Source organism: Phycicoccus flavus, from assembly GCF_004025965.2.
In the GTDB taxonomy this organism is placed as follows: Bacteria; Actinomycetota; Actinomycetes; order Actinomycetales; family Dermatophilaceae; genus Phycicoccus; species Phycicoccus flavus.
In genome coordinates, this window is the sequence record NZ_SAYU02000030.1 from 1 (window position 1) to 45,686 (window position 45,686).

45 protein-coding genes and 1 tRNA gene are annotated in these 45,686 nt (G+C 75.1%); 7 read left to right on the top strand and 39 right to left on the bottom strand.

Features of this window, described 5'->3' with window-relative positions; all coding sequences use genetic code 11:
- The first annotated feature begins 141 nt into the window (after nt 1-141).
- Nucleotides 142-1,293: a MalY/PatB family protein gene (locus EPD83_RS10395; RefSeq protein WP_128366970.1), complete on the top strand. Its 1,152-nt coding sequence runs from the start codon at nt 142-144 to the stop codon at nt 1,291-1,293.
- A 10-nt stretch (nt 1,294-1,303) separates the two neighbouring features.
- Here EPD83_RS10395 and EPD83_RS10400 read toward each other — a convergent pair whose 3' ends face one another.
- From EPD83_RS10400 to ald, 11 genes are all read right to left on the bottom strand, one after another.
- The gene (locus tag EPD83_RS10400) at nt 1,304-1,999 is read right to left on the bottom strand and encodes a class I SAM-dependent methyltransferase (protein WP_128366971.1); all 696 of its coding nucleotides are present in this window, start codon (nt 1,997-1,999) and stop codon (nt 1,304-1,306) included.
- A gap of 261 nt (nt 2,000-2,260) precedes the next feature.
- Nucleotides 2,261-2,334, bottom strand: a tRNA-Pro gene (locus tag EPD83_RS10405).
- A 229-nt stretch (nt 2,335-2,563) separates the two neighbouring features.
- Nucleotides 2,564-4,033, bottom strand: a complete 1,470-nt coding sequence (gene der / locus EPD83_RS10410) for a ribosome biogenesis GTPase Der (RefSeq protein WP_235950485.1) — start codon at nt 4,031-4,033, stop codon at nt 2,564-2,566.
- An 82-nt stretch (nt 4,034-4,115) separates the two neighbouring features.
- Nucleotides 4,116-4,814: a (d)CMP kinase gene (gene cmk / locus EPD83_RS10415; protein ID WP_128366973.1), complete on the bottom strand. Its 699-nt coding sequence runs from the start codon at nt 4,812-4,814 to the stop codon at nt 4,116-4,118.
- 23 nt (nt 4,815-4,837) lie between these two features.
- Nucleotides 4,838-5,920 (bottom strand): prephenate dehydrogenase, encoded by a 1,083-nt coding sequence (locus tag EPD83_RS10420; protein WP_165566564.1) that lies wholly within the window; start codon nt 5,918-5,920, stop codon nt 4,838-4,840.
- 16 nt (nt 5,921-5,936) lie between these two features.
- Nucleotides 5,937-6,827, bottom strand: a complete 891-nt coding sequence (locus tag EPD83_RS10425) for a pseudouridine synthase (protein WP_128366497.1) — start codon at nt 6,825-6,827, stop codon at nt 5,937-5,939.
- Complete coding sequence (gene scpB / locus EPD83_RS10430) at nt 6,824-7,456, bottom strand: SMC-Scp complex subunit ScpB (RefSeq protein WP_128366498.1); 633 nt, start codon at nt 7,454-7,456, stop codon at nt 6,824-6,826. The genes EPD83_RS10425 and scpB overlap by 4 nt, the downstream gene beginning before the upstream one ends.
- A complete protein-coding gene (locus EPD83_RS10435; protein ID WP_205859495.1) occupies nt 7,449-8,390 on the bottom strand; it encodes a segregation and condensation protein A in 942 nt (313 codons plus the stop codon). Before EPD83_RS10435 ends, scpB begins: the two co-directional genes overlap by 8 nt.
- A 5-nt stretch (nt 8,391-8,395) precedes the next feature.
- Entirely contained in the window at nt 8,396-9,283 is an 888-nt protein-coding gene (locus EPD83_RS10440) for a ParA family protein (RefSeq protein ID WP_165566565.1), read from the bottom strand.
- Between the two features lie 87 nt (nt 9,284-9,370).
- Nucleotides 9,371-10,282, bottom strand: coding sequence for a site-specific tyrosine recombinase XerD (locus EPD83_RS10445; RefSeq protein WP_407676024.1), 912 nt, complete (start codon nt 10,280-10,282; stop codon nt 9,371-9,373).
- Nucleotides 10,283-10,311: 29 nt separating this feature from the next.
- Nucleotides 10,312-11,427, bottom strand: a complete 1,116-nt coding sequence (ald, locus tag EPD83_RS10450; RefSeq protein ID WP_128366500.1) for an alanine dehydrogenase — start codon at nt 11,425-11,427, stop codon at nt 10,312-10,314.
- A 125-nt stretch (nt 11,428-11,552) separates the two neighbouring features.
- On the opposite strand from ald, the gene EPD83_RS10455 reads away from it, so the two are divergent.
- Nucleotides 11,553-12,203: a hypothetical protein gene (locus tag EPD83_RS10455; RefSeq protein ID WP_128366501.1), complete on the top strand. Its 651-nt coding sequence runs from the start codon at nt 11,553-11,555 to the stop codon at nt 12,201-12,203.
- A gap of 315 nt (nt 12,204-12,518) precedes the next feature.
- On the opposite strand, the gene hisS is transcribed toward EPD83_RS10455, so the two are convergent.
- Together hisS and EPD83_RS10465 are read right to left on the bottom strand one after the other, a co-directional pair.
- Entirely contained in the window at nt 12,519-13,889 is a 1,371-nt protein-coding gene (gene hisS / locus EPD83_RS10460) for a histidine--tRNA ligase (protein ID WP_165566570.1), read from the bottom strand.
- 38 nt (nt 13,890-13,927) lie between these two features.
- Nucleotides 13,928-14,629 (bottom strand): MBL fold metallo-hydrolase, encoded by a 702-nt coding sequence (locus EPD83_RS10465; protein ID WP_128368370.1) that lies wholly within the window; start codon nt 14,627-14,629, stop codon nt 13,928-13,930.
- Nucleotides 14,630-14,708: 79 nt separating this feature from the next.
- On the opposite strand from EPD83_RS10465, the gene EPD83_RS10470 reads away from it, so the two are divergent.
- Together EPD83_RS10470 and EPD83_RS10475 are read left to right on the top strand one after the other, a co-directional pair.
- Complete coding sequence (locus EPD83_RS10470) at nt 14,709-15,536, top strand: peptidylprolyl isomerase (RefSeq protein WP_165566566.1); 828 nt, start codon at nt 14,709-14,711, stop codon at nt 15,534-15,536.
- Between the two features lie 2 nt (nt 15,537-15,538).
- Nucleotides 15,539-16,900, top strand: coding sequence for a DUF349 domain-containing protein (locus EPD83_RS10475; RefSeq protein WP_128366459.1), 1,362 nt, complete (start codon nt 15,539-15,541; stop codon nt 16,898-16,900).
- 45 nt (nt 16,901-16,945) lie between these two features.
- Here the strand turns inward: EPD83_RS10475 and EPD83_RS10480 are convergent, their stop codons facing one another.
- From EPD83_RS10480 to pdxT, 10 genes are all read right to left on the bottom strand, one after another.
- A complete protein-coding gene (locus tag EPD83_RS10480; protein ID WP_128366458.1) occupies nt 16,946-19,282 on the bottom strand; it encodes a RelA/SpoT family protein in 2,337 nt (778 codons plus the stop codon).
- Between the two features lie 20 nt (nt 19,283-19,302).
- Nucleotides 19,303-19,842 carry an adenine phosphoribosyltransferase gene (locus EPD83_RS10485; protein WP_128366457.1) on the bottom strand — a complete coding sequence of 180 codons (540 nt, stop codon included), beginning with the start codon at nt 19,840-19,842 and terminating at the stop codon, nt 19,303-19,305.
- Between the two features lie 11 nt (nt 19,843-19,853).
- On the bottom strand, nt 19,854-21,014 hold the full coding sequence (secF, locus tag EPD83_RS10490; protein WP_128366456.1) for a protein translocase subunit SecF: 1,161 nt from the start codon (nt 21,012-21,014) through the stop codon (nt 19,854-19,856).
- Nucleotides 21,011-22,846, bottom strand: coding sequence for a protein translocase subunit SecD (gene secD, locus EPD83_RS10495; RefSeq protein WP_165566567.1), 1,836 nt, complete (start codon nt 22,844-22,846; stop codon nt 21,011-21,013). The genes secF and secD overlap by 4 nt, the downstream gene beginning before the upstream one ends.
- Nucleotides 22,846-23,124, bottom strand: coding sequence for a preprotein translocase subunit YajC (gene yajC, locus EPD83_RS10500; protein ID WP_128368559.1), 279 nt, complete (start codon nt 23,122-23,124; stop codon nt 22,846-22,848). Before yajC ends, secD begins: the two co-directional genes overlap by 1 nt.
- Before the next feature lie 170 nt (nt 23,125-23,294).
- Nucleotides 23,295-24,416 carry a Holliday junction branch migration DNA helicase RuvB gene (gene ruvB, locus EPD83_RS10505; protein ID WP_407676025.1) on the bottom strand — a complete coding sequence of 374 codons (1,122 nt, stop codon included), beginning with the start codon at nt 24,414-24,416 and terminating at the stop codon, nt 23,295-23,297.
- A complete protein-coding gene (gene ruvA, locus EPD83_RS10510) occupies nt 24,413-25,021 on the bottom strand; it encodes a Holliday junction branch migration protein RuvA (protein ID WP_128367140.1) in 609 nt (202 codons plus the stop codon). Before ruvA ends, ruvB begins: the two co-directional genes overlap by 4 nt.
- Nucleotides 25,018-25,530 carry a crossover junction endodeoxyribonuclease RuvC gene (gene ruvC / locus EPD83_RS10515; RefSeq protein WP_128367141.1) on the bottom strand — a complete coding sequence of 171 codons (513 nt, stop codon included), beginning with the start codon at nt 25,528-25,530 and terminating at the stop codon, nt 25,018-25,020. The genes ruvA and ruvC overlap by 4 nt, the downstream gene beginning before the upstream one ends.
- Nucleotides 25,531-25,627: 97 nt before the next feature.
- Nucleotides 25,628-26,383 (bottom strand): YebC/PmpR family DNA-binding transcriptional regulator, encoded by a 756-nt coding sequence (locus tag EPD83_RS10520; protein WP_128367142.1) that lies wholly within the window; start codon nt 26,381-26,383, stop codon nt 25,628-25,630.
- Nucleotides 26,384-26,463: 80 nt separating this feature from the next.
- Nucleotides 26,464-27,066, bottom strand: a complete 603-nt coding sequence (pdxT, locus tag EPD83_RS10525) for a pyridoxal 5'-phosphate synthase glutaminase subunit PdxT (protein ID WP_128367143.1) — start codon at nt 27,064-27,066, stop codon at nt 26,464-26,466.
- Nucleotides 27,067-27,128: 62 nt separating this feature from the next.
- On the opposite strand from pdxT, the gene EPD83_RS10530 reads away from it, so the two are divergent.
- Together EPD83_RS10530 and kynU are read left to right on the top strand one after the other, a co-directional pair.
- Entirely contained in the window at nt 27,129-27,668 is a 540-nt protein-coding gene (locus tag EPD83_RS10530) for a GNAT family N-acetyltransferase (protein WP_235950487.1), read from the top strand.
- A 16-nt stretch (nt 27,669-27,684) separates the two neighbouring features.
- Nucleotides 27,685-28,920: a kynureninase gene (gene kynU / locus EPD83_RS10535; RefSeq protein ID WP_128367144.1), complete on the top strand. Its 1,236-nt coding sequence runs from the start codon at nt 27,685-27,687 to the stop codon at nt 28,918-28,920.
- On the opposite strand, the gene EPD83_RS10540 is transcribed toward kynU, so the two are convergent.
- The 10 genes from EPD83_RS10540 to pgsA all read right to left on the bottom strand — a co-directional run bounded on the left by EPD83_RS10540 (nt 28,913) and on the right by pgsA (nt 39,979).
- The gene (locus EPD83_RS10540) at nt 28,913-31,012 is read right to left on the bottom strand and encodes a CapA family protein (protein WP_128366729.1); all 2,100 of its coding nucleotides are present in this window, start codon (nt 31,010-31,012) and stop codon (nt 28,913-28,915) included. The genes kynU and EPD83_RS10540 overlap by 8 nt on opposite strands.
- A complete protein-coding gene (locus EPD83_RS10545; RefSeq protein WP_128366728.1) occupies nt 31,009-32,016 on the bottom strand; it encodes a poly-gamma-glutamate biosynthesis protein PgsC/CapC in 1,008 nt (335 codons plus the stop codon). Before EPD83_RS10545 ends, EPD83_RS10540 begins: the two co-directional genes overlap by 4 nt.
- The gene (pgsB, locus tag EPD83_RS10550) at nt 32,013-33,341 is read right to left on the bottom strand and encodes a poly-gamma-glutamate synthase PgsB (RefSeq protein WP_164896389.1); all 1,329 of its coding nucleotides are present in this window, start codon (nt 33,339-33,341) and stop codon (nt 32,013-32,015) included. The genes EPD83_RS10545 and pgsB overlap by 4 nt, the downstream gene beginning before the upstream one ends.
- Complete coding sequence (locus EPD83_RS10555; RefSeq protein ID WP_164896387.1) at nt 33,338-34,204, bottom strand: hypothetical protein; 867 nt, start codon at nt 34,202-34,204, stop codon at nt 33,338-33,340. The genes pgsB and EPD83_RS10555 overlap by 4 nt, the downstream gene beginning before the upstream one ends.
- A gap of 96 nt (nt 34,205-34,300) precedes the next feature.
- On the bottom strand, nt 34,301-35,449 hold the full coding sequence (locus EPD83_RS10560) for a GAF domain-containing protein (RefSeq protein ID WP_165566568.1): 1,149 nt from the start codon (nt 35,447-35,449) through the stop codon (nt 34,301-34,303).
- Nucleotides 35,450-35,679: 230 nt separating this feature from the next.
- The gene (pdxS, locus tag EPD83_RS10565) at nt 35,680-36,588 is read right to left on the bottom strand and encodes a pyridoxal 5'-phosphate synthase lyase subunit PdxS (RefSeq protein ID WP_128366420.1); all 909 of its coding nucleotides are present in this window, start codon (nt 36,586-36,588) and stop codon (nt 35,680-35,682) included.
- A gap of 52 nt (nt 36,589-36,640) precedes the next feature.
- Nucleotides 36,641-37,240 (bottom strand): hypothetical protein, encoded by a 600-nt coding sequence (locus tag EPD83_RS10570; RefSeq protein ID WP_235950488.1) that lies wholly within the window; start codon nt 37,238-37,240, stop codon nt 36,641-36,643.
- Nucleotides 37,237-38,424 (bottom strand): glycosyltransferase family 4 protein, encoded by a 1,188-nt coding sequence (locus EPD83_RS10575; RefSeq protein ID WP_128366419.1) that lies wholly within the window; start codon nt 38,422-38,424, stop codon nt 37,237-37,239. Before EPD83_RS10575 ends, EPD83_RS10570 begins: the two co-directional genes overlap by 4 nt.
- On the bottom strand, nt 38,421-39,368 hold the full coding sequence (locus tag EPD83_RS10580) for a phosphatidylinositol mannoside acyltransferase (protein WP_235950489.1): 948 nt from the start codon (nt 39,366-39,368) through the stop codon (nt 38,421-38,423). Before EPD83_RS10580 ends, EPD83_RS10575 begins: the two co-directional genes overlap by 4 nt.
- The gene (gene pgsA, locus EPD83_RS10585; protein ID WP_128366418.1) at nt 39,365-39,979 is read right to left on the bottom strand and encodes a phosphatidylinositol phosphate synthase; all 615 of its coding nucleotides are present in this window, start codon (nt 39,977-39,979) and stop codon (nt 39,365-39,367) included. The genes EPD83_RS10580 and pgsA overlap by 4 nt, the downstream gene beginning before the upstream one ends.
- Before the next feature lie 90 nt (nt 39,980-40,069).
- Here pgsA and EPD83_RS10590 point away from each other — a divergent pair, with 90 nt between their 5' ends.
- Nucleotides 40,070-41,134 carry a threonine aldolase family protein gene (locus EPD83_RS10590; RefSeq protein WP_128366417.1) on the top strand — a complete coding sequence of 355 codons (1,065 nt, stop codon included), beginning with the start codon at nt 40,070-40,072 and terminating at the stop codon, nt 41,132-41,134.
- Between the two features lie 79 nt (nt 41,135-41,213).
- Here the strand turns inward: EPD83_RS10590 and EPD83_RS10595 are convergent, their stop codons facing one another.
- The 6 genes from EPD83_RS10595 to EPD83_RS10620 all read right to left on the bottom strand — a co-directional run.
- Nucleotides 41,214-41,735, bottom strand: a complete 522-nt coding sequence (locus EPD83_RS10595) for an MSMEG_6728 family protein (RefSeq protein WP_128366416.1) — start codon at nt 41,733-41,735, stop codon at nt 41,214-41,216.
- Between the two features lie 3 nt (nt 41,736-41,738).
- On the bottom strand, nt 41,739-42,278 hold the full coding sequence (locus tag EPD83_RS10600) for an HIT family protein (protein WP_128366415.1): 540 nt from the start codon (nt 42,276-42,278) through the stop codon (nt 41,739-41,741).
- 85 nt (nt 42,279-42,363) lie between these two features.
- Nucleotides 42,364-43,179: an SDR family NAD(P)-dependent oxidoreductase gene (locus EPD83_RS10605; RefSeq protein ID WP_165566569.1), complete on the bottom strand. Its 816-nt coding sequence runs from the start codon at nt 43,177-43,179 to the stop codon at nt 42,364-42,366.
- Nucleotides 43,180-43,237: 58 nt separating this feature from the next.
- Nucleotides 43,238-43,702: a GNAT family N-acetyltransferase gene (locus tag EPD83_RS10610; protein ID WP_164896725.1), complete on the bottom strand. Its 465-nt coding sequence runs from the start codon at nt 43,700-43,702 to the stop codon at nt 43,238-43,240.
- Nucleotides 43,703-43,786: 84 nt separating this feature from the next.
- Nucleotides 43,787-44,596, bottom strand: coding sequence for a polyphosphate kinase 2 (ppk2, locus tag EPD83_RS10615; protein WP_235950490.1), 810 nt, complete (start codon nt 44,594-44,596; stop codon nt 43,787-43,789).
- A 448-nt stretch (nt 44,597-45,044) separates the two neighbouring features.
- On the bottom strand, nt 45,045-45,686 hold a 642-nt coding region (locus EPD83_RS10620), incomplete at its 5' end, for a threonine--tRNA ligase (protein WP_235950491.1).

A 45,686-nucleotide genomic window follows, 5' to 3' on the forward strand; every position in this document is an offset into this window, starting at 1 on the left:
AGTCAGACGAGCGTTAGCGTGGGCCACGAGAACCTCCGGGCGGAGTAGGACTTAGACACCCACACCCCACCCGGAGGTTCTCCTCGTCGTCAACGCCTATCCGTCACCAACGTCCTGGCCGGGTACACCTAGGGTGGCGCCATGAGCGAGGAGATCCTGGGGGCGGACGAGGCCGAGCTGCGCGCGACGCGCACGAGCGTCAAGTGGCGGGCCTACGGCCCGGACGTCCTGCCCCTGTGGGTGGCCGAGATGGACGCGCGCCCGTGTCCGCCCGTCGTCGAGGCGGTGACCGCCGCCGTCGCCCGGGGTGACACCGGGTACGGCTGGGGGCCGGGCTACGCCGCCGAGGTCACCCGCTACGTCGCGGACTCCTGGGGCTACGCGGTCGACCCCGCGGACACGGCCGTCGTCGCCGACGTGATGACCGGGGCGAGCCAGATGCTCCGGGTGCTCACCGACGAGGGCGGTCCGGTGGTCGTCTCGCCGCCGGTGTACGACGCGTTCTTCGGCTTCGTCGAAGCCGTCGGACGGCGGCGGGTGGAGGCCCCGCTCGGGGCGGACGGCCGGCTCGACCCGGCCTCCCTGGAGCGCGCCTTCGCGGACGCCACCGCGGGGGGCGTGCGGGCCGCCTACCTCCTGTGCAACCCACAGAACCCGACCGGCGCGGTGCACTCGGCCGACGAGCTGGCGGCCGTCGCGCAGCTGGCCGAGCGGTACGGCGTCCGCGTCGTCAGCGACGAGATCCACGCACCGCTGGTCCACCCGGGGGGACGGGCCTTCACGCCGTACCTCTCGGTGCCCGGCGCCGAGCGGGGCATCGCCGTGTTCTCGCCGTCGAAGGGCTGGAACCTCGCCGGCCTGAAGTCCGGGGCGGTCCTCGCCGGCCCGGGCGCCCGTGCGGACCTGGCCCGCCTGCCCGAGATGTACACCCACGGCTCCTCGCACCTCGGCGAGATCGCGCACGTCGCCGCCATGCGCGAGGGCCGCGAGTGGCAGGCGGCGCTGCTCGGCGAGCTGACCGCCAACCGCGACCTGCTGGGGCGCCTGCTCGCGGAGCACCTGCCGGGCGTGCGCTGGAGCGTGCCCGAGGCGACCTACCTCGCCTGGCTGGACTGCCGGGACCTCGGGCTCGGGGACGACCCCGCCGCGGTGTTCCGGGAGAAGGGGCGGGTCGCCCTCGGCATCGGCACCCGCTACGGCGCGCAGGACGGGCGCGGCTTCGTCCGGCTCAACTTCGCGACGTCGCCGGCGATCCTTCAGGAGGCCGTGCGCCGGATGGCCTCGGTGCTCTGAACCGGCGCCGTCAGCCCGCCCCGGCGGGTGGGTCCCGGTGCAGCACCGCGACCCAGAGGTCGGCGCCGCCCGGGCTCCCGGGCAGGGGCCGCCGCTCGAGGCGGTCCAGGTGAACCTCGTCGGTGGCCAGCGCCCGCACCTCGTCCTCGTCGAGGGGCCACGGCGGCTCGGCCGGCGAAGGCGCGCCGCGCTCCCGGACGAGCTGCGCGACGAGCAGCGTGCCGCCCGGGGCGAGGAGGGAGCGCACGGCCGTCGTCGCCCGGTGCCGGACCGTGGCGGGCAGCGCCTGGAGGGTGAAGACCTCGACGACGAGGTCGAAGACCCCGACGAGGTCGTCCGGCAGGTCCAGCAGGTCCGCGACCCGGTAGTCGACGGCGGAGTCGGGGTAGCGGCTCGTCACGAGGTCGACGGCGGAGGGGGCGACGTCGAAGGCCGTCGTCGCCCAGCCGTGGACCGCGAGGTGCTCGGCGTCGGCGCCCAGGCCCGCGCCGACGACGACGGCGCGCCGTCCCTCCCCCGGGCCGGTCGCGGCGACGAGCTCGGCCACCGCGGGGAAGGGCGCGGTGCGCGACCACGGCAGGTCGAGCTGCCCCCGTGCGGCCTCGCCCCACAGCTCCTCGTACCAGCGGGTCGGCTCGCCGTCGGCCACCGCCCGCACCGCGAGGACGGCGGTGCGCGGAGCCCAGGCGCGCTCGCCCCCGGTCACTCCCACTCCTCGCGCCGGCGCGGGCGCAGCGTCCGGCGCGGCGAGGTCCTGTCCCGGGGCCAGATGCCCGCGACGAGGTCGAGCAGGAAGTCCATGATCGCGTGCATCGTCGCAGCCCCTCCGGTCGGTCCGGGACCACGCTAGCCCCCGTCGGGGCTCGCGGTCAGTCTCTGCGGCCGCGCGGGGTCCGGCGTCGCGTGTCCGGGCCCAGGAGCACGAGAGCGGCCGGCCGACATCCGTCGACCGGCCGCTGACCTCGCGTCGGGCTGACAGGATTTGAACCTGCGACCCCTTGACCCCCAGTCAAGTGCGCTACCAAGCTGCGCCACAGCCCGTGGCTGCTCCCGCAGGAGCGTCGAAACCTTATCCCACCGGCTCGGCGCCGACCCAATCGGTCCGGAGCCGGCCGCGGCACTGGACAAGGGAAGTCCGGGGTTCGCGCGCCCGGTCTTCCGGTGTGTACCCCGGCCTTCCCGGATGGGGCGGGAAAGTCGGGGCGCGGGAGGGGCGGGAACGTCGGGGCGCGGGAGGGGCGGGAACGTCGGGGCGAGGGTGGGGGCGGGGTCAGCGGCGGTTGCGGCGCTTCTCGCGGACCCGGACGCTGATCTCGATCGGGGTGCCCTCGAAGCCGAACTCCTCGCGCAGCCGGCGCTCGACGAAGCGGCGGTAGCCGGCCTCGATGAAGCCCGAGGCGAAGAGGACGAACCGCGGCGGGCGCGTCCCGGCCTGGGTGGCGAAGAGGATCCGCGGCTGCTTGCCGCCGCGCACCGGGTGCGGGTGGGCCGCGACGACCTCGCCGAGGAAGGCGTTGAGCCGCGCGGTCGGGATGCGCGACTCCCAGGAGTCCAGCGCCCGGTCGATGGCCGGGACGAGCCGCTCGAGGTGCCGGCCGGTGCGGGCGGACACGTTGACGCGCGGCGCCCAGGGGATCTGGACGAGGTCGCGCTCGATCTCCCGCTCGAGGAAGTGCCGGCGCTCCTCGTCGGTGAGGTCCCACTTGTTGTAGGCGACGACGAGCGCGCGCCCGGCGTCGATGACCTGCTGGACGATCCGGACGTCCTGCTCGGCGAGGGTCTCGTGGGCGTCGACGAGGACCACGGCGACCTCGGCCTTCTCCAGCGCCGTCTGGGTGCGCAGCGAGGCGTAGAAGTCGGCGCCGCGGGTCTGGTGCACGCGGCGCCGGATGCCGGCGGTGTCTACGAACCGCCAGGTCCGCCCGCCGAGCTCGACGATCTCGTCGACGGGGTCGCGGGTGGTGCCGGCGACGTCGTCGACGACGACCCGGTCGGTGCCGGTCAGCTTGTTGAGCATCGAGGACTTGCCGACGTTGGGCCGCCCGAGCAGCGCGACCCGCCGGGGCCCGCCGCGCCCGTAGGCGGCGACCTGGGAGACGGTCGGCAGCACCTCGAGCAGCGCGTCGAGGACGTCGCCGCTCCCCCGCCCGTGCAGCGCCGACACCGGCCAGGGCTGCCCCAGGCCGAGGTTCCACAGGGCGGCGGCGTCGGCCTCGGTGCGCTCGTCGTCGACCTTGTTGGCGACGAGGACCACCGGCTTGCCCGACCGGCGCAGCAGCCGGACGACCGCGGCGTCGTCGTCGGTGGCCCCGACCGTGGCGTCGACGACGAAGAGGACGGCGTCGGCGAGGTCGACGGCGATCTCGGCCTGCTCGGCGACCCGCAGGTGGATGCCGGTGGCGTCGACCGCCCAGCCGCCGGTGTCGACGAGGGTGAAGCGGCGCCCGGACCAGTCGGCGTCGTAGGCCACCCGGTCGCGGGTGACGCCGGGGACGTCCTCGACGACGGCCTCGCGGCGGCCGAGCACCCGGTTGACGAGGGTGGACTTGCCGACGTTCGGCCGGCCGACGACGGCGACGACCGGCGCCGGGGCGACGATCTGGCCGTCCTCGTCGACGAGGCCCTCGGCCTCGAGCAGGGCGCGGTCCTCGTCGGAGAGCTCGAACTCCTCGAGTCCGGCCCGCAGCGCGCGCTCGACGGCGGCGGGGTCGCGGGTCTGGGTCGGCTCCTCGGTACTCACCCGACCATTGTCCCGCACCCCCGCGGGTGGTCCGGACCACGCCGGACGCGGCCGCTGGGGGCCGCGGGCGGGCCGCCCCGGCTCAGGCGCCGTCGGCCGCGGTCTCCCCCGCGACGACGTCGAGCACGGCCTCGATGCTGCCCTCCAGCGACAGGTCCGAGGTGTCGACGAGGGTGACGCCCTCGGCGGCCTCGTCGAACCGCGAGACGGTCGAGTCGTCGCGGTCCCGGCGCACGACCTGGTCGCGGGTGGCCTCGAGCGAGGAGGCGTCGGCGTCCCCGTGCAGCTCGGTGCTGCGCCGCCGCAGCCGGGCCTCCTCGGAGGCGGTGAGCAGCACCCGCACCCGGGCGTCCGGGGCGACGACGGTGGTGATGTCGCGGCCCTCGGCGACGACCCCGCCGGTGCGCTGCGCGATGCTCGCCATGAGGTCGCGCTGGCGCTGCTGGAGCACGGGACGGACCTCGCGGTTCGTCGCGACGGCGGACACCGCGGTGCTCACCTCCGTGGTGCGGATCGCGGCGGTGACGTCGGTGCCGTCCACCGTGACGCGCACCTCGCCGGGGTCGGTGCCGAGGTCCAGCGGCAGCGTGCGGGCGGCCTGCGCCACCGCGGCCACGTCGGCGAGGTCGGTGCCGCGCTCCAGGCACCACCAGGTGAGGGCGCGGTACATCGCGCCGGTGTCGAGGTAGCCGACCCCGAGCCGCTCCGCGACCGCCCGGGCGACGGTGCTCTTGCCGGACCCGGACGGCCCGTCGATGGCGATGGTGAGCGGGGTGGTCATGGCCGCCGAGCCTAGCGGCGGGCTCAGCCGTGGATGCGCCAGCCCCGGCCCGCCAGGCCCTCGGCGAGGGCGGCGGCGGCGGCCGGCACGACGTCGACCTCGGCGACGCCGAAGTCCTGGCCGAGCCCGTGGTCGAGGTGGAACTCCTCGATGTTGGCGCCGATCTCGCCGACGTCGGCGAACAGCCGGCCGAGCTGCCCGGGCTCGTCGGGGACGAGGACCCGGACCGTCTCGTAGACCGTCGACGCGCCGCCGTGCTTGCCGGGGATGCGGGCCTGGCCGGCGTTGCCGGCGGCGATGGTCCGGGCGATGGTGCCGCGGGCGCCCGGGGCGTCGTCACCGGCCTCCAGGGCCGCGAGGGCGGCGACGACGGCGGTGAGGTCGTCGGCCAGCCCGGTGAGCACCGCCCGGACGGCGCGGGCGTTGCCCGCGAGGATCTGGGTCCACAGGTGCGGGTCGCTGGCCGCGATCCGGGTGACGTCGCGCAGCCCCTGGCCGGCGAGGGCGACGGCGTCCTCGTCGAGGTCCTCCAGGCGGGCGGCGACGAGGCTCGCCGCCAGCTGGGGCACGTGCGAGACGGCGGCGACGGCCCGGTCGTGGACGTCGGGCGGGACCTCGCGGACGGCGGCGCCGGTGGCGCGGGCCACCTCGGCGACCCGGGCGGTCACCTCCGGGCGGGTGTCCGGGGTCGGGGTGAGCACCCAGGCGCGGCCGTCGAAGAGGTCGTGACGTCCGGCGACGGCGCCGGAACGCTCCCGACCGGCCATCGGGTGCGAGCCGCAGTAGCGCGTCGTGTCGCCCCCGGCGGCCCGGACCGCCGCGAGGACGGTGCCCTTGACCGACGCGACGTCGGTGACGGCGGCCTCCGGGAAGCGGACGAGGGCGCCGAGGACGCAGCGGGCGACGACGTCGGGCGGCGCGGCCACGACGACGAGCTCGGGGTCGGGCTCCTCCCCCGCCGTGGGCAGCCGGCCGGCGCCGAGGTCGCGGGCCAGCGCGGCGTGCGTGGGGATGGCGTCCTCGAGGGTCACCTCGTCGCCGTGGCGGGTGAGCGCCAGCCCGAGCGAGGTGCCGATGAGCCCGGTGCCGACGACGTGGACGCGCATCAGCGCTCCCCGCGCGTCACAGGCCCGCGGCCTTGTAGAGCGCCGCGACCTCCGCCGCCGTGAGCGCCCGCCACTTGCCCGGCTTGGTGTCGCCGAGCCGGACGGGGCCGACCTCGGTGCGCACGAGCGAGATGACCGGGTGTCCGACGGCGTCGAGCATCCGCCGCACGATGTGCTTGCGGCCCTCGTGGAGGACGACCTCGACGAGCGCCTTGCCGGGCTGGGAGTCGACGACCCGGAAGGAGTCGACGGACACCGGCCCGTCCTCCAGCTCGACGCCCTCGCGGAGGCGCCGGCCGAGGTCGCGCGGCACCGGCCCGGGGATCTGCGCGAGGTAGGTCTTGAGCACGCCGTAGCGCGGGTGCTGCAGCCGGTGCGCGAGGTCGCCGTCGTTGGTGAGCAGCAGCAACCCCTCGGTGTCGGCGTCGAGCCGCCCGACGTGGAACAGCCGCTCCTTGCGGGCGCCGACGTAGTCGCCGATGTCGACCCGGCCGAGCTCGTCGCTCATCGACGTCACGACGTTGAGCGGCTTGTTAAAGGCGAGGTAGACCCGCGACTCGTCGAGCTGGACGCGCTCGCCGTCGACGTGGACGACCTGCGTGGGGCGGATACGGACCCCGAGCTCGGTGACGGTCTGGCCGTCGACCTCGACCCGGCCCTGGGCGATGAGGTCCTCGCAGACCCGACGCGAGCCGACGCCGGCGGCGGCGAGCAGCTTCTGGAGCCGGACGCCGTCGGGGTCGTGGACGTCGACCACGGGCCGCTGCGGCTCGGGCTTGGTGCGGGTCGGCTGGCTCCTGCGGGTGTTGCCGACGCCGGGCGGGCGGCCGGGCTGCTGCCCGCTCCCCCGCTGACGCTGCTGGCGGTCGCCGGCGCGCCGGCCTCCTCGGCCCTTGGGCGGGGTCATCCGCGGCCTCCTTCGGCGATCTCGTCGAGCACGTCGACCTCGGGCAGGAACGGCGCGAGCGCCGGCAGCTCCTCGAGCCCGCCGAGGCCGAGGCGCTCCAGGAAGTACGACGTCGTGCCGTACAGGGTGGCCGTGGACTCCGGGTCCTGCCCGACCTCCTCGACGAGCCCCCGGGTGAGCAGGGTGCGGATGACGCCGTCGACGTTGACGCCGCGCACGGCCGCGACCCGTGAGCGGGACACCGGCTGGCGGTAGGCGATGACGGCGAGGGTCTCCAGCGAGGCCTGGGTGAGCCGGGCCTGCTGGCCGTCGAGGACGAAGCGCTCGACGACCGGGGCGTACTCGTGGCGGCTGTACATCCGCCAGCCGCCGCCGACCTCGCGCAGGGTGAAGCCGCGGCGCTGCTCGGCGTAGCCGGCCTCGAGGTCGGCGAGGGCGTCGCGCACGAGGTCGGTGGGCTGCTCCAGGGCCGAGGCGAGCGCGGCGGTCGTCACCGGCTCGTCGACGACCATGAGCACGGCCTCGAGGGCGGCCGGGATGCCGCCCGGGAAGTCGGCGACGTCGAAGGCCAGCTGGTCCTCGGGCGTGGGCGGCGACGGCTCCCCGGTGGGGGCGTCGTGGTCACTCATCGGGGGTCTCCTGCGGCGGGGGCTCGGGGGCGGGGGCGGCCGGGGCGCCGTCCGGCGGCTCGTCGAACTCGCCGGTGACCTCGACCTCGCCGTCGTCGGGGCCGGTCCAGCGGACGGTGAGCTCGGCGAGGGCCTCGGCCTGCTCGAAGCCGATGGCGGACTCGCGGAACAGCTCGAGGAGGGCGAGGAAGCGGGCGACGACGACGAGCGTGCTGTCGGCGTCCTGGACGAGGCTCCGGAAGGACGCGACCCGCTCGCGGCGCAGCCGCGAGCCGAGGACCGCGGCCTGCTCCCGCACGCTGACGGCGGGGGCGTGCAGGTGGGCGAGCCCGACGGTGGGCGGCGCCTTCGGGGTCATGGCCCGGGCGGCGATCGCGGCCAGCTGCTCGGGGGTCACCGTCATCACCAGCTCGGGGAGCAGGGCCGCGAGGTGCGGCTCCAGGGCCACCGCGCGCGGGTGCCGGCGGCCCGCCGTGGCCATCCGCTCGCCGAAGGTGCGGGCGATGTCCTTGAAGGCCCGGTACTGCAGCAACCGGGCGAAGAGGATGTCGCGGGCCTCGATGAGGGCGAGGTCCTCCTCGTCCTCGGGGCCGGCCTGCGGCAGCAGCCGGGCGGCCTTGAGGTCGAGCAGCGTGCTCGCGACCACGAGGAACTCGGTGGCCTGCGAGAGGTCCCAGGCGCCGCCGGACTCGCGGGCGGCCCGCAGGTGGGCCATGAACTCGTCGGTGACGCCGGCCAGGGCGATCTCGGTGATGTCCAGCCGGTGCTTGCTGATGAGCCCGAGCAGCAGGTCGAACGGGCCCGAGAAGACGTCGAGGTGCACCTCGAACGGCGTCACCGCGGCCCGGCGGGTGATGACCCCGCCCGGGACGGCCGGCGGCGCCGCGGGCGCGGCGAGCGCGGTGTCCTCCGGCGCCCCGGGGGGCGGGCCCACCGGGGTCAGGCCGCCCCGCCGCGGGCGATGAGCTCGCGGGCGAGCTGGCGGTAGGCGTCGGCGCCCTTGTGGGTGGACTCGTAGGTCGTGATGGGCTCGGCGGCCAGCGTCGCGTCGGGGAACTTCACCGTCCGCGAGATGACGGTGTGGAACACCTGGTCGCCGAAGTGCTCGACGACGCTGGCGACGACCTCGCGGGAGTGCAGCGTGCGGCCGTCGTACATCGTCGCGAGGATGCCGTCGATGACGAGGCGAGGGTTCAGCCGGTCGGTGATCTTCTCGATGGTCTCCACGAGCAGGGCGACCCCGCGCATGGCGAAGAACTCGCACTCCAGCGGGATGACGACGCCGTGGGCGGCGGTGAGGGCGTTGACGGTGAGGAGGCCGAGCGAGGGCTGGCAGTCGACGAGGACGACGTCGTAGTCGTCCATGACCGGGCGCAGCACGCGGGCCAGGATCTGCTCGCGCGCCACCTCCCCGACGAGCTGGACCTCGGCGGCCGACAGGTCGATGTTGGCCGGGACGACGTCCAGGCCCTCGACGGCGGTGTGCTGGATGACGTCGCGGATGTCGTGGCCGCGCTCGACGAGCAGGGTGTAGACGGTGACGTCGAGCTCGTGGGCCGGCACGCCGAGGCCGACGGACAGGGCGCCCTGGGGGTCGAAGTCGACGAGGAGGACCCGCCGCCCGACCTCGGCCAGGGCCGCGCCGAGGTTGATGGTGGTCGTCGTCTTACCGACGCCGCCCTTCTGGTTGCACATGGCGATGACCCGCGCCGGGCCGTGCGAGGAGAGCGGCTCCGGCTCGGGGAACGCGGGGAGCGGCCGGCCGGTGGGGCCCACCTGTCCCTGTCCGTCGATGCGGATCTGGAACGCGGCGTCGGTCTCGCCCAACTCTCCAACTCCCCGGTGGCGTACGTCGGTCAGCCTCGCGCTGATCGCTGCGCCGACCCTATCAGCGGGCGCGCCCCGTCCCCGAGGTCACCGGGCCCGGGGGTGGCTCTGGGCGTAGACCTCGCGCAGCTGCTGGACGGTGACCCGCGTGTATATCTGCGTCGTCGTCACCGAGGCGTGGCCGAGCAGCTCCTGGACGACCCGGACGTCGGCGCCGCCCTCGAGCAGGTGGGTGGCGAAGGAGTGCCGCAGGGTGTGCGGCGAGAGGTGGCCGGGGAGGTCGGCGCGCTCGGCGCAGGCCCGCAGCACGGCCCAGGCGCTCTGCCGCGACAGCCGCGCGCCCCGTGCGCCGAGGAACAGGGCCGGCGTCCCGCGGCCCTTCGCGGCCAGGACCGGGCGGCCGCGGACGGTCCAGGCGCCGACCGCCGTCGCGGCGTACGAGCCGAGCGGGACGACCCGCTCCTTGCCGCCCTTGCCGCGCAGCCGGACGACCCCGTCGCTCGTGTCGAGGTCGTCGACGTCGAGCCCGACCGCCTCCGAGATGCGCGCGCCGGTGCCGTAGAGCACCTCCAGCAGCGCCCGGTCGCGCAGGGCCGCCGGGGTGTCGCCGACCGCCGCCGCCCCGAGCAGCCGCTCGACGGCGTCCAGCGGGATGGCCTTGGGCAGCCGGTCGGGGGTGCTCGGCGGCGCGACGTCCCGGGCCGGGTCGGCCTCCAGCACGCCCTCGAGGGCGAGGAAGCGGTGCAGGCCGCGGACGGCGACGAGGGTCCGGGCGGCCGAGGACGCCGCGAGGGGTCGGTGGTCGTCGTCGCCCTCGCGCAGGCGGGCGAGGAACTCGGCGACGTGCGCCGGGGTGACGTCCTCGGGCCGCTCGACCCCGGCGGCGGCGAGGTACCCGCTCCAGCGGGCGAGGTCGCGCCGGTACGCGGCGAGGGTGTGCGCCGACATCCCCCGCTCGACGTCGAGGTGGGTGAGCCACGACTCGACGGCCCGGCCCACCGGGGTGGGCCGGACGGCCGGCGCGTCGGTCAGGAGAGCACCTCGGCCACCGGCGTCGACTCCATGCCGAAGGCCTCGGCCACCGCGGCGTAGGTGACGTGCCCGCCGTGGGTGTTGAGGCCCTTGGCCAGCGGCTCGTCGGCGCGCATGGCGTCGGCCCAGCCGGCGTCCGCGAGGCGCAGCGCGTACTGCAGCGTGGCGTTGGTGAGGGCCCAGGTCGAGGTCTCGGGGACCGCGCCGGGCATGTTCGCGACGCAGTAGTACATCGAGTCGTGGACGGCGAAGGTCGGGTCGGCGTGGGTCGTCGGCCGGCTGTTCTCGAAGCAGCCGCCCTGGTCGATGGCGACGTCGACGAGCACCGAGCCGGGCTTCATCTGCGTGACCATCTCGTCGGTGACGAGCTTGGGCGCCTTGGCGCCGGGGATGAGGACGGTGCCGATGACGAGGTCGGCCTCGAGGACCTGCTCGCGCACCGACATCGCCGACGACGCGATCTGCGCCACCCGGTTGTCGTAGCGCCAGAAGCTCATCCGCAGCTTGTCCAGGTCGGTGTCGAGGAGGGTGACGTCGGCGCCCATGCCGAGGGCGATGTTCGCGGCGTTCTGGCCGGCCACCCCGGCCCCGAGGACGACGACCTTGGCGCTGGCGACGCCGCCGATGCCGCCCATGAGCACGCCGCGGCCGCCCTGGGCCTTCATCATCGTGTGCGCGCCGACCTGCGGGGCGAGGCAGCCCGCGACCTCGGACATCGGGTAGAGCAGCGGCAGCAGCCCGGACGGCAGCTGCACGGTCTCGTAGGCGATGGCCGTGACACCGGTGTCGACGAGCTCGCGGGTCAGCGGCTCGTCGGCGGCCAGGTGGAGGTAGGTGAAGAGGGTGAGGCCCTCGTGCAGCCGGTGGTACTCCTCGGCGACGGGCTCCTTGACCTTCATCACCATGTCGGCCTCGCCCCACACGTCGTCGGCGCTGCCGATGATCCGCGCGCCCTGGGAGGCGAACTCGTCGTCGGTGATCGAGGAGCCGAGCCCGGCGCCCTTCTCGACGAGGACCTCGTGGCCGTGGCGGGTGAGCTCGTTGACGCCGACCGGGGTGATGCCCACCCGGAACTCGTTGTTCTTGACCTCGCTGGGGATGCCGACCTTCACGGACCAGACCTGCCTGTCGTCACGGGGGGATGGACACGCACGCCCCGCCCTGCCTGCGCCGGCGGGACCGCGATGGAAGTCTAGTGGTGGGGCGGGACCGTCCCGACAGCCCCGAGGAGGACCCGATGAAGGCCTACAGCGACCTCAAGGGGCGACGCGTCGTGCAGCTGGTCTCCGACGTCGGCGTCGTCGTCTGGGTCTACCTGTGGGTCCGCATCGCGCTGCGGGTGCACGAGACGACGCTCGCGCTGGCCGAGCCCGGGCGACGCCTCGAGGAGGCCGGGAACGGCTTCCGGGGCCGGATGGACCAGGCGGGCGACCAGGTCGACGGGCTGCCGCTGCTGGACGACCGGGTCGCGGCGCCGTTCCGGTCGGCCGCGGGCATCGGCACCGACTTCGCGGCGGCCGGGCACGACCTCGTCGTCGCCGTCGAGCGGTTCGCCCTCGTCCTCGCGCTGACCACCGCCCTGGCCCCGATCCTGCTCGTCGTCGGCACCTGGCTGCTGCTGCGGCTGCGGTTCGTCCGGCGGGCGACCGCGGCGCGGCGGTTCGTCAACGCGGCGCCGGACCTCGACCTGTTCGCGCTGCGGGCCATGGCGAACCAGCCGATGCCGCGCCTGGCCCGCATCTCCGACGACCCGGCCGGCGCGTGGCGGCGCGGGGACCTCCAGGTCATCCGCGCCCTCGCCGTCCTCGAGCTCAAGGAGTCCGGCCTCAAGCCGCCCCGCCCTCCCCGCCCCGTCCGCCCCGGCCCCCCGGACCGCTCCCGCGCCTGACCCCCCCAACCCCCGCCGGACATTTCGGGGTGACCCCGAAATGTCACGGAGCCCCCGGTTCGTAGGTCGTGTCTCGAGGACAAACCGGGGTGTCGACCCCGACGACCGCCCCGACGCGCCCTTGGCGGCCAGACCTGCGCGGCCCGGCCCCTCCCGGGCGTCACGTCGTCCCACCCCCCTGGACATTTCGGGGTCACCCCGAAATGTCACCGAGCCCCGGGTTCGGAGGTCGTGTCTCGAGGACGAACCGGGGTGTCGAGCCCGACGACCGGCCCGACGCGGCGTCGGGCGATGCGAGCGGGGTCGGTGGCGGGGTCAGGGGGCGGTGACGACGACGGCGGGGCGGAGGTCGGCGGGGGGGCAGACCCAGGTGGTCGCGTCGGCGTCGGTCTGGGCGCCGGAGCGGATGTCCTTGACCTGGTCGCCGCCGTCCTCGGCCGCGCCGGGGAACCAGACGTAGGGGATGCCGCGGCGGTCGGCGTAGCGGATCTGCTTGCCGAACCTCGCCGCGGCGGGCGCGACCTCGCACGGCACCCCGCGCGCACGCAGCGCAGCCGCGACGGTGTCGGAGCGGCGCCGTGACTCCTCGTCGACCACCGCGACGAGCACGGCCGCCGGGGTGGACCGGGTCGCCGTCAGCCCGCGCCGGGCCAGGAGCAGCTGCACCAGGCGGGTGACGCCGATGGAGATGCCGACCCCCGGGTAGGTCGTCCGGCCGTCCGAGGCCAGCGAGTCGTACCGGCCGCCGGAGCTCACCGAGCCCCAGTCCTCGGCGCCGACGAGCTGGGTCTCGTAGACGGTGCCGGTGTAGTAGTCCAGGCCGCGGGCGATGGCGAGGTCGGCCACGAGGGTCCCCGGCGCCTGCTCCTCGCCGGCCCGCACGACGGCGGCCAGCGCGGCGAGGCCCTCGTCCAGGGTCGGGTGCGACACGCCGAGGGCGCGCACCCGCTCGACGAACGAGGTGTCGGCCGTCCGGATCGAGGCGAGCGCGAGCACCTGCTCCGCCTGCTCGGCGGTGGCCCCGCCCTCGAGGAGCAGGTCGCGGACCTTCTCGGCCCCGATCTTGTCGAGCTTGTCGACGACCCGGAGGGTGCCCTGGACGTCGGTGAGGCCGAGGCCGAGGTAGAAGCCCTCGGGGACCTTGCGGTTGTTGACGAGGATGCGGAACTCCCCCACCGGCAGGCGGCGGAAGGCCTCGGCGACGACGAGCGGCATCTCGGCCTCGAGGTGCGGCGGCAGCTCGCCGACGTCGACGACGTCGATGTCGGCCTGGGTGAACTCGCGGTAGCGGCCCTCCTGCGGACGCTCGCCGCGCCACACCCGCTGCACCTGGTAGCGGCGGAACGGGAAGTGCAGGCGCCCGGCGTGCTCGAGCACGTACCGGGCGAAGGGCACGGTGAGGTCGAAGTGCAGCCCGAGGCCGCCGTCGGTGCCGCCGCGCTCGTCGGACCGGGCCGCGAGCCGGGTCACGCCGTAGATCTCCTTGTCGGCGTCGCCGCCCTTCCCGAGCAGCCGCTCGACCGGCTCGACGGCACGGGTCTCCAGCGGGGTGAACCCGTGCAGCTCGAAGACCTCGCGGATGACGTCGAGGACGTGCAGCTCGGCGAGCCGCTCGGCGGGCAGCAGCTCGGGGAACCCCGAGATCGGGGTCACCTTGACGGCCCGGGCGCTCTCCGGAGCCGGCACCGGGCCGCGGTCGGCGGCGGACTTCTCGACGGGCTCGCTCACGCGATCAATCCTTGCAGGTAGGGGTTGGTGGCCCGCTCGTGGCGCATCGTCGTCGCCGGCCCGTGGCCGGTGAGCACGAGGCTCGTGTCCGCCAGGGGCAGGACGACGTCGCGCAGCGAGGCCCGCATCGCCTGGTCGTCGCCGCCGGGCAGGTCGGTGCGTCCGATGGCGCCGGCGAACAGCACGTCACCGGAGACGACGGTGCGGTCCAGCCCCTCCTCGGGCGGCAGGCCGTCGGGCACGCCGTCGAGGGTGAAGAGCACCGAGCCCTCGGTGTGGCCGGGGGCGTGCAGCACCTCCAGCTCCAGGCCGGCGAGCTGCAGACGCTGCCGGTCGGCGACCTCGACGACGCGCTCGGGCTCGCGCCAGGTGGCGGCCCGGCCGAACTGCTCCTCCATCATCGCGAGCAGCGCGCGGTCCAGCCCGGCCAGCGGGTCCACGAGGCGGTAGCGGTCCTCGTCGTGGACGTACGCGGCGGTGTCGCCGCCGCACACCGGCGTCACGGAGTACACGTGGTCGACGTGGCCGTGGGTCAGCAGCACCGCGGCGGGGCGCAGCCGGTGCTCCTCGAGGGCCGTCCGCAGGGTGTCCTCGACCCCGATGCCCGGGTCGACGACGAGGCACTCCTCCCCCGGCCCGGGGGCCAGCACGTAGCAGTTGGTCCCGAAGGCGGCAGCGGGGAAGACGGTGACGAGCACCCAGGGAGCGTAACGAGCGGGGTGCCTACACTGGGCGCGCCGACCGGGCGACGACGACGCGAGGACGAAGGACCACGGGGTGACCAAGAAGCAGGAGCGGGCCCGCCAGCGCCGCCGCTGGGAGAAGCGCCGGGCCACCCAGGCCCGCAAGGCCGAGCAGCGCGCCCGGCTCACGCGCGTCGGGGCGGTCGTCGGCGTGGTCGTCGTGGTCGTGGGGCTCCTCGGGGTGCTCGGGGCCACCCTCGGCGGCTCGGACGAGGCCGCCCCCGCCGCGTCGTCGAGCGCGGGCGCCTCCCCCTCGCCCAGCGGCACGACGCTCGCCGGCTGCGAGACGCCCCCGCCGCCGCTCGGCACGAGCTCCGAGCTCGACCTGCCGGACAAGAGGACCGCGGCGGGCAGGACCTTCACCGCCACCCTGACGACCACCTGCGGCGACATCGTCGTGCGGCTCGACGGCACGAAGGCGCCGCAGGCCGTCGCCGCCTTCGTCGCCCTGGCCAAGGCGAACTACTACCAGGACTCCCCCTGCCACCGGCTCGTCACCGCCGAGACCCTCAAGGTGCTCCAGTGCGGCGACCCGACGGGCACCGGCTCCGGCGACCCGGGCTTCGGCTACGGCGTCGAGAACGCCCCGAAGGACGGCAGGTACCCCCGCGGCACGCTGGCCATGGCCCGCACCCAGGACCCGGAGAAGGGCACCGGTGGCCAGTTCTTCGTCGTCTACGGCGACTCCACGCTGCCCGACCCCGACGGGTACACCGTGTTCGGGCGGGTGACGAAGGGGTTGGATATCGTCGACAAGGTCGCCGCCCAGGGGGTGGCGCCGAACGACGCCAGCCCCGACGACGGCTCGCCCGCCGCACCGATCAGCATCCTCCGGGTTGCTGTCACCGAGGAGAAGTCCTGACCGTGTCCGAGGACCAGCCCCCCGCCCGTCCCGCCGTCCCCTCCCCCGCCGCGCTCGCCGGCCGGGTCGCGCCCCGGCCCCCGGCCGCCGCACCCGCCCCCGAGACGCACTCCGAATCGGCCCGCTTCGGCCGGGTCGACGACGAGGGCCGGGTGTTCGTCACCAGCGGCGACACCGAGCAGGAGGTCGGCTCCTACCCCGGCGCGACCCCCGAGGAGGCCCTCCAGTACTTCGCCCGCAAGTACGACGAGCTCGCCGCCTCCGCGGAGCTGCTCGAGACCCGGCTGGCCACCCCCGAGGTGTCGGCCAAGGAGGTCGCCGACGGGCTGAAGACGCTCAAGGACCACATCGCGACGACCGGGGTCGTCGGCGACCTGCCGGCGCTGCACGCGACGGTCGAGCGCGTCGAGACGGGCCTGCAGGCCAAGCGCGCCGCGGAGTCCGAGCAGCGTCAGGCCGCCCGCGCCGCCGCGAGCACCGAGCGCGAGGCCATCGTCGCCGAGGCCGAGAAGATCGCCGGGCAGCCGCCGGCCTCCACCCAGTGGAAGCAGAGCGGTGAGCGGATGCGCACCCTGCTGCAGGACTGGAAGAACCACCAGCGCAGCGCCGCGAAGCTCGACAAGCCGACCGAGGCCGCGCTCTGGCAGCGCTTCAGCCACGCCCGCAACTCCTTCGACAAGAACCGCCGGGCCTGGTTCGCCGAGCTGGAGACCACCCGCGCCGACGCCAAGCAGGCCAAGCAGCGGCTCGTCGCCGAGGCCGAGGCCCTGTCCCGCTCCACGGACTGGGGGCCCACGGCCCGGGCCTACAAGCAGCTCATGGACCGCTGGCGCCAGGCCGGCCGGGCCCAGCGCCAGGACGACGACGCCCTGTGGGAGCGCTTCCGGGCCGCCCAGGACGCCTTCTTCACGGCCAAGGACGCCGCGGCCGCCGCCGAGGACGAGGAGTTCCGCGGCAACCTCGCCGTCAAGGAGGAGCTGCTCGTCGAGGCCGAGGCGCTCCTGCCCATCCAGGACCTCGAGGCGACGAAGACCACCCTGCGGGGCATCCAGGAGCGCTGGGACGAGGCCGGCAAGGTGCCGCGCGGCGACATGGAGCGGGTCGAGAAGCGGATCCGCCGGGTCGAGACCGCCGTCCGCGAGGCCGAGGACGCCAAGTGGTCGCGGACCAACCCCGAGGTCGCGGCCCGCGCGCAGTCGATGGTCGACCAGCTGGAGGCGTCCGTGGCCAAGGCCGAGGGCGAGGTCGCCAAGGCCGAGGCCGCCGGCGACGAGAAGCGGGCGCGCACGGCGCGCGAGCGGCTCGCCGCCCAGCAGCAGTGGCTGGACCAGGCCCGGGCCGGGCTGTCCGAGTTCGGCGGCTGATCCCGACCGGTCCCGTCGCCCGCCGGGCGCCCGGAAGGCCCGGGCTCAGGTGTCCCGGCGCCCGCCGGTGACGCGCTCGGCGTCGAGCACGCCGTCGACCTTCTGGACGGAGCGGATGACGTGCCCGAGGTGGCCCGGGTCGCCCATCTCGAAGGTGAAGCGGAGCACGGCCACCCGGTCGCGGGAGGTGTGCACCGACGCCGACAGGATGTTCACGCCGTTGTCGGAGATGACCCGGGTGACGTCGGACAGCAGGCGGGAGCGGTCCAGCGCCTCGACCTGGAGCTGGACGAGGAACAGGCTCCCCGCGGTGGGCGCCCAGTCGACCTCGATGATCTTCTCCGGCTGGGCGAGCAGGGAGTCGGCGTTGGAGCAGTCGCGGCGGTGCACCGACACGCCGCTGCCGCGGGTGACGAAGCCGAGGATCTCGTCCCCGGGCACCGGGGTGCAGCAGCGGGCGAGCTTGACCCAGACGTCGGACATGTCCTTGACGACGACGCCGGGGTCGCCGGAGCGGCGGCGCTGCACCGGCCGGGTGACGACGGGCATCGTCGCCTCGGCGATGTCCTCGCTCGCGCCGTCCTCGCCGCCGACCGAGGCGACGAGCCGCGAGACGACGTGCTGGGCCGACACGTGGCCCTCGCCGACGGCGGCGTAGAGGGCGTCGATGCCGGGGTAGCGCAGCTCCTCGGCGACGCCGGTGAGGGACTCCAGGGACATCATCCGGGTGAGGGGCAGGCCCTGCTTGCGCATGACCTTGGCCAGGGCCTCCTTGCCCTCCTCGATCATCTCCTCGCGGCGTTCCTTGGTGAACCAGTGCTTGATCTTGTTGCGCGCACGGGCGGAGCGGACGAAGGAGAGCCAGTCGCGCGAGGGACCGGCGGAGTCGGCCTTGGAGGTGAGCACCTCGACGACGTCGCCGTTGTCGAGCCGGCTCTCCAGCGGCACGAGGCGGCCGTTGACCCGCGCGCCGATGCAGTGGTGCCCCACCTCGGTGTGCACGGCGTAGGCGAAGTCGACGGGGGTGGCGCCCGCGGGCAGGCCGACGAGCTGGCCCTTGGGGGTGAAGACGTAGACCTCGCTCGCGGTGATCTCGAAGCGGAGGGACTCGAGGAACTCGCCGGGGTCGGCGGTCTCCTTCTGCCAGTCCAGCAGCTGGCGCAGCCACGCCATGTCGTTGACCGGGCCGGTCTGGCCGTCGCGGACCTGGGCCCCGGGCGCCTGCCCGGCGCCCTTGGCGGCCGGGTCCTCCTTGTACTTCCAGTGCGCGGCGACGCCGTACTCGGCGCGGCGGTGCATCGTCTGGGTGCGGATCTGGATCTCCACCGGCTTGCCGCCCGGGCCGATGACCGTCGTGTGCAGCGACTGGTACATGTTGAACTTCGGCATCGCGATGTAGTCCTTGAAGCGCCCCGGCACCGGGTTCCACCGGGCGTGCAGCGCCCCGAGGGCGGCGTAGCAGTCGCGGACGGTGTCGACGAGGACCCGGACGGCGACGAGGTCGTAGATCTGGTCGAAGTCGCGGCCTCCGACGATCATCTTCTGGTACACGGAGTAGTAGTGCTTGGGGCGGCCGGTGACCAGCGCCTTGATCTTCGCGGACTTCAGGTCGCTGCCGACCTCGTCGCGGACCTGCTGCAGGTACTCCTCGCGGGCCGGTGCCCGCTCGGCGACGAGCCGCACGATCTCGTCGTACACCTTGGGGTAGAGCGCCTGGAAGGACAGGTCCTCGAGCTCCCACTTGATGGTGTTCATCCCGAGCCGGTGCGCGAGCGGCGCGTAGATCTCCAGGGTCTCCTTGGCCTTGCGCTGGGCGCTCTCCTGGCTCACGTACCGCCAGGTGCGGGCGTTGTGCAGCCGGTCGGCGAGCTTGATGACGAGCACCCGGATGTCGCGCGCCATGGCGACGACCATCTTGCGCACCGTCTCGGCCTGCGCGGCCTGCCCGTAGGTGACCTTGTCGAGCTTGGTGACGCCGTCGACGAGCATCGCGATCTCGTCGCCGAAGTCCCGGCGCAGCGCCTCGAGGCTGTAGGCGGTGTCCTCGACGGTGTCGTGGAGCAGCGCGGCGGCGAGCGTCGTCGGGGTCATTCCGAGCTCGGCGAGGATCGTCGTCACCGCGAGCGGGTGGGTGATGTAGTCGTCCCCGCTGCGCCGCTTCTGCCCCTCGTGGGCACGTTCGGCGACGGCGTAGGCGCGCTCGACGATGGCGATGTCGGCCTTGGGGTGGGTGCTGCGGACGACCTGGAGCAGCGGCTCGAGGACGGGGTGGCTCGGCGGCTTGCTGCGTCCGACGCGGGCCAGCGCGGCCCGGGCGCGCGCGCGGGAGCCGGCCCCCGCCGATGTCGTCCCGGGGGCGGAGGTCGCCGCGTTCTCCGCCATGGCGGAAGTCTAGGCCCGGCTCAGCCGACCCGGTGCAGCGACCGGACCGGCCGCTCCCCCAGCGCCGCCCGCCCGCCGAGGAAGGCCAGCTCGACGACGCAACCGAACTCCACGACGGTGCCGCCGACCAGTTCCAGCAGGTCCCAGGCGGCCAGCGCGGTGCCGCCGGTGGCGAGGACGTCGTCGACGAGGAGGACCCGCTGCCCGGCGGCGAGGGCGTCGGCGTGCACCTCGATGGTCGCCGAGCCGTACTCCAGCTCGTAGGACGCCTCGACGGTGTCGCCCGGCAGCTTGCCGGCCTTGCGGACCGGGACGAAGCCGAGCCCGAGCTCGTGGGCCAGCGCCGCCCCGACGACGAAGCCGCGGGCCTCGACGCCGGCGACGAGGTCGACACCGCCCTCCCGCCAGGGTTCCGCCAGCCCGCGCACGACCGCGCCGAACGCGGCGGGGTCGGCGACGAGCGGCGTGACGTCCTTGAAGACCACCCCGGGCCGCGGGAAGTCGGGGACGTCCCGCAGCGACCGCGCGACGAGCGCGGACAGCTCGGCCTCCGCGGGCACGGCGGTTCCGCTCAGCGCTTGCTCTTCGGCGGTCGCTTGGGCTGGTTGCGGGGACCGGAGCGGGCGTACTGGTGCACCGCGCGCCCGGTGAGGGTCGAGCCCTCCTCGCGCTCGGCGGGGGCCCCGGCACCGACCGGCACCGGTGCGCCGTCGTCGCCGACGACCGGCCGGGCCGCGCGCTCGCGCTCGACCTTGGACCGGTGCCGCTCGGCGCGCTTGCCCAGCTCGACGACGGCGTCGTCGTTGCGCCGCAGCGTGACGAGGAACGGCGTCGCGATGAAGATCGAGGAGTAGGCGCCGACGAGGATGCCGACGAAGAGCACGAGCGAGAGGTCGACGAGCACGCCCGGGCCGAGGAAGACCGAGCCGACGACGAGCACCGCGGTGATCGGCAGCAAGCCGATGACGGTCGTGTTGATCGAGCGGACCATCGTCTGGTTGACGGCGAGGTTGGCGGCGTCGGCGTAGGTCATCCGGCCGTTGGCGAACGCCTCCTGGGTGTTCTCGCGGACCTTGTCGAAGACGACGACGGTGTCGTAGAGGCTGTAGCCGAGGACGGTGAGGAAGCCGATCATCGTCGCCGGCGACACCTCGAACCCGACGAGGGCGTAGATGCCGACGGTGATGACGAGGTCGTGCGCGAGGGCGAAGAGCGCGGCGGCGGCCATCTTCCAGTTGCGGAAGTAGATGCTCAGCATGACGACGACGGCGACGAGGAAGATGACGAGCGCCCGCAGCGCCTGCTGGCTCACCGAGGCCCCCCACGACGGCCCGATGAACGTCGCGCTCACGTCCCGCTCCGGGACGTCGAACGCCTGCGCGAGGTCGCCGCGGACCTTCTGGCTGTCGCTGTCGGAGAGGCGCTCGGTCTGCACGCGCACCGTGTCGTTGCCGACGAGCGTGACGTTGACGCCCTGGGTGTTGTCCGCGGCGCCGACGGCCTCCCGGGCGGTCTGCTCGTAGTCCTGGGGCGCCGCGGAGGTCGCGACCCGGAACTCCGAGCCACCGCGGAACTCCAGGCCGAGGTTGAGGCCCTGGGTCGCGAGGCCGAGGACCGCGATGAGGAACAGGGCGACGGAGCCGAGGTAGAACCGGCGCCGGGAGGCGACGACGGGGACCGAGCGCTTGCCGGTGTAGAGGTCGTTGCCGAGGTCGGAGAAGCTGAGGTTCATGCCCGGCTCCCTTCGGGCTGGCGGGCGGAGGCGGGCGGGGTGGTCTCGAACCTCCCGCGGCCGACGTACCGGGTGGTCTTGGCCCCGAGACGACTCGGGTCCAGCCCGGACAGCGGGTGGCCGTCGCGGAAGAACGGCCGCCGCGACAGCACGGTGAGCAGCGGGTGGGTGAACCAGAAGACGATGAGGACGTCGATGAGCGTCGTGAGACCGAGGGTGAAGGCGAAGCCGCGGACGCTGGAGCTGGCCAGCACGTACAGGACGATCGCGGCGAGGAAGTTCACGGCGTCGGCGATGAGGACGGTGCGCTTGGCGCGCTTCCACCCGGTCTCGACGGCGCTGGCCAGGGACCGCCCGTCGCGCAGCTCGTCGCGGACCCGTTCGAAGTAGACGATGAACGAGTCGGCGGTGAAGCCGATGGCGACGATGAGCCCGGTCACCCCCGCCATGTCGAGGCGGAAGTTCTGTGCCCACCCGAGCACGGTGATCGTCAGGTAGGTGAGGAGCCCGGCCACGACGATGGAGGCGATCGTGACGAACCCCAGCGCGCGGTACTGGAAGAGGGAGTACACGACGACGAGCAGGAGCCCGACGAGGCCGGCGATGAACCCGTAGCGCAGCTGCTCGGAGCCGAGCGTCGGGCTGATGTCGACGCTGGACTGCTCGACGAAGGAGAGCGGCAGCGCACCGAACTTCAGCTGGTCGGCCAAGGCCCGGGCCGACTCCAGGGTGAAGTTGCCGGTGATGCTCGCGCGGCCGTTGGGGATGGCCTCGTTGAACTGCGGCGCGACGATGACGCGCGAGTCGAGGGTGGCGGCCAGCTGGTTCTGCGGTGAGGGCAGCGTGACCATCTTGCGGCTGATGTCGGCGTACTGCCGGCTGCCCTCGCTGTTGAAGGACAGCGCGATCTCGACGGTGGAGGTCACCGTGCCCTGCTGGTTGGTCTGGTACCCGGCGCTGGCGTCGCTGATCTTGTCGCCGGAGACGACGACCGGGCCGAGGACGAACTTCGCCGTCCCGGTGTCGTCGCACGTGACGAGCGGCTTCGCGGGGTCGTCGCGCAGGTTGTCCAGGGCGTTGGGCTGGGAGCAGTCGAGCTGCTCGAACTGCCGCTGGATCTGCGGGGTGATCCAGGCCAGGTCGGTGGCGTCGGTGGGCGTGACGCCCTCGCCGCCGGAGGCCGACGGGGACGGGCTCGGCGAGGCGGACCCGGACGGCGACGCCGACGGTGAGGCGCTGCCGCTGGGCGACGGCGACTCGGCGGTGAGCACCCGGTTGAGGACGCCGTTGCTCGTCGAGGTGGCGCTGGGGGCGGGCGAGGCGGTGGCGGACGCACTGCCGGAGGGCTGCGCGGAGCCGGAGGCCGACGGCCGCGGGCTCGGGCTTCCCGACGGGGCGCCGCTGCCGGAGGGGCTGGGGCTCGCGGTGGGCTGCGGGGCGCCGTTCGCGACGGCGAGCACCGGGCGGAACTGCATCTGCGAGGACTTGCTGATGGCGTCCCGGACGGCCTGGGTGGGGATCTCCGGGATGCTCACGACGATGTTCTCGCTGCCCTGGGTCGTCACCTCCGCCCCGGACACGCCGTTGGCGTCCACGCGCTGGACGATGATGTTGCGCGCCTGGTTCAGCTGCTCGGCCGACGGCCGGCCCGCGTTGGTCTGCGGCTCGAGGATGATCTGGGTGCCGCCCTTGAGGTCCAGGCCGAGCTTGGGGGTGGCCTGCCCGGTGCCCCAGACGATGGTGCCGGCGAGCAGCCCGCCGAGGGCGACCGTGAGGACGGTGAGCGCGATGAGGGCCCGGCGGGCGACGGTGCGGGGCGCGGTGGCGGCCATCAGGCGGCCTCGGGGGCGCGCATGCCGATGGCGCGGCGGTCGAAGCGCAGCGTGACCCCGCTGCCGGCGTCCAGGGTCGCGACGGTGTCGTCGAGGGCGGTGATCGTGGCGTACAGGCCCGAGGTCGTCACGACCTCGTCACCGACGGCGAGCGAGGACTGGAGGGTCTGCACCTGCTTGGCCCGCTGCCGCTGGGTGAAGAACATCCAGACGATGAGCAGGAACGGCAGTCCCAGGACGAGGAGGTAGGCGAGGCCGGAGCCGGAGCCGGATGACATCGTTGAACAGTCCTTGTGGCGGTCGCGCGTGGGTTCGCCCGGCGGGAGCGGGCAGTGGATCGGCCCGGACGCACCGGGCCGAGGGCCCACTCTAGGCGAGAGCCGGACACGTCTCCAACGAAGCAGGGGTCCCGCGCGTGCCCGGCGGGCGAGGCCGCCGGGAGAGGCGGTCAGGGGGCGAACCGGCCCGGGCCGGAGTCCTCCAGCGGCAGCGCCTCCTGCTGTGCGGTCTCCCGTGGCACCGCGAGACCCAGGTGGCGCCAGGCGGCCGCCGTCGCGGCGCGACCGCGGGGGGTGCGCAGGACGTAGCCCTCGCGGACGAGGTAGGGCTCGGCGACGGTCTCGACGGTGTCGGCCTCCTCGCCGACGGCAACGGCGAGGGTCGAGAGCCCCACCGGCCCGCCGCCGAAGCGGCGGCACAGGGCCTCCAGGACGGCCCGGTCGAGGCGGTCCAGCCCGGCCTCGTCGACGTCGAAGAGCGCGAGGGCGGCCCGCGCGGCCCGGGCGTCGACGACGCCCTCGCCGTGCACCTGGGCCCAGTCGCGGACCCGACGCAGCAGCCGGTTGGCGATGCGCGGGGTGCCGCGGGAGCGCCCGGCGACCTCCGCGACGCCGGCGCCGTCGGCCTCGACGCCGAGCAGGCCGGCCGAGCGCCGCAGGATGGTCACGAGGTCGGCGACGTCGTAGAAGTCCAGGTGCCCGGTGAAGCCGAAGCGGTCGCGCAGCGGGGCGGGGAGCAGCCCCGCGCGGGTCGTGGCCCCCACGACGGTGAAGGGAGGCAGCTCCAGCGGGATGGCGGTGGCGCCCGGGCCCTTGCCGACGATGACGTCGACCCGGAAGTCCTCCATCGCGAGGTAGAGCATCTCCTCGGCGCTGCGGCTCATCCGGTGGATCTCGTCGAGGAAGAGCACCTCGCCCTCGTCGAGGCTGGACAGGACCGCGGCGAGGTCGCCGGCGTGCTGGATCGCCGGGCCGCTGGTCACCCGGATGGGGCGCTCGAGCTCGGCGGCGACGATCATCGCCAGGGTCGTCTTGCCGAGCCCCGGCGGGCCGGAGAGCAGGACGTGGTCGGGCGGGCTGCCGCGGCGGCGGGCGGCCTCGAGGACGAGCCCCAGCTGGTCGCGGACCCGGGGCTGGCCGGGGAACTCCGCCAGGCGGCGCGGACGCAGCGCGGCCTCGACGACGCGCTCGTCGTCGGTGCCGGCGGCGTCGAGCACCCGGGCCGTCGCGTCGAGGGACCCGTCGGCCTCCCGGACCTCGCTGCGGAAGCCGTCCGGCAGCCCGGCGCTCACCGGCGCATCTCCCGCAGGGCCAGGCGCAGGTACGTGGCCACGTCGGCGCCCTCCGGCGCCGTCCCGGCGACGGACTCGACGGCGTCGGACGCCTGCTTCGCGCTCCAGCCCAGGCCGACCAGCGCCTCGGCGACCTGGTCGCGCCAGGCCTCGCCGCGGGTCGGGAGAGGCGCGACGGGCGCCGCGCCACCGCCGGTGCCGTAGGTGGTGGCGACCTTGTCCTTGAGCTCGAGGACGAGGCGCTGGGCGGACTTGGCGCCGATGCCCGGGATGGCGGTGAGGGCCTTGGCGTCGCCGGTGGTGAGCGCGGCGGCGAGCTCGTCGGGCCCCATGACCGAGAGCATGGCCAGGGCCAGCCGCGGCCCGACGCCGGACACGGTCTGGACCGTCTCGAACATGTCGCGCTCGGAGCCGCGGCCGAAGCCGTAGAGGGTGAGGGAGTCCTCGCGCACGACGAGCGTCGTCGCCAGGATGGCCTCCTGCCCGGCGTGGCAGGCGGCGGCCGTGGCCGGGGTGGTGTGCACGAGCATGCCGACGCCCCCCACCTCGACGACGACGTGGTCGAGCCCGACGTGACCCACGGGCCCGCGCACCGACGCGATCACGACCGGGTCCCCTCGGCGAGGGCCGCGAGCCGCGAGGTCTGCGCGCCGCGCCAGGCGTGGCAGACGGCCAGGGCCAGCGCGTCGGCGGCGTCGGCCGGCCGCGGGGCGCTGCTCAGGCCGAGGATGCGGGTGACCATGGCCGTGACCTGGGCCTTGTCGGCCCGGCCGGACCCGGTGACGGCGGCCTTGACCTCGGTGGGGGTGTGGAAGACGACCGGGGTGCCGCGGCGGGCGGCGGCGAGCAGCGTCACCGCCGTCGCGTGCGCCGTGGTCATGACGCTGCGGACGTTGACGTCGGCGAACACCCGCTCGACGGCGACGACGTCGGGCGCGTAGCGGGTGAGCCAGGCCTCGATCTCGCGCTCGAGGTAGAGCAGCCGCTCCCCCGGGTCGGCGTCGCCGGGGGTGCGCACGACGCCGACGGCGACCATGGCCGCGCGCCCGGGACGGCCGTCGACGACACCGAGGCCGCACCGGGTGAGGCCGGGGTCGACGCCGAGGACGCGCACGCGGGACTCCTGGGGAGCGATTGGAACACCTGTTCGGTGGTCACGCTACGACAGGGGCGGCGGGCCCGACCGGAGCGACACGCGTCCGGCGGCGCGCTCAGTCCTCGTCGAGCTCGGCGAGGACGTCGTCGGGGATGTCGCCGTTGGCGTAGACGTCCTGGACGTCGTCGGAGTCCTCGAGCGCCTCGACGACGCGGATCATCTTCTTCGCGCCGTCGGCGTCCAGCGGCACCTGGAGGTTCGGCACCCAGGCGGCCTCGGCGGAGTCGTAGTCGACCCCCGCCTCCTGCAGCGCCGTGCGCACCGCGACGAAGTCGCTCGCCTCGGAGACGACCTGCCAGGCCTCGCCGTGGTCGTTGATCTCCTCGGCGCCGGCCTCGAGGACGATCTCGAGGAGCTCGTCCTCGGTCTTCTCCGACTTCGGCACCATGACGACGCCGCGCCGGTCGAAGACGTAGGAGACCGAGCCGGGGTCGGCCAGCTGGCCGCCGTTGCGGGTGAGGGCGGTGCGGACCTCGGCCGCCGCCCGGTTGCGGTTGTCGGTGAGGCACTCGATGAGGATGGCGACGCCGCCGGGCGCGTAGCCCTCGTAGGTGATCGTCTCCCAGTCGGCCCCGCCGGCGGTGGCGCCGGAGCCGCGCTTGACCGCGTTGTCGATGTTGCTGTTCGGGACCGAGGACTTCTTCGCCTTCTGGATGGCGTCGTACAGCGTCGGGTTGCCGGTGGGGTCGCCGCCGCCGGTGCGCGCGGCCACCTCGATGTTCTTGATGAGCTTGGCGAACAGCTTGCCGCGCTTGGCGTCGATCGCCGCCTTCTTGTGCTTGGTGGTCGCCCACTTGGAGTGGCCGCTCATGAACGCTCCCTCGTACGCAGTGTCCGGGTTCCGACCCTCCATCCTAGGGGCGGGTGGGGACGCGCCTCCTCGGCCCGGGCTCAGCCCCGGCGGACGAGGTCGACGAAGTACGCGTGCACCCGGTGGTCACCGGTGACCTCGGGGTGGAAGCTCGTGGCGAGCAGCCGGCCCTGCCGCGCGGCGACGACCCTGCCCTCGGCGGGACCGGACTCGACCCGCGCCAGGACCTGCACGTCGGGGCCCGCCTCCTCGATCCACGGCGCTCGGATGAACACCGCCCGCAGCGGCTCGCCGCCGAGCTCGCGGACGTGCAGGTCGCTCTCGAAGGAGTCGACCTGGCGGCCGAAGGCGTTGCGGCGGACGAGGACGTCCATGCCCCCGAGGGTCTCCTGACCGGGAGCCCGGTCGACGAGGCGGTCGGCGAGCAGGATCATCCCCGCGCACGAGCCGTAGACCGGCAGCCCGTCGGCGATCCGCTCGCGCAGCGGCCCCTGGAGGTCGAACGCGCGCACGAGCTTGTCCATCGTGCTCGACTCGCCCCCGGGGACGACGAGCCCGTCGACCTCGGCGAGCTCGCGGGGGCGGCGGACGGTGACGGGACGGGCGCCGTGCTCGGCCAGCGCCTCGAGGTGCTCGCGCACGTCGCCCTGGAGGGCGAGGACGCCGACGGTCGGGGTGCTCACGCGGCCGATGCTACGAGGGCCGCGCCCGCCGGCCCCGGCCGGTCCGGACGTACGCTCCCGGCGTGGACGACGACCTCCTCGTGCGCGACCGGCGCGCCGACGACCTGCCGGAGCTGGCCCGGATCCTCGCGGCCCAGCAAGGTGCCTCCCGCTACCCGGTGCGCTGGCCGCTGCCCTTCCCGGTCGAGGAGTTCATCGTGCGCCCGGGCGAGCTCGGGGCCTGGGTCGCCGAGACCGGCGGCCGGGTCGTCGGCCACGCCTCGGTCATCACCCCGCGCCCGGGCTGGGAGGCCGACGGCTGGGTGGCCGCCACCGGCGAGCCCGTGGACCGGCTCGCCGCCCTCAGCGTCCTCTTCGTCGACCCGCGGGTGGCCGGGCGCGGCATCGGCGGTCGGCTGCTCGACACCGCCGTCGACCGGATCCGCGCGCTCGGGCTGCGGCCGGTGCTCGACGTCGTCGACGCCCACTCCGCCGCCGCCCGCCTCTACCGTCGGCGGGGCTGGCAGGTGGTCGGCGAGGCCCACCCGGAGTGGCTGCGGCCGGAGCACGGGTCGATGCTGCTCATGACGCTGCCGGCCGAGCCACCGGGCGTCACCGCCTGACGTTACGGTCGTGCCCATGGCCGACCTCACCGACCGGGCCGTGGCGCTCGACGCCGAGCACGCGGACACCGACCTGCGCGACCGCTTCCGGCTGCCGGAGGGGCTGGTCTACCTCGACGGCAACTCCCTCGGAGCCCTGCCCGCCGCCGTCCCGGAGGTCGTCGCCGACGTCGTGCGGCGGCAGTGGGGCGAGCGGCTCATCGCCAGCTGGAACGAGGCGGACTGGTGGGGCGCCCCGACCCGGGTCGGCGACGCGATCGGCGCGCTCGTCGGCGCGGCCCCGGGCCAGGTCGTGTGCACCGACTCCACGACCGTGAACCTCTACAAGGCGGTCGTCGCCGCCGCCCGGATGCGGCCGGGCCGGCGCGTCGTCCTCACCGACCCCGCCTCCTTCCCCACCGACCTCTACGTCACCGCGGCCGCGGCCCGCGACGCCGGGCTCGTCGTCGAGCACGTGGCGCCCGGCGACGTCCCCGACCGCGCGGCCGCGCTCGGCGAGGAGCTGGCGCTGGTCTCCTACAGCTCGGTCGACTACCGCACCGGCGAGCTGTGGGACCTCCCGGCCGTCACCGCCGCCGCGCACGCCGTCGGTGCGCTCGCCTGCTGGGACCTGTGCCACTCCGCGGGCGTGCTCGACGTGGGGCTCGACGCGCACGGGGCCGACCTCGCCGTCGGCTGCGGCTACAAGTACCTCAACGGCGGCCCCGGCGCGCCGGCGTACCTGTACGTCGCCACCCGCCACCAGGACGACTTCGACCAGCCGCTCGCCGGGTGGAACGGCCACGCGGCCCCCTTCACGATGGCGACCGACTACGTGCCCGCGCCCGGCGTCTCCCGCGGACGGGTCGGCACCCCGCCGCTGCTGTCGATGCTCTCCCTCGAGGCCGCCCTCGGCGCCTACGACGGGGTGGGCGTCGCCGACCTGCGGGCCCGGTCGCTGTCGCTCACCGGCTTCTTCCTCGACTGCCTCGACGCGCTCGTCCCGGACGCCGAGGTCGTGACGCCGCGCGACCCGGCCCGCCGTGGCTCGCAGGTCAGCCTGCGCCACCCCGGCGCCTACGGGGTCGTCCAGGCCCTCGTCGCCCGGGGCGTCGTCGGCGACTTTCGCGAGCCCGACGTCGTCCGGCTGGGGTTCGCGCCGATGTACCTCGCCCACACCGACGTGCTGCGGGCCGCGGAGCAGCTGCGCGACGTCCTCGCCGCCGGCGAGCACGAGCGGCCGGAGCACGCCACCCGCGCCACCGTCACCTGAGCGGCGCGTCGCCGCCGACGTCGGCGTCGTCCCGGGAGAGCAGCGTCGGCCCGCCGAGGGCCGACTCGACGGTGTCGAAGCGCCGACCGCCGCGCCCGTTCTCGTCCCAGGCGACGAGCCGCACGTCGTCGACCCCGAGGTAGCGCAGCGTCTGCCCCCCGTGCGGGGCCTGCACCCGGGCGAACACCTGGGCCGCGACGACACCGTCCGGCACGACGAGGTCGAGCCGCACCGGTGCGCAGTCGCCGGAGTCGCGGGCGACCTCGGGTACGACGAGCTCGCTCGTCGAGCTGCTGCCCCCGCTCATCGCCCGGTACCACCGCACCTCGAGACGGGCGCCGGTGCTGGCCCGCCGGACGTCCGCGAGCAGCGACAGCTCCTGGCCGGGGCGGACCGGGGCACGGTGCTCGATGGTGGCGATGACGTCGCGCGTGCTGAGCGGCGACCGGGCGAGCTCGAGGCCGCGCGGCGCCGCCTCGTCCTCCCCGGTCGTGCACGCGGCGGCCGGGGTGATGCGGGCGTAGCGGCCGAGGTCCCACAGCCGGTCGGCACCGGTGTCGGCGTCGTCGCCCTCGTCGACGAGCCAGAGCCGGTCCGCGCCGCCGTCGCGGCCGACGGCGACGGCGCCGAAGTCCCCGGTGCCGAAGAGGACGTCGAAGCCGCCGCGCACCCCGGGCTGGCTCGGCAGCCACCAGCCGGGCGCGAGGCGGGCGGGGGTGCGGGCCTCGAGCTCGGCGGTCGTCGTCAGCGGCACGGTGTCGGCCCCGGGGTCCAGACGGGCACCCCCGGCGTCGAGGCGGGCCGGGCCCGGGACGGTGCCGGCGGCGATCCGCGCCACGGCGTCGGCGAGCCCGCCGACGGCCGGGCGCGGGCGGTAGCCGTCGACGAGCACCGGGTCGGCGCCGACCGCCACCGGACGGCCCCCGCGGACGTCGACGCGGGCCAGGTAGGTGGGCAGGGTGTCCCACAGCTCCTGGTCGAAGACGATGTTGCCCATGCTCTCGGCGAAGACCGCGTCGCCGGTCGTCGTGAGCCCGCCGACGACGTGCGGGTGGCCGGCGACGACGAGGGTGGACCCGGCGTCGGCCGCGACCCGGGCGAGCCGCCGGACGGCCGGGGTCTGGGTGCGGACGTACTCGACGTCGCCGTGGATCATCACGACGACGACGTCGGCGCGGGACCGGGCGTCGCGGACCGCCCGGTCGAGGCGCCCGGCCTCGCAGGCCGCCGCCCCGGGGTCGGTCGCCGTCGCCACGTAGGGCACGGCGTGCTGCGCGCCGGTCACCGTCGTGCAGCCGAGGAACGCGACCCTGGTGCCGCGGCGCTCGACCACCGCCGGCGCCCACGCCTGCTCCGGGGTGTCGCCGGCGCCGAAGTGGGCGATGCCGGCGGCGTCGAGGGCCCGGACGGTGCTGTCGACCCCGGGGCCGAGGGCGTCCGCGGCGTGGTTGTTGCCGAGCGAGACGACGTCGACACCGGCGAGACGCAGCCCTTCCGCCATCGCGGTCGAGGAGGCGATGACGAGGTCCTTGGTCGGGTGGAACCCGCGCACCCGGCGGCCGCCGCGCTCGACGACGGGGTCCGCGACGAGCGGGGTCTCGAGGTTGACGACGGTGAGGTCGGAGTCGGCGAGGAGGGGCCGGACCGCCGAGAGCACTGCCGCGTGGTCCGCGGGGGTGGCGTTCGGGGCCAGGAGTGGCGGCGCGCCGTCGCGGGAGGTGAAGAAGCGGCGGCCCATCATCGCGTCGCCGCCGAAGCGGAGCGAGACCGCGCCCTCGCCCCGGCGGGTGAGGACGACCCGGGTCGGCACGCCGGGCTCGAGCACCTGGGCCCGCGCGAGGTGCCCGGGGCTCCTCACGTCGGCCACGGCCGCGGCGTCCGCGGGTGCCCGGAACCGGCCGTCGGCGCCGGTGCGGACGGTGGCGTCGCCGAGTCGGACGGTGGCCCCGGCCACCGGGGCGCCGGTGTCGTCGACGACGAGCCCGGACGCGGGGCGGGCGGGGCCGTCCTGGGCGCCCGCGTCGAGCTGGGTGAGGCCGGCGACGGCGAGCGCGCAGGCGGCGACGACACCGGTGAGCCGCAGCGCGCTCACGCCGTCACCCCGGCCCAGCCGAGCCCGGAGAACACGAGGTTGGCCACGGCGACGACGCCGGTCGCGCTGATGGCGACGCCCCAGGCGGTGCGCTCCCACCCCTGGCGCTGGGCGTCGTTGGCCACGAGCGCGGGGACCATGAGCGTCGCGATGGTCATGCCGAGCATCGGCACGTAGGAGCCACCGGTGCGCTCGACGACCAGCCCCTCGAGGGTCCAGCCGATGACGGCGCCGACGAGCAGCATCGTCGCGAGCTTGCGCCGGCCGAAGACGAGTAGCCGCGGCATCATCACGTGCACGACGACCACCCAGGTGAGCACGGCGACGACCGCGATGAAGACGAGGTCGTACCAGCGGGTGCTCACGAGGGCGACGTAGGCGCCGGTGATGAAGCCGCCCGAGCGGACCCCGAACCGGGAGAAGGCGAGGATGCCGACGAGCACGCTCGCGGTGACGGCGACGACGAGCATCCCCGGCGGGAACCCGGTGGTCGAGGACAGGTCGCCGACGGCGCCCTCGTGCGGCGGCGCGACGACCTCGAACACGGCGTCGAGGACGACGGCGAAGAGGAAGAGGCCGACGGCGGTGACCCCGATGGCCAGCAGGGTGCGCTTCGGCTGCTGGCGGGACATGTCGTGGGCGATGAGGCCGGGCACGAGGAAGCCGACGCCGGCGAGCGCGGCGAAGGCCGGGTCCAGCCGCCCGAGGAGCGCCGCGAGCCCGGTGAAGAGGAGGACGAAGCCGAGCCCGACGACGAGCTCCACCTCGAACTTGCGCCGTCCGTAGAGGATGACCCGCCGCGAGACGACCCGCGCGACGACGAGGTAGGTGAGGTAGCCGGAGGTGAGGGTGACCAGGACCGACAGCGGGCTGGAGACGGCCAGGGCCAGGTACGGCGGGACGATGGCGCCGCCGGTGGTCAGCTGGAAGCGCTCGTAGAAGAGCATGCCGAGGATGACACCGACGACGAGCGTGATGCGCATGACCTCCGGGGTGAACGTCACGCCCGGACCACCTCGGCCACGAGGGCCCGCTGGGCGGCCGAGCGCATCCGGGTGAGGGCGCGGGGGGCGCGCTCCCACTGCCGCGAGGCCTCGATCTCGTCGACGTGGTCGCTGCCGGCGAGCTCGTGGAAGTGCTCGATGAGCAGCTCGGCCTGGTCGGTGTGGATGTTCACCATGCCGACGAGGACGCCGCGCTCCCCCGGCACGAGGCGGGCGACGGTGTCGAGGATGTCGTCGAGGGAGGGGCCGACGGTGTCGCCGAGGCGGTGGATGCGGTCGGCGCCGTAGCCGCGCTCGACCATCGTCGGGATGACGGTGTCCTCGTACGCGCCGAAGGTGATGACGTGGTCGAGGTAGCGCTCGAGGTCGTCGGGCACCATGTGCGCGAAGAGCTCGGCCCGGCGGCCGCGGTCGGAGCGGTTGTTGAGGATGCCGACGACCGGCGCCCCGGGCGGGAACTGGCCGACGAGGTTCTCGAAGGTGAAGATGACGCTCTCACGGTCGTTCGCGGCGAAGAGCGGCACCCACAGCACCTCCTTGCCGCGGATGTCGTAGCTGCGCAGCCGCACGACGCCGACGTCCGGCACCGACTTCCACATCCCCTCGACCGCCCGGGTCCGCGGGATGCCGAGCAGCTCGGCGATGGCCAGCCCGACGGCGACGTTCTCCTTGAACTGGATGTAGTCGAAGCCGGTCATGTCCTCGTCGAGGACGCCGGCGGGGTCGGCGTACACGAACCGCGACCCCCGCGCCTCGGCCGCTGCACGCAGCCGCTCGCGCAGGTGCGGACGGTCCTCGGCGGTGACGAGCACGCCGTTCCAGGGCACGGTGTTGCACAGCGAGTCGGCGATCTCCTCGAGCGTCTCGCCCATCTCCTCCTGGTGGTCCAGGCGGACGTTCGTGATGATCGTGACGTCGGACCGGATCATGAAGTCCTGGCTGTAGCGCTGGTAGAGCGGCCGCACGGCCATGCACTCGACGACGAGGGCGTCGACCTCGGGCAGGACGTGCTCGGCGACGACGTCGAGCTGCTCGTTGATCGTCGCGGCGCCCCGCCGGGTGATGGCGCGCTCCTCCCCCGTGGGCAGGATGACCCGCGCGGCGCTGCCGGTCGTCTTGGCCAGGGCGACGTAGCTGCCCTCGCGCAGGACGGCGGCCACGAGCCGGGTGACGGTGGACTTGCCGCGGATGCCGTTGACGTGGATGCGCACGTCCAGCTGGTCGATGCGTGCGTCGTGGGCCCGGATGGAGCGCCGCCAGTACGCGACGGTGAGCAGGACGAGGGTGAGGAGCACCCCGAGCGGGACGACCGTGGTCGGGCTCACGCGGCCGCCCCGCGGGCCTGCGCCTCGGCCCGCGCCCGGCCCCGGCCGAGCAGGTGGTCCGCGGTGCGGGTGGAGTCGTCGGCCGCGACGAGCACCGAGTGCAGCGCCACGACCTCGCCGAGCCGCCGCCGGGTGCCGGCCTCGCGGTCGGCGAAACCGGTGCCGAGCGCGTCCTCGACGACCCGGCCGAGGACGTGCCAGGCGTGGCTCTCGGCGGTGTCGGGCAGGACGACGCCGAGCACCTCGTCGGTGAGGGCGAAGGGGACGTCCGCGGGGCGCGTCGAGGCCTCCAGCGCCCGGGCCAGGGCCTTGGTCACCCGGCGCCGGCGCTCCTCGCCCGGGGCCTCCCCCGGCTCCTCGCCGAGGTGCTCGACGTGCAGCAGCACGACGCTGAGCGGCCGGTCGGCGACCGCGCGCCGGGCCAGCTCCTCGTCGATGCGCATCCGGGCGGTGGCGGCGTCCAGCAGGCCGAGGGTGTGCAGGCTCGGGGCGACGGCCCCGTGCGGCGGGGTCGACAGGTGCCGCGCGGTGCGCCGCACGAAGGCGCCGGTGAGCCCCGAGGACCAGCCCAGGCCCACGACGAGGAGCACCTCGACGACGTGGACGACGTCCCAGCCGCCCCACCAGCGGTGGGCGAGGACGACGACCACGGCGCCGACGAGCCCGACGACGATCCCGAGCAGCCCGTCGAGCACCGCGGCCCCGGCGCCGACGAGCAGCGTGACGACCGCGACGACGAGCGCCACCCGGTGGGTGTCGCGGCCGGCGAGGACCCCGAGGGCCAGGACGAGCGCGGCGGTGGCGACGAGGTGGGCGGCGGCGTGCGACGCGCGCCAGGTCCGCTCAGTCGAGACCGCGTCCATCGGCGGGCTCCTTCCGCGCGGACCAGCGCAGCTGGGCGGCGACGAGCAGGGCCCCGAGGAGCGCGAGGGCCACGAGCCCGTGGAGCAGCGACCCGGTCATCCGACGTCGACCCCCCAGGCGGTGAGGAACCGCACGCCGAGCTCGTCGCACCGGGCGCGCACGGTCCGTCCGCGGACCATGACGACGCCGCCGGACACGAGCAGGCTCGGCGGCTCGCCCCCCGGCGCCCCTCCGGGCCGGCGGACGGTGGACTCGAAGCGGCCCACCGCGGCGGTGAGGGTGGCGACGTCGCAGCGGCGGCCGGGCGCGTCGACGACGAGCCGGGCCGACGGCCCGCCCCGCACGTCCTCCGCCGACCCGGGGACGAGCCGAAGGCTCACGACGACGTCCTCCTCGCCCTCGGCGAGGGTCACGGCGTGGAGCAGGGCGACGACGCCGGCGCGGACCCCGGCGTCCTCGGCGAGGACGGGGACGGGCTCGGGGTGCAGTCGCGGCCGGACCCGGACCCCGGTGGGGGTCGCGGCGACGGCGCGGACGGCGGCGGTGACCCCGACCCGCAGGTCGGTGGGCGAGAGGTCGGCGAGGGCGTCCCGGCCGGGGGCGAGGACGTTCTCGAGCCGCAGGACGTCCTCGGTGAGCGCGTCGACGCTGCCGCGGACGAGGGCCCCGCGGGCCCGCAGGCCGACGTCGGGGGTGCCGTCCACCTCGTGGAGCAGCGTCGAGACGGCGTGGCTCGTCCCGTCGATGCCGGTGGCGACGGTGTCCCAGCCGCGGGTGACCCGCTCGGCGAGCGAGACCCGGGCGCGGGTGGCGAGCTCGTGCTCGACGACGGTCGCGACCTCTGCGAGGTGGGCGAGCTCGTCGGTCGACCACGGCCGGCTCAGGGTGTCGGCGGCGCCGACGACACCGACGACGCGGCCGGCCTGGCGGACGGGGACGACGGCGAGGGCGGCGATGCCGCACAGCTGCGGGTCGCCGGCGTCGGCCGCCCACTCGATGTCGCCGAGGTCGACGAGGGTGAGGCGCTGCACCGTGGCGGCGAGGTGGGCGAGGACGTCCCGCAGGCGGGGTGTGCCGCCGACGGGGACGTGGACGCCGGTGCCGCGGCGGGCGCGGCAGCGGACGAGGTCGCTCTCGCCGAGCGAGAGCACCCCGACGGGGGCCTCGGCCCCTCCGGCCGCGAGGCCGGCGAGGGTCGAGAAGACGTCGTGGGCGGGACCGACCCGCAGGTCGGCGAGGGCCACGGCCGCAGGGTCAGAGGTCTGCGGTGTGGGGGCGGGGGGCATGGCAAGGGCATCGGACACGGCCACCGAAATTCCTCTCCGGGCGTGGAAAAGCGGTGATCGCACGCTAGGGACGCCCCGCGGGGGACGTCCCGGTATTTCCACACCCGACCGGGTGATCGGCGGCGCCGGTCGAGCCGAACGGACGACCCGGCGTCCGCCGGGTGGCCCGCCGGCCGGCCCCGCGGGCTCTACCAGCCGCGCTCGGCGAGGCGGTGAGGCTCGGGGATGTCGTCGACGTTGATGCCGACCATGGCCTCGCCGAGCCCGCGCGAGACCTTGGCGATGACGTCGGGGTCGTCGTGGAAGGTCGTCGCCTGGACGATGGCCTCGGCCCGCTGCGCCGGGTTGCCGGACTTGAAGATGCCGGACCCGACGAAGACGCCCTCGGCGCCGAGCTGCATCATCATCGCCGCGTCGGCCGGGGTGGCGATGCCGCCGGCGGTGAAGAGCACGACCGGCAGGCGGCCGGTGTCGGCGACCTCCTTGACGAGGTCGTAGGGCGCCTGCAGCTCCTTGGCCGCCACGTAGACCTCGTCCGGGCTCATCGAGCGCAGGCGGTTGATCTCGCCGCGCATCTTGCGCATGTGGGTCGTCGCGTTCGACACGTCGCCGGTGCCGGCCTCGCCCTTGGAGCGGATCATCGCCGCGCCCTCGGTGATCCGGCGCAGCGCCTCGCCGAGGTTGGTCGCGCCGCAGACGAAGGGCACGGTGAACTGCCACTTGTCGATGTGGTTGGCGTAGTCGGCCGGGGTGAGCACCTCGGACTCGTCGACGTAGTCGACCCCGAGGCTCTGGAGCACCTGGGCCTCGACGAAGTGGCCGATGCGGGCCTTGGCCATGACCGGGATGGAGACGGCCTCGATGATCGAGTCGATCATGTCGGGGTCGCTCATCCGCGACACCCCGCCCTGGGCCCGGATGTCGGCGGGCACGCGCTCGAGGGCCATGACGGCCACCGCGCCGGCGTCCTCGGCGATCCGCGCCTGCTCGGCGGTGACGACGTCCATGATGACGCCGCCCTTGAGCATGTCGGCCATCCGGCGCTTGACGCGGGTCGTGCCGGTTCCGGTGGTGGGAGGGGTCTGGTGCTCGGTCATGCGCCCGATTCTAGGTCCGTCGCGCGGGTGCTCCGGACCGCGGCCCGCCGGCTCAGCGGGCGAGGGCGGGCGGCAGGTCGTCGTCGAACTCGACCCGCTCGGGCAGGGCGGCGTGGCCGGCGAGCCGGAAGACCCGGACCGCCCACTTCGCCCGCACCCGGCGGACCTCGCGGACCGCGTCGTTGTGGAAGCGCCGGGCCATCCGCACCCGCAGCGCGCTGGCGGCGATGCGCTCGACGGAGTCCTCGACGAGCTCGTCGTCCTGCGCCCGCAGGCGGGCGAGGACCTCCGGGGTCAGGGTGAGGCCGAGCACCTCGGTGAGGGTGCTCTCGACCTGCTCGCGGCCGCCGAAGTGCTGCCCGTCGAGCAGGTCCTCGGCCAGCGGGTGCTCGGTCGTCCGCTCGACGGAGTCGGTGGCGGCGTCGGCCAGCAGCAGCGCGGTGGCGGGGTCCAGGGCGCCGCTGTTCGCGAGCTCGAGGGTGGCCTCGGCGCGCCGGACGAGCTGGGCGTCCAGCGCCGACATCGCGCCCTCGACCTTCGCGTGCAGCCGGTCCAGGCGGGCCGCGGCGTAGGAGAGGTACCAGGCGACGGCGATGAGGGCGATGACGACGAAGGTCGTCACCTGGAGGACGTCGATGTCGAGCGGGCTCACGTCGGCCCGCCCTCGGGCGCCCCGCGGACCAGCCGGCCCCACAGGCCGCGGGGGGACTCGGCGAGGTCGGCCCGCACGCCTTCGAGGACGGTCTCGTAGACGGCCATGACCTGCCGGGACACCGGCCGCCAGTCGAAGACCCGGGCCCGCTCCCCGCCGGCGGCCCGCAGCGACATGCGCAGCGCGTCGTCCGCGAGGACCCGGACGAGGGCGTCGGCCAGCGACCCGGCGTGCCCGGCCGCGTGGAGGACGCCGGTGCGCCCGCCGTCGAGCACCCGCGCGAACGCGGCGAGGTCCGAGGCGACCACCGGCGCCCCGGCGGCCATGGCCTCGACGAGGACGATGCCGAAGCTCTCGCCGCCGAGGTGCGGGGCGACGTAGGCGTCGACCGAGCGCAGCAGCGACTGCTTGTCGTCGTCGCTCACGGCGCCGAGGACCTCGGTGGCGGCGGCGGCGCGGGGGTCGGCGTGCCGCAGGAGCGGGTCGGGGTCGCCGGGGCCGGCGACGAGCAGGCGCGTCCCGGGCCGGGCGTCGAGGACGGCCGGCAGGGCGCGCAGCAGCACGTCGAGGCCCTTGCGCGGCTCGTCGACCCGGCCGAGGAAGGCCAGCGTCGGGCGCTCGGGGCTGCCCTGCCAGTCCGGCCGCAGCGGCGCGGTCGCGAAGCGGTCGACGTGGACGCCGTTGGGCACGACGTAGGTGTCGCCTCCGAGGTGGCGGTGCACCGTGCTCGCCGCGTCCTCGGACACCGCGATCCGCGCACGGATCTTCTCCAGCGACGGCCGCAGCAGCGGGCTCGCGGCGTGCATCGCGCGGGAGCGGACGGTCGAGGTGTGGAAGGTGGCGACCACCGGCTCCTCGGCGGCCCACAGGGCCATGAGGGAGACCGACGGGGTGACCGGCTCGTGGAGGTGGACGACGTCGAACCCGCCGGTCTCGAGCCAGCGGGTGACCCGGGAGGACGTCACCGGCCCGAAGGTCAGCCGGGCGACGGAGCCGTTGTAGCGCACCGGGACCGCGCGCCCGCAGGAGACGAGGTAGGGCGGCAGGTCGGCGTCCTCGTCGGCGGGGGCGAGGACGGAGACCTCGTGCCCCTCGGCGAGGAAGACCTCGGCGAGGTCGCGGACGTGGAACTGCACCCCGCCGGGCACGTCGAAGGAGTACGGGCAGACCATCCCGATCCTCATGCCGCCCCCTCCCCCGCGCCCGCCGGGGTCCGGGCCGGGTCCAGGTCCTCGGCGAACACCCGCTGGAGCATGTGCCAGTCCGCGGTGTGCGCCGTCACCGCGGCGCCGAGGGCGTCGGCGCAGGCCTGGGTCATGGCGAGGACCTTCTCGCGGGTGGCGCCCGTCTCCGGCACGGGGACCTGCGGGTGGAACGTGACGACGATGCCCCAGCCGCGCCCGCGCCGCTCGTGGCGGATGGTCACCGGGAAGAGCGGCCGCCGCTCGGCGAGGGCGAGGGCGGCCGGGCCGGGGGCCATCCGCGCGGGCCGTCCGCAGAGGTCGACGGTGACGCCGTGGTGGGTGAGGTCGCGGTCGGCGAGCAGCGGGATGACGCCCCGCCGCCGGGCCGCCTCGCGCAGCGCGGGGAAGACGGCCGGGCCTCCGGTGAGCGGGAGGATGGTCATGCCGAGGCCCTCACGGAAGCGCAGGAACTCCGCGAACACCTCCTCGGGCTCGAGCCGCTCGGCGACGGTCGTCACCGGGCCGAGGTGCAGCCCGCACCAGGCGCCGGCCAGGTCCCAGTTGCCGGTGTGGCCGAGGAAGCAGACGACCGAGCCGCCCTCCTCGAGCACGGCCCGGACCGGCGCGTCCCCCTCGGTGCGCACCCGGGCGGCGAGGTCGGCGGGGGTGAGGACGGGCAGCCGGAAGGCCTCGCAGTAGTAGCGCAGGTAGCTGCGCATGCCCTCGCGGACGAGGGCGTCCAGGCGGGCGTCGTCGAGCTCGGGCCGGACCCGCGCGTAGTTGGCCCGCATCCGGCGCGCCCCGCCACGCGCGACGGTGACGGCGGCGGCCGCGTCGAAGAGCCGGTAGGCCGCGCGTTCGGGCATCCGGCGGACGGCGGCCCAGCCGGCCCGGTGCCCGGCCAGGGTCAGCGCGTCGGCGACCGACGACGGCAGCCCACTCACGCCGCGGCCAGGGCCTGCCGTCGCACGGTGAGCATGCGCTGGACGACGGTGACGAGGCTCGCGACGGCGAGCAGGACGAGCACGACGCCCAGGAAGACCGTGGGGATGCCGAACAGGCCGGTGAGCCCGGTGGCCACGAGGACGGCGACGAGCCGGTCGGCGCGCTCGGCGATGCCGACGTCGGCGGTCATCCCGAGGCCCTCGGCGCGGGCCTTGGCGTAGGAGACGACGCTGCCGAGGATGAGGCAGGCCAGGGCGAGGGCCGCCATGTAGGCGTTGCCGCCGTCACCGGCGTACCAGAGCACGAGGCCGCCGAAGATCGCGGCGTCGCCCACCCGGTCCAGCGTGGAGTCGAGGTAGGCGCCCCAGCTGCTCGAGCGGTCCAGGCGCCGCGCCATGATCCCGTCGACGGTGTCGGAGAAGACGAACGCGGTGATGACGAGGGTGCCGACGAGGAACTCGCCGCGCGGGTAGAACGCCAGCGCGCCGACCGCCACGCCGAGGGTGCCGATGATCGTCACGACGTCGGGGCTGATCCCGAGCCGGATGAAGAACGAGGCGACCGGCGTGAGGATCCTCGTGAAGAACGCGCGCGCGTAACGGTTGAGCATGGTGGCGCCAGCGTAGTGGGGAGAGCGCCCCGCGCCCGTCCGCACCCGGCCCCCGCGCCGCGCCGGTCCCTCGTGGGGCACGATCGGCGGATGGACGCGGAGACCCTGGCCCGGCGGGCCGCCTGCCACACCTTCCTCCACGCCGACGGGTACGTTCCCCCCGCGACGCTCCTGGCGAGCGTCCCGGCCGACACCGTGCCCGACGTCTACGGCGAGGGCGGGGTCGTCGCCGAGCTCGAGGCCCATGTCGCCGACCTCCTCGGCCACGAGGCCGGGGTCTTCCTCCCCAGCGGGACGATGGCCCAGGCCGCGACGCTGCGGGTCCACGCCGACGCCCGCGCCCGGCGGACCGTCCTCTGGCACCCGCTGTGCCACCTGGAGCGGCACGAGCTGCAGGCGCACGCCCGCCTCCACGACCTCGTCGGCCGCCCGGTCGGCGAGCCGGACCGGCTCGTCACGCTGGCCGACCTCGGGGCCGTCGCCGAGCCGCCCGCCGCCCTCCTGCTCGAGCTGCCGCAGCGGGACCTCGGCGGGCAGCAGCCGCCGTGGGACGACCTCGTCGCCCAGGTCGGGTGGGCGCGGGAGCGGGGGGCGGCGGTGCACCTCGACGGGGCCCGGCTGTGGGAGGCCTCGGCCGGCTACGGGCGGCACCCGCGCGAGGTCGCCGCCCTCTTCGACACGGCGTACGTCTCGTTCTACAAGGGCGTCGGCGCGCTGGCCGGGTGCGCCGTCGTCGGTCCGCGCCCCGTCGTCGAGGAGGTCCGCGAGTGGCGGCGCCGGCTCGGCGGGACGCTGTACGGGCTCTGGCCGGCCGCCGCCTCCGCCCTCGCCCTGCTCCCCGACCGGCTCGCCGAGATGCCGCACCGCCTCGAGCACGCCCGGGCCGTCGCCGCCGCGCTGTCCGACCTCCCCGGCGTCACCGTCGTCCCCGAGGTGCCGCAGTCGCCGATGATGCACCTGCTGCTGGACACCACGGCGGACCGGTTCGCGGAGCGCGCCCGCCGGCTCGCGGAGGACGAGGGGGTGTGGACCTGGGCGGCCGCCCGTCCGACCGGCGACCCGCACCGGGTCCGGGTCGAGCTCGCCGTGGGCCGGGCCACCCTCGACCTGCGTCCCGAGCGGGTCGCCGGGATCGTCGCCGCCCTCCTCGGCTGACCGGGACCACGCCGCACGCCGGGAGCCACCGGGGCCGCCGGACGGCCCGTGGCGTGACCCGGTCGGCGCGGGCGGTGGGTCAGGGGCGGCGGGTCTTCGCGGTCGCGGCGCGCTCGGCGGCGCGCCGCTCGCGCGCGACGGCGGCCTCGGAGCGCACCGGCCACACGTAGGGCAGGTCGTCCGGGACGTCCGGGAAGAGCGGCCCGTAGTGGTCGGGGTCCTTGCGCACGAGGGCGGAGCGGTGGCTGAGCCGCAGGTCCCGGTCCAGGAGCCAGGGCGGCAGCCCGCCCGCCGCCGCGAGGTCGCGGTAGGCGCGGATGCGCCCGACCCCGGCAACGGCGAGGTCTGCGACGATCGTCTCCGCGCAGGTGTCGGCGTGCCCGCGCCCGACCCACTCCTCGCACATCGTCAGCCCGTACCGCCCGAGCGCCTCGAGGTGCCCGCGCCACATGAGGACCGCCGGGTGGTTCGCCCACCCGTAGCCGGGCACGGTGAGCGCCCGGACGATCTGGAGGGTCTCGACGCGCTGCTTGCCCAGGCGCTTGTCGTCGAGGACGCGCGCGCTGGCGCGGAAGTCGGCGTGGGGGAGGAAGGTCTGCACCGGTCAGGCGGGCCAGTGCTCGACGAGCCGGCCACGCACGTCCTCGAGGAGCACCGGCAGCGCCTTGGTCCGCGCGACGATGGGCAGGAAGTTGCTGTCCCCGCCCCAGCGCGGCACGACGTGCTGGTGCAGGTGGGCGGCGACCCCGGCACCGGCGACCGCCCCCTGGTTCATCCCGAGGTTGAAGCCCATCGGCGCGGACGCCGCCTCCAGGGCCCGGACGGCGGCCTTGGTCAGCGCCGTGAACTCGGCCGTCTCGTCGTCGGTGAGGTCGACGTACAGCGCGACGTGCCGGTAGGGGCAGACGAGCAGGTGGCCGGGGTTGTACGGGAAGAGGTTGAGGACGACGTAGCCGTGCTCGCCGCGGTGCACGACGAGGCCGTCGGCGTCGTCCTTGCCGGGGGCCGCGCAGAACGGGCAGCCCTCGCCGCCGTCGGGGTCGGGCCGGTCGCCCTCGATGTAGGCCATCCGGTGCGGCGTCCACAGCCGCTCGAAGCCGTCGGGCTCACCGGTGAAGTCGGCGGGGTCCTCGAGCTGCGCCATGCCCCGATCCTAGGTGGGCCCGCGGGCGGCGTGCCGTCGGGCCCGTCGCCGGGACGCGCCCCCTCGACGCGGCCGGGCGAGCGTGTCACCGCAGGTGGCTGGCCCCGTTGAGGTCGAGCACCGCACCGGAGGCCCACTCGGCCTGCGGGCTCGCGAGGGCGAGGACGGCGGCCGCGACCTCCTCCGCCTCGGCGACCCGCCCGAAGGGGCTCTGCGCGCGGGTGGCGGCGGCCGCGTCCGGGTCGGCGAGGGCGTACCCGGCCATCTCGGTGCGCACGAACCCGGGCGCGACGCTCGTCACCGCGATGCCGTGCCGGCCGAGGTGCTGGGCCATCGACTGCCCGAAGGAGTGCAGACCGGCCTTGCTCGCGCCGTAGGCCGGGATCTCCGGCTCGCCGCGGTAGGCCCCGCGCGACCCGACGTTGACGACCCGGCCGGCCGGCAGCCCGCCCGCGGGCGGCACGTCGATCATGTGCCGGGCGACGCACCACGTGAGGTGGGCCGGGCCCAGGAGGTTCGTCGCCAGCGTCCGCTGCCACACCGCCACCCAGTCCTCGTACGTCGTCCCGTCCAGCGGGTGGTCGCCGCGGCGGCTGCCGGAGGACCCGGGCGGCACGATCATCGCGGCGTTGTTGACGAGGACGTCGACCCGGCCGAGGACGTCGACCGCGGCGTCCGCGAGCCGGGCGACCGCGTCGGGGTCGGCGAGGTCGGCGGCCAGGCGCGCGTGCCCGGGTCCGGGCAGCGAGGCCAGGACCTCCTCGGCCCGGTCGGCGGTGTCGGCGCTGCGGTGGTGGACGACGACCCGGTCGCCGCGGGCGGCGAAGGCGCGCGCCACGGCGGCGCCGACGCCGCGCGAGGAACCGGTGACGAGGACGCCGCGGGAGGGGGTGTCGGGCATGCGCGTCACCCTAGCCAGCCGGTGCCGTGGGCCCCGGCGCCGGCCGGTCGACGGCGGTTCAGCCCAGGACGAGCTCGACGACCCGCTCGGCCGGCGGCGCGAACCCCAGCCGGGTGTAGAGGGCCCGGGCGGCGGGGGCCGCGGGCATCCGGACCGTGCGGACGCCGTCGGCCCGGGCCCGGTCGAGCAGGGTGCGCAGCAGCCGCTCACCGATCCCCTCGCCCCGGGCGTCCGCGGTCACGTAGAGGAAGTCGACGTCGAGGCGGGCGCCGGCGGGCTCACGGACGGTCGGCAGCAGCGGCACCCGGCTGCCGTGAACGGTGCCGAGCGGGCGGCCGGACGGCTCCTCGGCCAGCCAGGTCCGCCGCGAGCGGTCCCGCAGCCAGGCGTCGGCCAGCGTGTCGAGGTAGCCGGCCGGCACCGCGCGCCCGCGCTCGCGGTCGTCCTGGAGGTGGAGGGCGGCGACCGAGAAGGCGTCGGTGGGCGCGGCCTCGCGCACCCGCAGCGCCCGCGTCGTCTCCACGCGCCCAGCATGACGGATGGACCGGGCGCCGCGCAGCACGTCCGCGGCGCGGTGCCGTGCCCGGGCGACCCCCGGAGGTGGGGGTCAGCCGCGCGCGTCGGCCTCGAGGCGGGCGGCGTGGTCGGGGACGACGTTCGAGACGTCGCGCGGCGGGCGCTCGTACCCGGTGGGCTCGGGCCGCGGCGGGACCTCGACGACCGGGCGGTCGACCCGTTCCCACGGCACCTGGCCCAGCAGGTGGTGGATCATGTTCACCCGGCTGCGGCGCTTGTCGTCGGACTCGACCTCGAACCACGGGGCCTCGGGGATGTCGGTGTGGACGAACATCGCGTCCTTGGCCCGCGAGTAGTCCTCCCACCGCGTGATCGAGGCGACGTCGTTGGGGCTGAGCTTCCAGCGGCGCATCGGGTCCTCGGCCCGCGAGCGGAACCGCTTCTCTTGCTCGGTGTCGGAGACGCTGAACCAGTACTTCAAGAGGATGATCCCGTCCTCGACGAGCATCCGCTCGTAGGTCGGCGCCTGCCGCAGGAAGCGCTCGTACTGCTCCTCGGTGCAGTAGCCCATGACCCGCTCGACGCCGGCGCGGTTGTACCAGGACCGGTCGAGCAGGACGATCTCGCCGGCGGCCGGCAGGTGCGGGACGTAGCGCTGGAAGTACCACTGCGAGCGTTCTCGCTCGGTCGGCGCCGGCAGGGCCACGATCCGCGCGACGCGGGGGTTCAGGTACTCGGTGACGCGCTTGATGGTCGAGCCCTTGCCGGCGGCGTCGCGGCCCTCGAAGACGACGACGATCCGCGCGCCCGTGGCCTGCACCCACGCCTGCAGCTCGACGAGCTCGGCCTGCAGGCGGCGCAGCTCGCGCTCGTACAGCTTCTTCTTCATCCGTCCGGCCATGGCGGGCTCCGTTTCGCGGACCCCGGTGCGGGACACCGGGCCCGGCGGTCGAGAACGGTCGGTGACATGGTGAGGCCCCGGGCAGTATGAGTGCCCGGGGCCTCGGCGACGTGGCGTGATGCTCCGCGTCTCGCGAGTCGGGGTCCGGTCGCCGCCACCCGCATCACCGGGTGGCTCCTCGCGGCGAAACCGCGGGGCCTGGCGGCCTCTTCCGTCTCGGTCCCTCCACCACCTCGGTGGTGGAGTGGGTCATGTCTAGTCCTCTGCGCCTCGTGCTGGCAAGGGGGCGGCGGGACCTCTTCCCGTCGCGTCCGCCGACGGCGGCGTGTCGTCGGCGTGTCGTGTGACGCGCGTGACCGTCGCCCGACCTGTGGACCACGCGTCCCGCCATGCGGGACCGCGCCGCGACGACCGCCCCGGGACCGGGGTTCCGGCCCCGGAGGCGCAGTCAGACCTGGCGCCGGTCCGCGACGGCCGCGGCGATCTCGGCGACGGCCTCGTCCACGGGCACGCCGTTCTTCTGGCTCCCGTCCCGGTAGCGGAACGACACCGCGCCCGCGTCCCGGTCCTCCCCACCGGCGATGAGGACGAACGGCACCTTGGCCTTGCTCGCGTTGCGGATCTTCTTGGGGAAGCGGTCGTCGGAGGTGTCCAGCTCGAAGCGCAGCCCCGCGGCCCGCAGCTTCTCGCCGACTTGGGACAGGTACGGGACGAACTCCTCGGCCACCGGGACGCCGAGCGCCTGCACCGGCGAGAGCCACGGGGGGAACGCGCCGGCGTAGTGCTCGACGAGGACCCCGATGAAGCGCTCGATGGACCCGAACTTCGCCGAGTGGATCATCACCGGCTCCTGGCGGGAGCCGTCCGCCGCCTGGTACTCCAGCCCGAACCGGTGCGGCTGGTTGAAGTCGTACTGGATGGTCGACATCTGCCAGGTCCGGCCGATGGCGTCGCGCGCCTGCACGGAGATCTTCGGCCCGTAGAACGCGGCGCCTCCGGGGTCCTCGACGAGGTCGACGCCGAAGGACTCGGCGGTGCGGCGCAGGACGTCGGTGGCGGCCTCCCACTGCTCGTCGGAGCCGATGAACTT

Bases quoted from the DNA above. Each gene is read 5' to 3' on its own strand.
- secD (WP_165566567.1), bottom strand. From the start codon at position 22,846: ATGGCCGCCACCGCGCCCCGCACCGTCGCCCGCCGGGCCCTCATCGCG.
- kynU (WP_128367144.1), top strand. From the start codon at position 27,685: ATGGCCGACCTCACCGACCGGGCCGTGGCGCTCGACGCCGAGCACGCG.
- EPD83_RS10395 (WP_128366970.1), top strand. From the start codon at position 142: ATGAGCGAGGAGATCCTGGGGGCGGACGAGGCCGAGCTGCGCGCGACG.
- pgsA (WP_128366418.1), bottom strand. From the start codon at position 39,979: ATGCTCAACCGTTACGCGCGCGCGTTCTTCACGAGGATCCTCACGCCG.
- pdxS (WP_128366420.1), bottom strand. From the start codon at position 36,588: ATGACCGAGCACCAGACCCCTCCCACCACCGGAACCGGCACGACCCGC.
- EPD83_RS10600 (WP_128366415.1), bottom strand. From the start codon at position 42,278: ATGGCGCAGCTCGAGGACCCCGCCGACTTCACCGGTGAGCCCGACGGC.
- scpB (WP_128366498.1), bottom strand. From the start codon at position 7,456: ATGAGTGACCACGACGCCCCCACCGGGGAGCCGTCGCCGCCCACGCCC.
- yajC (WP_128368559.1), bottom strand. From the start codon at position 23,124: ATGTCATCCGGCTCCGGCTCCGGCCTCGCCTACCTCCTCGTCCTGGGA.
- EPD83_RS10555 (WP_164896387.1), bottom strand. From the start codon at position 34,204: ATGGACGCGGTCTCGACTGAGCGGACCTGGCGCGCGTCGCACGCCGCC.
- cmk (WP_128366973.1), bottom strand. From the start codon at position 4,814: ATGACCACCCCGCTCACCATCGCCATCGACGGGCCGTCCGGGTCCGGC.
- EPD83_RS10575 (WP_128366419.1), bottom strand. From the start codon at position 38,424: ATGAGGATCGGGATGGTCTGCCCGTACTCCTTCGACGTGCCCGGCGGG.
- ppk2 (WP_235950490.1), bottom strand. From the start codon at position 44,596: ATGGCCGGACGGATGAAGAAGAAGCTGTACGAGCGCGAGCTGCGCCGC.
- EPD83_RS10455 (WP_128366501.1), top strand. From the start codon at position 11,553: ATGAAGGCCTACAGCGACCTCAAGGGGCGACGCGTCGTGCAGCTGGTC.
- EPD83_RS10425 (WP_128366497.1), bottom strand. From the start codon at position 6,827: ATGACCCCGCCCAAGGGCCGAGGAGGCCGGCGCGCCGGCGACCGCCAG.
- secF (WP_128366456.1), bottom strand. From the start codon at position 21,014: ATGAACCTCAGCTTCTCCGACCTCGGCAACGACCTCTACACCGGCAAG.
- EPD83_RS10420 (WP_165566564.1), bottom strand. From the start codon at position 5,920: ATGCGCGTCCACGTCGTCGGCACCGGGCTCATCGGCACCTCGCTCGGG.
- EPD83_RS10590 (WP_128366417.1), top strand. From the start codon at position 40,070: ATGGACGCGGAGACCCTGGCCCGGCGGGCCGCCTGCCACACCTTCCTC.
- EPD83_RS10480 (WP_128366458.1), bottom strand. From the start codon at position 19,282: ATGGCGGAGAACGCGGCGACCTCCGCCCCCGGGACGACATCGGCGGGG.
- EPD83_RS10605 (WP_165566569.1), bottom strand. From the start codon at position 43,179: ATGCCCGACACCCCCTCCCGCGGCGTCCTCGTCACCGGTTCCTCGCGC.
- EPD83_RS10520 (WP_128367142.1), bottom strand. From the start codon at position 26,383: ATGAGCGGCCACTCCAAGTGGGCGACCACCAAGCACAAGAAGGCGGCG.